Source organism: Neorhizobium alkalisoli, assembly GCF_002968635.1.
GTDB lineage: Bacteria > Pseudomonadota > Alphaproteobacteria > Rhizobiales > Rhizobiaceae > Neorhizobium > Neorhizobium alkalisoli.
The window spans coordinates 334,354-390,987 of record NZ_PVBN01000006.1; the positions used below are offsets into that span (position 1 = coordinate 334,354).

At 60.3% G+C, this 56,634-nt stretch carries 47 protein-coding genes, 1 tRNA gene and 4 pseudogenes (1 of these 52 only partly in view); 25 read left to right on the forward strand and 27 right to left on the reverse strand.

From position 1 onward, the window contains the following. The 4 genes from C5L13_RS15955 to C5L13_RS15970 form a co-directional block, all read right to left on the reverse strand. Nucleotides 1–600, reverse strand: partial view of an AzlC family ABC transporter permease gene (locus tag C5L13_RS15955; protein ID WP_245571298.1) — the 5' portion only. The gene continues 69 nt to the left of window position 1, outside the view; only the first 600 of its 669 coding nucleotides appear in the window; the start codon lies at nucleotides 598–600; the stop codon falls past the left edge of the window. 145 nt (nucleotides 601–745) lie between these two features. After that, nucleotides 746–1,603: an AraC family transcriptional regulator gene (locus C5L13_RS15960; RefSeq protein WP_105384260.1), complete on the reverse strand. Its 858-nt coding sequence runs from the start codon at nucleotides 1,601–1,603 to the stop codon at nucleotides 746–748. Nucleotides 1,604–1,660: 57 nt separating this feature from the next. Next, nucleotides 1,661–2,368 (reverse strand): DUF1045 domain-containing protein, encoded by a 708-nt coding sequence (locus C5L13_RS15965; protein WP_105384261.1) that lies wholly within the window; start codon nucleotides 2,366–2,368, stop codon nucleotides 1,661–1,663. 122 nt (nucleotides 2,369–2,490) lie between these two features. Further along, entirely contained in the window at nucleotides 2,491–3,699 is a 1,209-nt protein-coding gene (locus tag C5L13_RS15970) for an NAD(P)/FAD-dependent oxidoreductase (protein ID WP_105384262.1), read from the reverse strand. Here C5L13_RS15970 and mnmD point away from each other — a divergent pair. Then, on the forward strand, nucleotides 3,698–4,444 hold the full coding sequence (mnmD, locus tag C5L13_RS15975) for a tRNA (5-methylaminomethyl-2-thiouridine)(34)-methyltransferase MnmD (protein ID WP_105384263.1): 747 nt from the start codon (nucleotides 3,698–3,700) through the stop codon (nucleotides 4,442–4,444). The genes C5L13_RS15970 and mnmD overlap by 2 nt on opposite strands. Nucleotides 4,445–4,531: 87 nt before the next feature. Here mnmD and C5L13_RS15980 read toward each other — a convergent pair whose 3' ends face one another. After that, complete coding sequence (locus C5L13_RS15980; RefSeq protein WP_105384337.1) at nucleotides 4,532–5,419, reverse strand: LysR family transcriptional regulator; 888 nt, start codon at nucleotides 5,417–5,419, stop codon at nucleotides 4,532–4,534. A 160-nt stretch (nucleotides 5,420–5,579) separates the two neighbouring features. On the opposite strand from C5L13_RS15980, the gene C5L13_RS15985 reads away from it, so the two are divergent. Next, a complete protein-coding gene (locus C5L13_RS15985; RefSeq protein WP_105384264.1) occupies nucleotides 5,580–6,476 on the forward strand; it encodes a DMT family transporter in 897 nt (298 codons plus the stop codon). A 1,272-nt stretch (nucleotides 6,477–7,748) separates the two neighbouring features. On the opposite strand, the gene C5L13_RS15990 is transcribed toward C5L13_RS15985, so the two are convergent. Then, nucleotides 7,749–11,447: a response regulator gene (locus C5L13_RS15990; RefSeq protein ID WP_105384265.1), complete on the reverse strand. Its 3,699-nt coding sequence runs from the start codon at nucleotides 11,445–11,447 to the stop codon at nucleotides 7,749–7,751. A gap of 403 nt (nucleotides 11,448–11,850) precedes the next feature. Between C5L13_RS15990 and C5L13_RS15995 the strand changes: the two genes are divergently transcribed. Both C5L13_RS15995 and C5L13_RS16000 read left to right on the forward strand, forming a co-directional pair. After that, nucleotides 11,851–12,183, forward strand: a complete 333-nt coding sequence (locus C5L13_RS15995) for a hypothetical protein (protein ID WP_105384338.1) — start codon at nucleotides 11,851–11,853, stop codon at nucleotides 12,181–12,183. A gap of 400 nt (nucleotides 12,184–12,583) precedes the next feature. Then, nucleotides 12,584–14,356, forward strand: a complete 1,773-nt coding sequence (locus C5L13_RS16000) for a DEAD/DEAH box helicase (RefSeq protein ID WP_105384266.1) — start codon at nucleotides 12,584–12,586, stop codon at nucleotides 14,354–14,356. A gap of 44 nt (nucleotides 14,357–14,400) precedes the next feature. Here C5L13_RS16000 and C5L13_RS16005 read toward each other — a convergent pair whose 3' ends face one another. Together C5L13_RS16005 and C5L13_RS16010 are read right to left on the reverse strand one after the other, a co-directional pair. Continuing rightward, a complete protein-coding gene (locus C5L13_RS16005; protein WP_105384267.1) occupies nucleotides 14,401–15,144 on the reverse strand; it encodes an SDR family oxidoreductase in 744 nt (247 codons plus the stop codon). An 85-nt stretch (nucleotides 15,145–15,229) separates the two neighbouring features. Next, nucleotides 15,230–16,102 (reverse strand): DMT family transporter, encoded by an 873-nt coding sequence (locus C5L13_RS16010; protein ID WP_105384268.1) that lies wholly within the window; start codon nucleotides 16,100–16,102, stop codon nucleotides 15,230–15,232. 46 nt (nucleotides 16,103–16,148) lie between these two features. Here C5L13_RS16010 and C5L13_RS28765 point away from each other — a divergent pair, with 46 nt between their 5' ends. From C5L13_RS28765 to C5L13_RS16025, 4 genes are read left to right on the forward strand one after another with little or no spacing between them, the layout of a single operon-like run. Next, nucleotides 16,149–16,445, forward strand: a complete 297-nt coding sequence (locus tag C5L13_RS28765; RefSeq protein ID WP_158693461.1) for a hypothetical protein — start codon at nucleotides 16,149–16,151, stop codon at nucleotides 16,443–16,445. Further along, nucleotides 16,435–17,844 carry a circularly permuted type 2 ATP-grasp protein gene (locus tag C5L13_RS16015; protein WP_105384269.1) on the forward strand — a complete coding sequence of 470 codons (1,410 nt, stop codon included), beginning with the start codon at nucleotides 16,435–16,437 and terminating at the stop codon, nucleotides 17,842–17,844. The genes C5L13_RS28765 and C5L13_RS16015 overlap by 11 nt, the downstream gene beginning before the upstream one ends. Nucleotides 17,845–17,853: 9 nt before the next feature. Continuing rightward, nucleotides 17,854–18,795 carry an alpha-E domain-containing protein gene (locus C5L13_RS16020; protein WP_105384270.1) on the forward strand — a complete coding sequence of 314 codons (942 nt, stop codon included), beginning with the start codon at nucleotides 17,854–17,856 and terminating at the stop codon, nucleotides 18,793–18,795. 26 nt (nucleotides 18,796–18,821) lie between these two features. Next, nucleotides 18,822–19,670: a transglutaminase family protein gene (locus C5L13_RS16025; protein WP_105384271.1), complete on the forward strand. Its 849-nt coding sequence runs from the start codon at nucleotides 18,822–18,824 to the stop codon at nucleotides 19,668–19,670. Here C5L13_RS16025 and C5L13_RS16030 read toward each other — a convergent pair whose 3' ends face one another. Beyond that, nucleotides 19,671–20,081, reverse strand: a complete 411-nt coding sequence (locus C5L13_RS16030) for a type II toxin-antitoxin system VapC family toxin (protein ID WP_105384272.1) — start codon at nucleotides 20,079–20,081, stop codon at nucleotides 19,671–19,673. It abuts the gene before it with no gap. Continuing rightward, nucleotides 20,078–20,323 (reverse strand): type II toxin-antitoxin system Phd/YefM family antitoxin, encoded by a 246-nt coding sequence (locus C5L13_RS16035; protein WP_105384273.1) that lies wholly within the window; start codon nucleotides 20,321–20,323, stop codon nucleotides 20,078–20,080. The genes C5L13_RS16030 and C5L13_RS16035 overlap by 4 nt, the downstream gene beginning before the upstream one ends. Nucleotides 20,324–20,441: 118 nt before the next feature. Here C5L13_RS16035 and C5L13_RS16040 point away from each other — a divergent pair, with 118 nt between their 5' ends. Then, a complete protein-coding gene (locus C5L13_RS16040) occupies nucleotides 20,442–20,915 on the forward strand; it encodes a hypothetical protein (RefSeq protein ID WP_105384274.1) in 474 nt (157 codons plus the stop codon). A gap of 51 nt (nucleotides 20,916–20,966) precedes the next feature. Here the strand turns inward: C5L13_RS16040 and C5L13_RS16045 are convergent, their stop codons facing one another. Both C5L13_RS16045 and C5L13_RS16050 read right to left on the reverse strand, forming a co-directional pair. Next, on the reverse strand, nucleotides 20,967–21,179 hold the full coding sequence (locus C5L13_RS16045) for a hypothetical protein (protein WP_105384275.1): 213 nt from the start codon (nucleotides 21,177–21,179) through the stop codon (nucleotides 20,967–20,969). A 4-nt stretch (nucleotides 21,180–21,183) separates the two neighbouring features. Further along, the gene (locus C5L13_RS16050; RefSeq protein ID WP_105384276.1) at nucleotides 21,184–22,416 is read right to left on the reverse strand and encodes an ROK family transcriptional regulator; all 1,233 of its coding nucleotides are present in this window, start codon (nucleotides 22,414–22,416) and stop codon (nucleotides 21,184–21,186) included. 199 nt (nucleotides 22,417–22,615) lie between these two features. Between C5L13_RS16050 and xylF the strand changes: the two genes are divergently transcribed. The 4 genes from xylF (at nucleotide 22,616) to C5L13_RS16070 (ending at nucleotide 26,249) form a co-directional block, all read left to right on the forward strand. Then, a complete protein-coding gene (gene xylF / locus C5L13_RS16055) occupies nucleotides 22,616–23,656 on the forward strand; it encodes a D-xylose ABC transporter substrate-binding protein (RefSeq protein ID WP_105384277.1) in 1,041 nt (346 codons plus the stop codon). Between the two features lie 181 nt (nucleotides 23,657–23,837). Then, entirely contained in the window at nucleotides 23,838–25,163 is a 1,326-nt protein-coding gene (locus tag C5L13_RS16060; protein WP_105384278.1) for a sugar ABC transporter permease, read from the forward strand. Between the two features lie 27 nt (nucleotides 25,164–25,190). Beyond that, complete coding sequence (locus tag C5L13_RS16065; protein ID WP_105384279.1) at nucleotides 25,191–25,976, forward strand: ATP-binding cassette domain-containing protein; 786 nt, start codon at nucleotides 25,191–25,193, stop codon at nucleotides 25,974–25,976. Nucleotides 25,977–26,172: 196 nt separating this feature from the next. Next, a tRNA-Arg gene (locus tag C5L13_RS16070) sits at nucleotides 26,173–26,249 on the forward strand. A gap of 588 nt (nucleotides 26,250–26,837) precedes the next feature. Here the strand turns inward: C5L13_RS16070 and C5L13_RS16075 are convergent. From C5L13_RS16075 to C5L13_RS16090, 3 genes and pseudogenes are all read right to left on the reverse strand, one after another. Next, nucleotides 26,838–28,690 (reverse strand): annotated as a pseudogene (locus tag C5L13_RS16075) (ABC transporter ATP-binding protein). A gap of 591 nt (nucleotides 28,691–29,281) precedes the next feature. Then, a complete protein-coding gene (locus C5L13_RS16085) occupies nucleotides 29,282–30,166 on the reverse strand; it encodes an ImmA/IrrE family metallo-endopeptidase (protein ID WP_105384280.1) in 885 nt (294 codons plus the stop codon). Next, nucleotides 30,159–30,497 (reverse strand): helix-turn-helix domain-containing protein, encoded by a 339-nt coding sequence (locus C5L13_RS16090; RefSeq protein ID WP_105384281.1) that lies wholly within the window; start codon nucleotides 30,495–30,497, stop codon nucleotides 30,159–30,161. Before C5L13_RS16090 ends, C5L13_RS16085 begins: the two co-directional genes overlap by 8 nt. A 150-nt stretch (nucleotides 30,498–30,647) precedes the next feature. On the opposite strand from C5L13_RS16090, the gene C5L13_RS16095 reads away from it, so the two are divergent. Next, on the forward strand, nucleotides 30,648–31,871 hold the full coding sequence (locus C5L13_RS16095) for an HNH endonuclease (RefSeq protein ID WP_105384282.1): 1,224 nt from the start codon (nucleotides 30,648–30,650) through the stop codon (nucleotides 31,869–31,871). After that, nucleotides 31,864–32,766: a nucleotidyltransferase family protein gene (locus C5L13_RS16100; protein ID WP_105384283.1), complete on the forward strand. Its 903-nt coding sequence runs from the start codon at nucleotides 31,864–31,866 to the stop codon at nucleotides 32,764–32,766. Before C5L13_RS16095 ends, C5L13_RS16100 begins: the two co-directional genes overlap by 8 nt. Before the next feature lie 20 nt (nucleotides 32,767–32,786). On the opposite strand, the gene C5L13_RS16105 is transcribed toward C5L13_RS16100, so the two are convergent. Then, on the reverse strand, nucleotides 32,787–33,290 hold the full coding sequence (locus C5L13_RS16105) for a hypothetical protein (RefSeq protein WP_105384284.1): 504 nt from the start codon (nucleotides 33,288–33,290) through the stop codon (nucleotides 32,787–32,789). A gap of 788 nt (nucleotides 33,291–34,078) precedes the next feature. Here C5L13_RS16105 and C5L13_RS16110 point away from each other — a divergent pair. The 6 genes from C5L13_RS16110 to C5L13_RS16135 all read left to right on the forward strand — a co-directional run bounded on the left by C5L13_RS16110 (nucleotide 34,079) and on the right by C5L13_RS16135 (nucleotide 39,375). After that, nucleotides 34,079–34,963: a LysR family transcriptional regulator gene (locus C5L13_RS16110; RefSeq protein WP_245571289.1), complete on the forward strand. Its 885-nt coding sequence runs from the start codon at nucleotides 34,079–34,081 to the stop codon at nucleotides 34,961–34,963. Nucleotides 34,964–35,134: 171 nt separating this feature from the next. Further along, nucleotides 35,135–35,587, forward strand: a complete 453-nt coding sequence (locus tag C5L13_RS16115) for a (2Fe-2S)-binding protein (protein ID WP_105384286.1) — start codon at nucleotides 35,135–35,137, stop codon at nucleotides 35,585–35,587. 14 nt (nucleotides 35,588–35,601) lie between these two features. Continuing rightward, entirely contained in the window at nucleotides 35,602–37,758 is a 2,157-nt protein-coding gene (locus C5L13_RS16120) for a xanthine dehydrogenase family protein molybdopterin-binding subunit (protein WP_245571290.1), read from the forward strand. A 2-nt stretch (nucleotides 37,759–37,760) separates the two neighbouring features. Next, nucleotides 37,761–38,138, forward strand: a complete 378-nt coding sequence (locus tag C5L13_RS16125) for a c-type cytochrome (protein ID WP_105384288.1) — start codon at nucleotides 37,761–37,763, stop codon at nucleotides 38,136–38,138. Beyond that, complete coding sequence (locus C5L13_RS16130) at nucleotides 38,135–39,064, forward strand: XdhC family protein (protein WP_205836841.1); 930 nt, start codon at nucleotides 38,135–38,137, stop codon at nucleotides 39,062–39,064. The genes C5L13_RS16125 and C5L13_RS16130 overlap by 4 nt, the downstream gene beginning before the upstream one ends. Next, complete coding sequence (locus C5L13_RS16135; RefSeq protein ID WP_105384289.1) at nucleotides 39,061–39,375, forward strand: hypothetical protein; 315 nt, start codon at nucleotides 39,061–39,063, stop codon at nucleotides 39,373–39,375. Before C5L13_RS16130 ends, C5L13_RS16135 begins: the two co-directional genes overlap by 4 nt. Before the next feature lie 110 nt (nucleotides 39,376–39,485). Here C5L13_RS16135 and C5L13_RS16140 read toward each other — a convergent pair whose 3' ends face one another. From C5L13_RS16140 to C5L13_RS16185, 9 genes and pseudogenes are all read right to left on the reverse strand, one after another. Then, on the reverse strand, nucleotides 39,486–40,865 hold the full coding sequence (locus C5L13_RS16140) for a ComEC/Rec2 family competence protein (protein WP_105384290.1): 1,380 nt from the start codon (nucleotides 40,863–40,865) through the stop codon (nucleotides 39,486–39,488). A gap of 361 nt (nucleotides 40,866–41,226) precedes the next feature. Next, nucleotides 41,227–42,687, reverse strand: coding sequence for a PIN domain-containing protein (locus C5L13_RS16145; RefSeq protein WP_105384291.1), 1,461 nt, complete (start codon nucleotides 42,685–42,687; stop codon nucleotides 41,227–41,229). A 430-nt stretch (nucleotides 42,688–43,117) separates the two neighbouring features. Continuing rightward, nucleotides 43,118–44,356, reverse strand: coding sequence for a TrbI/VirB10 family protein (locus C5L13_RS16155; protein WP_105384292.1), 1,239 nt, complete (start codon nucleotides 44,354–44,356; stop codon nucleotides 43,118–43,120). Beyond that, entirely contained in the window at nucleotides 44,353–45,393 is a 1,041-nt protein-coding gene (gene trbG, locus C5L13_RS16160; RefSeq protein ID WP_105384293.1) for a P-type conjugative transfer protein TrbG, read from the reverse strand. The genes C5L13_RS16155 and trbG overlap by 4 nt, the downstream gene beginning before the upstream one ends. Next, nucleotides 45,374–46,078, reverse strand: coding sequence for a conjugal transfer protein TrbF (trbF, locus tag C5L13_RS16165; RefSeq protein WP_105384294.1), 705 nt, complete (start codon nucleotides 46,076–46,078; stop codon nucleotides 45,374–45,376). Before trbF ends, trbG begins: the two co-directional genes overlap by 20 nt. Further along, nucleotides 46,078–47,457 carry a P-type conjugative transfer protein TrbL gene (gene trbL, locus C5L13_RS16170; RefSeq protein ID WP_105384295.1) on the reverse strand — a complete coding sequence of 460 codons (1,380 nt, stop codon included), beginning with the start codon at nucleotides 47,455–47,457 and terminating at the stop codon, nucleotides 46,078–46,080. Before trbL ends, trbF begins: the two co-directional genes overlap by 1 nt. Further along, nucleotides 47,454–47,759 (reverse strand): putative entry exclusion protein TrbK-alt, encoded by a 306-nt coding sequence (gene trbK-alt / locus C5L13_RS16175; RefSeq protein WP_105384296.1) that lies wholly within the window; start codon nucleotides 47,757–47,759, stop codon nucleotides 47,454–47,456. The genes trbL and trbK-alt overlap by 4 nt, the downstream gene beginning before the upstream one ends. A gap of 12 nt (nucleotides 47,760–47,771) precedes the next feature. Beyond that, a complete protein-coding gene (trbJ, locus tag C5L13_RS16180) occupies nucleotides 47,772–48,557 on the reverse strand; it encodes a P-type conjugative transfer protein TrbJ (protein WP_105384297.1) in 786 nt (261 codons plus the stop codon). Continuing rightward, nucleotides 48,554–49,390: pseudogene (locus tag C5L13_RS16185) on the reverse strand (TraG/VirB4 family ATPase); the annotation flags it as partial. The pseudogene C5L13_RS16185 and the gene trbJ, both read right to left, overlap by 4 nt. Before the next feature lie 544 nt (nucleotides 49,391–49,934). Between C5L13_RS16185 and C5L13_RS16195 the strand changes: the two are divergent. Next, the gene (locus C5L13_RS16195) at nucleotides 49,935–50,300 is read left to right on the forward strand and encodes a response regulator (protein WP_105384298.1); all 366 of its coding nucleotides are present in this window, start codon (nucleotides 49,935–49,937) and stop codon (nucleotides 50,298–50,300) included. A gap of 294 nt (nucleotides 50,301–50,594) precedes the next feature. After that, nucleotides 50,595–50,825: a DUF2934 domain-containing protein gene (locus C5L13_RS16200; protein ID WP_105384299.1), complete on the forward strand. Its 231-nt coding sequence runs from the start codon at nucleotides 50,595–50,597 to the stop codon at nucleotides 50,823–50,825. A gap of 77 nt (nucleotides 50,826–50,902) precedes the next feature. Here the strand turns inward: C5L13_RS16200 and C5L13_RS16205 are convergent, their stop codons facing one another. Further along, complete coding sequence (locus tag C5L13_RS16205; protein WP_105384300.1) at nucleotides 50,903–52,975, reverse strand: putative bifunctional diguanylate cyclase/phosphodiesterase; 2,073 nt, start codon at nucleotides 52,973–52,975, stop codon at nucleotides 50,903–50,905. Between the two features lie 438 nt (nucleotides 52,976–53,413). On the opposite strand from C5L13_RS16205, the pseudogene C5L13_RS29565 reads away from it, so the two are divergent. Together C5L13_RS29565 and C5L13_RS16215 are read left to right on the forward strand one after the other, a co-directional pair. Further along, nucleotides 53,414–53,689: pseudogene (locus C5L13_RS29565) on the forward strand (hypothetical protein); the annotation flags it as partial. A 509-nt stretch (nucleotides 53,690–54,198) separates the two neighbouring features. Continuing rightward, nucleotides 54,199–56,166 carry a methyl-accepting chemotaxis protein gene (locus tag C5L13_RS16215; protein ID WP_245571294.1) on the forward strand — a complete coding sequence of 656 codons (1,968 nt, stop codon included), beginning with the start codon at nucleotides 54,199–54,201 and terminating at the stop codon, nucleotides 56,164–56,166. A gap of 350 nt (nucleotides 56,167–56,516) precedes the next feature. On the opposite strand, the pseudogene C5L13_RS29020 reads toward C5L13_RS16215, so the two are convergent. Beyond that, nucleotides 56,517–56,634: pseudogene (locus C5L13_RS29020) on the reverse strand (IS630 family transposase); the annotation flags it as partial.

Genomic DNA, 56,634 nt, shown 5'->3' on the forward strand with positions numbered 1-56,634 from the left:
GGCCGCGATGTACCAGACACCAGGCACGAAATGCTGGGTCGCGACGGCGGCGGCACCGCTTGCAAAGAGCACAGCGCCGGTTTCCGGCCCTTTCCAGAAACCCATGACCAGCACGATGAAGACTGCCGGAAAGGCGAAATCGAGCCCTAGTACCACCGGATCGCCGAGGAACGCCCCGAGTGCCGCCCCGGCAATACCGGAGACGACCCAGGCAAGATAGAAGGGCGCCACCAGGCCAGCGAACCATGCGGGCGTCAATCGCGCGACTTTCGCCCGGAACTCGGCCATCGCCCAGATCTCGTCGGCCAGGAAAAGCATGGCGAGATAACGCTCGCGCGGACCGAAGCCTCCCATCCTGGTGCCGAGCGAAGCGCTCATCAGCACATGGCGAATGTTGACCAGCAACGCGGCGAAGCCGACGCCCGCCCAGGACGCAGGGTGGGTCCAGATATCCATCGCCACAAATTGCGAACCGCCGGCAAAGACCAGCGTGCTCATCAACCCGGCTTCGGCCGGCGTCAGCCCCTTGGTTGCTGCCACCGCCCCAAAGACGAGGCCGATCGGGACGACGGCGGCGATCAGCGGCGCGATCGCCCGCATGCCGCCGAGAAAATCCTGAAGTCTTGCATTCTCGTTCACGTCGAAACTCCGATGGGAGCAGAGGTCATAGGCCGGCGGAGAACTCGCGTCTTGAAGGAAAGTGACGCCCATGGCCTGCGAGGGTCGATACCGATCGCTGATATGTTCAGCGTGCGCGGTATTGCCCCGGCGTCAGTCCCGTTCGGGACTTGAAGTGGCGGGTGAAATGGGCCTGGTCGGCAAAACCGCATTCGAGCGCAATTTCCGCCGGCTGGCCGCCCCGCCTCAAGCGCTTGCGCGCCTCGCGGATGCGAATGTCGGTGAGGAAGGAATGCGGCGTGATATGAAATTCCTTGCGAAAGGCGCGGATGAGATGGGCACGGCTCAAGCTTGCCACTTCGGCCAGTTCCTCCAGCCCGACATCACTGGCAAAATTTTCCATCAGATAGTCGCGCGCCCGATGGACAGCGGATTTTTCGGCCGTATCGGTAGGCACGATGATCGAGCTGCCGTGCCGCCGGAACATCGCGTCGAGCACCAGAAACATCGCTTGGCTCGTCTCCAGCGCACCGGAACCCGTCTCCAGGGTGCAATGCGCCGCTTGAAAGGCATCGGCGAGCGCCTGGTCGCGGAGTATCTGTCTGCCGAAGGCGGGGATCCCTTGAAAGGGCTTTCCGGTGACGTCCTCGAGAATTTCGCGCAGCAGCGGCAGGTCGGGATAGATCATGCGGTAGCGGTAGCCGCCCTCATAGGGTGCCCCGTCATGGATCTCGCCAGGATTGATGAGATAGAGGTCGCCCGGGCCGGAAGCTTCCCTCATGCCGCGGATCGTGGCGATCTGGCCGCCGCTTTCGATCGCCCCGATGCTGAACGTGTCATGGGCATGCGGGGCGAATTCGTGGGTCAGGAAGGTGGCCGTCAGGCATTCCATGCCGCCGAAACGGCTGTCCCGCCAGAAGCGGGTGGTTTCCGTTTCCGCCAACGGCATATAGTCGGCTGCCTGCTCCTGCGAGATATTCTCCATCACGCGGATATAGCAGATTTGCCCTGCGGCTTCTTGAACAAAAGTGACGCCGGCGTTTCAGGCGATCTTGCGCGACGCGACCCGCCCCATGGGATGCAGGGAATGGACGACGAGCGGTGCCCCCTGCTCCTCCTCGACGAAGAGGGCGAGGTTGGCGACCTCGACCGGCTTCCTGAGGAAGGGCTCGAAATGTTCGCGCAGCGCCAGTTCGAAGCGCGGCATGTCGACAGCGGAAAGCGGCCCCGTCAGCGTCATGTGGAAGCGGAATTCGTCCATCACGTAGGCGTTGCCCCAACGGTGCAGGTTTGCAAATTGCGGAGCGGTCAGGTCGCCCGGATCGCAGCGCTCCAGTTCCGCTTCGGAAAGCGGCGCGCGAAAGGCATCGAACTCCTGCACGACGGCGGCAGCGAGAAAACGCATGGTCTCGCAGGGCAGAACCGGCGCAAGACCGAAGAAATTGCCGAGCCGAACGACTTCGAGCCTCGGCAGCTCGAACGGATCGTGGGCGCCCGCAAATCGCATCAGATGGCGCAGCAGCGCCTGTTCCGTCACGCCGGGTGCGAGTCGGAAGGGCGACTTCAGCGTGGCGTGGAAACCGGAGCGGCGCGGCAGGGCGGTGTTGAAGGCAATATCGTGGATGCCGATGCCGCGGATCGCCGGCGGCTCCATGGCTTCGCCTGAAAAGGCGTTGCGGCCAAGCCACTGGGCTGCGGCCAGCGTCAGTGGGTCATATGCCGGAGGTGTGAAATATATGGCATAGCGCATCAGTCACCTTCTCGTGCGTCCCTTCTCTGCCCCAGTATTTTACACATTGCTCAATTACCCCACGAATGGAGGTACGTGATTTGCGTGACAAATTAACGACGAGGGCGGCGCAGGATTCGCGTTTAACGCGCGGCGGCGGCCAGATGACTTTCCAAGGAAAAAGAGTCAGGAAGCGGCATTTCCTGGCCATTTACCGGACCAAGCGCCGCCTCCGCGAGCTTGTGGGCAAGCCCGAAGCTGACCTTGAAACCACCTGTGAGAGCAATCACCTTGTGGTGATCCGGATGCGGCCCGACCATCGGATCGCGATCGACGGCCTTGGGCCGAAGCCCCGCCCAGCGTTCCACGACCGGCGCCTCCCTCAGGGCCGGCACGAGGGCACGGGCGCGGGCGATCAGGTCGTCGAGCAGACCGTCCGTCGAGGCGGCGTCTTCAAACGCATCCTCGCTGGTGCTGCCGACTGCGACATGCCCGCCCTCGTGGGCGACGACATAGAGCCCGTTGAGAAAGATGACCGGCAGCGCCGGATCGACATCGGCCCTGAGCAATGCCGCCTGCCCCTTCACTGCCTGTCCGAGCGGCCGTGGCAGCGGCGGCGAGATGTGTCCCAACAACGGGAAGGACTGATGGCCTGCCGCAACGATGCAATGACCGAAGGCAACGCTTTCGCCGCCCTCGAAGATCACGCGGTTTCTCTCCGGATCGATCCGCTCGGCGCCGAGCCCTTCGACGATACGAACATGCCTTGCCGGGCGCAGGGAAGCCGCAAGCGCGGCAATGAGGCCGCGGGGCGAAACGCGGGCCGCGAAAGTGTCGTGGACGAGACCGGCTTCGGCGAAGGATGCATCCGGCCAACCTTCGTAAGGGGCTCGATCGACGACATGCCAGTGGAAGTGGCGGTCGTGCTGATGCCAGCAGGTTTCGGCGTCCTGGGAATGCCGCAAGGCGATCGTCCTGAGATGCGGTTTCGGCAAGGGGATCAGCCGCCCACAACGGCGGTACCCGCAGGTCATGCCGGTCGCCGCCTCGATGCCGGCGATTTCCGCTTCGAGCGACAGCAGCGCGTCGAACTGGAACTGCTTCTTGTCGTTCCACTTGTCCGGCATGTGCGGCATCAGCGCACCGAGAAGCCCGCCGCTTGCCCCCTGCCCCAGCCGGCCCGCATCGACGAGCAACGTTCTGACACCGAGGCGCTCGGCCTTGACCGCCGCCCACAGACCCATGACGCCGCCACCGAGGATGACGAGATCGACGACTGCCGGAAGATCGTGAGATTGACCGCCAGGATCCGGTTGACCCTTGGAGCCGGCAGGATTATCCGCATGTCCCATGAGCGACGATGACCCCGAAAAGCTTGCCCGCCCCGACGGTGTTGCGGGGGAAAACCAGCCGCTGGACTGGCACGAGGGCGATATGCCCTATTCCCAGAAGTTTGGCGATCACTTTTATTGCCGCACCGACGGGCGGCTGGAATGCGGCCACACCTTCCTCGCAGGCAACGGTCTGCCGGACCGTTGGCGGGGCTACGGGTCACCATTCGGAGACTTCAGGATCGGCGAACTCGGCTTCGGCACCGGCCTGAATTTTTGCGAAACCTGGCGCCAGTGGAAACTCTCCCGCTCCCCTGCGGGCAAACTTCATTTCATCTCCTTCGAGCTCTACCCGATGAAACGCGAAGAGATCGACCGCGCGCTGTCCCGCTGGCCGGAGATCGATGCCGAACGCGGTGCGCTTACCGCCGCCTGGCCGGACGAACCCGCGGGAAAGGTCGAGATCCAAGCCGATCCGCAGACGCGGCTCACCGTCGTCTGCGGCCCCGCGCTGGAATCCGTCACTGCGGCCGAACCGGGGTTCCACGCCTGGTTCCTCGACGGTTTCGCGCCGTCCCGCAATCCGGATATGTGGTCGCCGGACCTGATGCAGGCGATCCACGAAAAGACAGCCCCTGGCGGGACATTCGGCACTTATGCGGCCGCCGGTTTCGTGCGCCGCAACCTGTCCGCCGCCGGATTCGACGTCGAACGCCGCCCGGGATTTGCCGGAAAACGCGAGATGCTTTGCGGCGTCAAAGCGTGACCCCGCAGCCATCGCAATTGCGGCAATCGGTAGTAAATGCCGCCAGGCAGCCACGCCAACTTTGCGCCGGATACGGACCAGCCGTCGTCAACCAGCAAGGGCCAACCCGCCCTGGCGACCAATGTCGCTCTCGATTTCTCGAACTAAGCAGTCGAGAGCCGGATTTCTCGACTTACGGGCACGTCTCACGACATAGGCCAGGGATGGTGGCGGCGGCAGACGATCGGTCGTTATCTGCATCTCGCCTCGGATATGGCGGTCACTCAGCAACGCTACGCCCATTGTCGCATTAACGGCGGACACAATACCGGCGGCGCTTGAACACTCAAAAACGGTTTCAAGAACCGCATCTTCCTGGCCGATGTCGAGCGCCCATTGTCGATAGAAACATTCGTCATCAAACGACAAGAACGGGATCGGGCCATCATGCCGGATCATCAACTCGGGATGCTTCACCCAGTGAAGGTCTTCCCTATAGAGGACTACGTCCTTCGGCCGCACTTCATGACTGAAGACTTGAACGATTGCGGCATCAAGTTCGCCGCGTTCCAGCATAGCGCGAAGGACCAAGCTCATACGCACCTTGGTTCGGACCGCGACGTTCGGATGCAGCCGCCTGAAGCGACCAAAGATCCGAGCGAGGTCAGTACATGCGGTGTCTTCGGTAAGTCCGAGTGCGATTCTTCCAGCAAGCGGAGTCTTGGAAAGACTTAACAGGGCCTCGTCGTGCAGCCCGAGGATGCGGCCAGCGTAGTCCAGCAAGTCTTCACCGGCAGCCGTAAACATCGGCCCGCCCGATTTACGTCCGAGCAGCTCGCAGTCGAGGCTGATTTCCAGTCTCTTGATCTTATGGCTCACCGCCGACTGTGAGAGGCCCAGAGCGACCGCTGCTCTTGTAATACCACCATGTTGTCGGATCGCGGAAAGCGCCCGCAAAGCGTCGATCTCGAGGCGGCGACTGTTGAGTTCATTCATGACTATATCCGTGTCGTTCTCTCCAGAGAGAAACTTATCACGAACGACGCCGGTCATGACACTGATTTACGAAATGTCATGAACTCATCGAAATTTGTCATGTGCGTGTATTGTGCGATCGACCTATCGGTACTTCGTATTCCTCGCAACAGAGCGCTCGATGACCGACATCTCTCTTCCTTCCGCCACAGCAGGTCGCCATCCTTTGTTATGGCCGTTGCTGGCCACTCTCCTGATCATCGGATGGAGTTCAGGCTTCGTCGGCATCCGGTATGCCAACGAGGAGGCGAGCGTCATGCTTCTGCTGTTCTGGCGGACATTGCTTTCGGGACTGATCCTTCTGCCCTTCGCGTTGGCGATCGGGCCGAGCATATCCATGCGTGCGATCAGAGATCAGGCCCTGTTCGGCATCATGGCCGTGTTCCTGTATCTGGGAGGCTTTGCGCTGGCCATCGAGCAAAAAGTGCCGACGGGGCTGGTCGCGCTCATCGCCGACCTTCTTCCGCTGGCGATCGCCGCTCTTTCCCAACCCGTCCTCGGGGAAAGGCTGACCGCACGGCAATGGCTGGGCACTATGATAGCCGTCATCGGGGTTTTGATCGTATCCTTCGACAGCCTCAGTTTCGGTGCGGCTCCGGTCTGGGCGTACGGACTGACCGTGGGTTCCATGCTGATATTCGCTGTCGCCTCGGTCCTGCATAGGAGACGCAAGACGCAGCATATGCCCGTCCATCAGGCACTTTGCATTCAGACACTGACGGGCTCGGTTCTCTTCGGCCTGTGTGCGTTGACGCAGGGCAGTCTGGCTCCACCGATGACCCGTGATTTCGCGGTCGGGATGATCTGGCTGGTCCTGATCTCAACGTTCCTCGCCTACGCCGTCTACTATACCAGTCTGCGGCTGTTCCCTGTTGCCAAAGTGAGCGCGGCTATTTATCTCAGCCCGCCCGTGACAATGCTGTGGGCATGGATGTTGTTTTCAGAGCCCCTAACCGTCGCGACATTCGCTGGGCTGGCGGTGACGTTGGCTGGCGTATGGATGACCTCACGGGGCTGAGCGATAGCGCATTCGGTATTGACGACGAGATTGGCAGTAGCCGCCTCGGCCCGAAGCGGACATGGCGTTTGCTACTCAATTCCGCGCAATTGTTGCGGCAATTATGGGGGTGGGCTGTTCCAGCTCCCCGCGCAGTAGAAGGCCCGCGCCTGTTCCCCCTGCGCGGGCCTCTCCCAAGTTCTAGACTCTTCTATGCACGACCTGGGAAAGAGAACTTTACGCCCAGAACAGAAAGTCACAACTCACTCAAAGGAGCTAGGCTGAATTCCGTTGGTTCATCCGTTCTGGGTAAGCTGATTTTGTGTCGGAGGCAGAGCGCGAGGACATGCATGCTGTTCTCAAGTCCTCCAACGACGCGTTCAAGAGCAAATCCGTGTCTTCCCTGAAGCCATTGGATTGCACGAGCTTACCGGACGGAACCCGGGCAAATGCCGACAAAAGAAAGCGGCCGGTTATACAAAGCCGGCCGCTAAGACCGCACTGCGTTGGGGGGTGCAACATGCTGTCTCACGTATCAGGTGACCGTACTTTACCGTCAAGATCAACTTGGACATTGGGTGAAACGGCTGCATAAACACCCCCTTATGGCCTAAATCGAATGGGATTCGAAATGTATCGCCGTATCCCCGAACACGGAGGATACTCCCCGGCGGCAAATCCAGCTATATATCAGGCGGGCTGATTCATTGGGGTAAGCATGGATGTTTGTGGGTTTGGACCTGCGCTTGATTTGTCGTCGGATCGATGTGGAGCAGCGGCGGGGAACGCCTCTGCTGGAGCTTGTGAGCCTGGTGCGGGATATGCTGCGCTGCCAGAGGCAGGCCGCTGAAGCAGGTTGAATGATCGGTACGGCGGCGCGTGGCCAGGAAGAGTGGCTTTGTCATCCAGCTCTATGCGCGTCGCTATGCCGTTGCGTCAGTAACGGCCAACCTTTCCGGAAATGGACCGGCTCGGACTTTGCCGTTATTTTGCGATACCGGAAGGCACCGGGGTGAAGAAACGATCATTTGAAGCCTGACCCGAAAGAGATCCCGGCTCGCCCACCGGAAACCGGTCAGGGAGCTCGCGCCGGTCCGCCAGGGCGCGAGCCCTTCACCAGACGCAGAACTTACTGGGGAAAAATCAGGGCTCGACCGTTTTTCCCGTTCGAGCCCCTCAACAGTCTGTCGAGTGAGAGGGAGAATGGCACAATTGCTGCGCCGAAAAATCCCCCATACGGGTTAGTACAATGGGCGTAGTTCGTCGTTATGCGTCCGAGCGAACGCAGAAGCTCTAACCGGAAACCGAATTTACGGCACCGCCGCCGATCCAGGCGCGGATCTTGGATTCGAGCGCTTCCGGGCTGATCGGCTTCGACAGATAGTCGTCCATGCCGGCCTTGATGCAGAGTTCGCGGTCGCTTTCCAGCGCATGCGCGGTCACACCGATGATCGGGGTGTGCAACCCGCTCTGGCTTTCCAGTTCGCGGATCTTCTGGGTCGCCTGATGCCCGTTCATGACCGGCATGGACACGTCCATGAGGATCACCGCCGGCTCGTGTTCTTTCCAGGCTTCGACGGCCTCGGCGCCATTCTTGACGATCTGGAACAGCCAGCCGGTCGACTGCAGGATCTGCGTGAAGACGATCTGGTTGACCTCGTTGTCCTCCGCCACCAGCACGTCGAGTGTCGGATTGGAGCGCATCGGCGGCGTCGAGACCGGTTCATCGGCGATGCCGGGCGTGGCGGTCGTGACCGGACGGGAGTTCGGGCCGTCCCCCTGGGAAGGGATACGAGCTGCCTCCGGCCGGATCTGAAGGTTCTCCAGCGCACGCCGTTTCGTGCGGATCGAGCGGACCACCTCGATGATCGTGCTGCGCAGCAGGTTGGCGCGGGCCGGCTTCATCAGATGCGCCTGGATATTGAGCGCCTGGAAGGTGCTGTCGTCGCTGGCCATGTCCATCGAGGTCAGGAAGATGACGCCGGTACCGTCGAACCGGGCGTCGCTCCGCAGGTTCCTGGCAAAGTCCAGGCCGTTCATTTCCGGCATGTGGTAGTCGAGCACGATGGCGTCGACCGCAACGCCGATCCGGGCGGCCTCCCCGAGGATCGCAAGCCCCTCGGCGCCGCCGTTGGCTGCGACCGCGTCGAAGCCCCACATGGAAAGCTGCTCGCTCAGAATGCGGCGGTTGACGGGATTGTCGTCGACCACGAGGATGCGCGCGCCGCTCGTATTGATCGGCAGAACCGTCTGGACGTTCCGCTCGCTGACCACATCGAAGGGCAGATGCACGGTGAAGGCCGAGCCGCGACCGAGCTCGCTTTCGACCTCGATACGCCCGCCGAAAAGCTCCGTGAGCCCGGCGGTAATGGCAAGCCCGAGGCCTGTGCCCTCGTGGCGGCGGGTGGAGGACGTATCCACCTGGGAGAACTTCTCGAAAACCGACCGCAGCTTCTCGTCCGGGATGCCGAGACCGGTATCCTCGATGCGGATCGTGAGCAGCATCTTGCCGGGCGCGGTAGGCTTCGACATCAGATCGATGAAGACATGGCCCTTTTCGGTGAACTTCACCGCATTGCCGACCAGGTTGGTGATGATCTGGCGGAAACGACCGGCATCCCCCATGACCGTCTCGCGTACGGACGCATCGCCGCGCACGATAAGTTCGATGTCCTTTTCCGCAGCGGACGAGGATAGCAGCGTCGCCACGTCCTCGATCGCCTCGACCGGATCGAACGGCGCCTTGCGGAGCTTCATCTGACCGGCGTCGATCTTGGAGAAGTCGAGAATGTCGTTGATGATCGTGAGCAGCGCGTTGCCCGACTTGACGATGATGTCGATGAACGTCTTCTGGCGGGTATCGAGATTGGACTTGGCGAGCAGCTCGGCCATGCCCAGCACGCCGTTCATCGGGGTGCGGATTTCGTGGCTCATATTGGCGAGGAATTCGGACTTCGCCCGGTCGGCCGCCTCGGCGCGCTGCAGAAGCCGCGTCAGCTCCTCCTCGCGTTCCTTCGTGTCGGTGACATCCGTGAAGATCGCAAGCCAGTGGTCGCTGCCGGTGATATTGGCCTCGACATGGATCCACTTGCGGCCCTCGACCCGGAAATCGGCAAAGACCGGCTTTCCGGCGGCAAGGTTTTCCTCCCAGCTCCTGAGGGTGTCCGCGGCTACGTCCGGGGGGCCAAGGTCGCCGCGCCTGACGCAGAAGCGGAAGATGTCCCGCCACTGTTTGCCGGGCATGGCCATTTCGGCCGGCATTTCGAGCATGCTCGACAAGGCATCGTTGCAGAAGATGATTTCGCCGTCATGCAGGATGAGAAGGCCCTGCGACATCGCGCTGGTGGCGTCGCGCATCAGCGCGCCATGCTGTTCGAGCGCGACGCGAGCCTCGTGGATTTCCTGCTCGCGCTTGCGGACGGCGGTGATGTCCATGTAGGTCAGCAGCGTCTTGCCGCCCGAAAGCCCGGTACCGGAAATGACGATGCTGCGGCCGTTGCGGCTTTTCACCTCGATCGGCGGCCGGTCCTCGCCTTCCGTCAGCGCCGCGATCCGGCCCTGGTAGATCTCCTCGAAGCTGAGGTTCGAGTCGGCATAGATGCCGCGATCGAAATTGACCTTCAGGAAGTCGCGATAGGAGCGGCCGGGCAGATCGAACTGCTCGCCTGCATCCCAGAAATCGTAAAAACTGGGATTGGCGTATTCGAAATTGAACGTCTCGTCGAGAATGGCAATACCGACCGGAATGGCGCTAAGGATGGTCTGCAGATCTTCGCCGACCTTTTCCGCCTTGGTCTGGGCCTCCTTGATCAAGGAAACATCCATGCGAGAGCCGACCAGATGGTGGGCGCCGTCGCGGGTCATGATCCGCCGAAGACGGGTGATCACCGGCACGACGGAGCCGTCGGGGAAAGTCACGTCCTCCGACTTGTCGATTTCCTCGCCGTCCATGATGCGGTCGTTTTCGAGGCGGAACTTCTCCGCCGCGTCCGGAAACATCTCCGTTTCCGTCTTGCCCAGGAATTGCGCGCGCGGGGCGCCGAGCATCGCCTCGTAGGCGGCATTCGCATAGGTCAGCTGGTGGTCGCTGTTGCGGGCAAAAACCGGGACCGGCAGATCCTCAAGGACTGCCCGCAGCAATTCCGTCTCGGCCACCTGCGCCCGCAGGAGCATTTCCTGTTCCTTGAAGTCAGTCACATCGTGACGGACGGCGAGCAGCAGGCCATTCTCGAGGCGCTTGTTGAGGCTTCGCATCCAGCGCCCGTCGGACAGCTGATAGATGTTTTCCGTATAGGGAAGCCGGAACGGTTTCATCCGCTCCTCGACCCAGGCAGCCTTGCCGGGGGTCTCGGCCGCGATCTTCTCCGGCGACAACCGCTTGCGCCGGTCATAGGCATGACCAAGGATTTCCTTCAGCGTGATGCCGCGCCTGACCTCGATCGACATCGATGCGAAATAGTTCGAAAGCTCCGAGTTCCAGTAGAGCAGCGAATCGTTCTTGTCATAGATGCCGATGCCCATTTCGAGCATGTCGAGCGCATCATCAACGAGCGCGCCATCCAGGACAGAAATAGGCTCGCCCTTCTGGCTGGTCGGCAGGCGGGACAAGTCTGCGCCCGCCCCCGCAACCACGCTGAGCCCCTTGGCCGGCACGAAAGATCCGAAGAGATAGGTGTGGTCATCCTCGGTGAGAAAACGCTCGATGTGGAGTTCATGCCGCGCCACGCCGGCGCGGTCGTAGCAGAACGCGGTTTCCTCGGTGCCGAAGACGATCGCCCGGCATTCCTTCTCCTTGCGATCGGCATCCACGGCGCTGCCGAAAAGGCCGTTGCTCGTTTTGCCGACAAGTTCGTGCGGATGTTTACCGAAGAGCCGGGCATAGGCGGCGTTCACCGCCACGTAAGTGAGGGCGCTGTCCTTGATGAAGGCGGGTTCGGCAAGATCGTTGATCCGCTCGCACGCCCTTCTCAGCAATTCACTTTCCGTCTCCACCTTCCACTCCGCGTTCCGGCCGTAACCAGTTCGATTCGTTGGCCCTCCAAGCAATGGATAACAGCACGCGCGCGTTAACAACGTGTTGTTGATGAAGGAGCCAGGCGGCACAATTTCGGCGATTTATCGGGATCCCCATGGCTATGCGCTCAATGGGATCGCAAGAGCGTGAAGGAACGACAGAAAGCCCAAGAATCGGCGGACCTCAAATGCGTCCGCATTTCGCCGGAATTTCGTCAAAATACCTACCTCGAAGCGCATTCACCCAAAAATATTCAACCACAGACTGAGGGAGGCTGAACAACGGTTCAGACTACTCATGGCTGGCTTTCATGAATCCGCCGCCTTTGCGGGCGACGCTCCGTCCGTGCCCTTAAACCACAAGAGGGAAAGGAACAAAGTCATGTCCGTACTGCAAAAGAGCATTTCCGCAGGCTTGATAGCTCTGTCGGTAGCAGGCGCTTTAACGGCGGCCGCTCCGGCTGCGCAGGCCCGCGACCGACACCACGACGACGTCTGGCCCGGCGTCGCAGCCGGGCTTGCGGGCGGCATCATCGGCGGTGCAATCGTCTCGGGGTCGCAGCGTCCAGTCTATGTAGAGCCGGAATACGACTACGCGCCACCGCCGCCGCGGCGCGTCTATTACCGCACCCAGTATGCACCGCGCTGCCACTACGAGTGGGTCGAGAACGAATGGGGCGAGGCCTATCGCGCCCGCGTCTGCCCGCGCTACTAACCCCCCGCAATGCCTAACCATACAAAGCCCGCGTTCGAATAGAGCGCGGGCTTACTCTTTTCCAAATCCGTGGTTCCATGGGGCGCCGGAATGCAATGGCCGGCTATTTCCCGTCTCGCAATTGCGAAACATTCACTTGACTTTTGCCCCCAAATCCACCAAATGCGCATCAGCTTTCACCTTCCGGCCGCCGCGTGAGCTGGCCCCGCGTTCAAAATAACCGCGAAGAAGGAACAAGGCGCACAGATAGATCGCCCTGACCCTCAGGGTTTAAGCGCTGGAAAGCAATTTCCAACTTGCAAGTTCCCACTTCACGCGGGGTTCTTGACGCCACAGGCAGACCGGACGGCATGGTGCCGGCCCCGGCATAGGCTCGTGGCGCCCCGAAAAGGTATTCGACTTGACGAATTTCCAAGAGCTTGGCCTTGCCAAGCAGCTCGTAGCCACTCTTTTTGCGCTTGGTTACGAAACGCCCACGCCGATCCAGGCCCAGGCGATCCCACAGCTTCTCGAAGGCCGCGACATGATCGGCCTCGCCCAGACCGGCACCGGCAAAACCGCTGCATTCGGTCTCCCGCTCATCGAAATGCTCCTGAAGGACCCCAAGCGTCCCGACAACCGCACCACCCGCACCCTGATCCTGGCTCCGACCCGCGAACTGGTCAACCAGATCGCCGTCAACCTGAAGAGCTATGTCCGCAATACGCCGTTGAAGATCAACGCCGTCGTCGGCGGTGCATCGATCAACAAGCAGCAGCTGCAGCTGGAAAAGGGCACCGACATTCTCGTCGCGACCCCCGGCCGCCTGCTCGACCTGATCGCCCGCCGCGCGATCGGTTTGACCACCGTACGCTATCTGGTGCTCGACGAAGCCGACCAGATGCTCGACCTCGGTTTCATCCATGACCTTCGCAAGATCTCGAAGATGGTTCCGGCCAAGCGCCAGACCCTGCTCTTCTCGGCCACCATGCCGAAGGCGATCGCCGATCTCGCAGCCGACTTCCTCAAGGATCCGGTGCAGGTCTCCGTCACGCCTCCGGGCAAGGCTGCCGACAAGGTGGAACAATTCGTCCACTTCGTCGCAGGCAAGAACGACAAGACCGATCTCCTCAAGAAGTCGCTCGAGGACAATCCCGATGGCCGCGCCATGGTCTTCCTGCGCACCAAGCACGGCGCCGAGAAGCTTTCAAAGCATCTCGAGCATATCGGCTTCAAGGTCGCTTCGATCCACGGCAACAAGAGCCAGGGCCAGCGCGAGCGCGCCCTGAAGGCCTTCCGGGACAACGAAATCCGAGTCCTCGTGGCAACCGACGTCGCTGCCCGAGGCATCGACATTCCCGGCGTGACGCATGTCTTCAACTACGACCTTCCGGAAGTGCCGGATGCCTACGTGCACCGCATCGGCCGTACCGCACGTGCCGGCCGCGACGGTATCGCGATTGCTTTCTGCGCACCGGACGAAACGGGTCTGCTGCGTGACATCGAACGCCTGATGACCATCGAAATCGCAACCGCCTCCGGCGAGCGTCCGGAGGGCATGAGCCGTCCTTCGCGCGGCGGCGGCAACCGTGGCGGCGCCAATCGCGGCCGAGGCGGCAATGGTGGCGGCAACGGCGCAGGACAGGGTCGCGGTCGTGGAAACGGCGAAGGCCGTCCGGAGCGTCGCGAACGCCCGGCCCGCAAGCCCTTCTTCGCATCGGAAGATGAAGGCGGCGCCCGTTCGGAAGAACGCGGCGAGCGTCAGGATCGTCCGTTCCGTGGCGATCGTCCGCAGCGGCCCCATGGCGACCGTCCGCACCGCGGCGAACGCCGCAACGAGGACTTCCGCGGCCAGCGTCGCGGCGAAGAAGCACCGCGCTTCGAAGCCGACAACGATCTTGCCACGACGTCGGATTTCCGCCCTGCCAAGAAGCAGTTCGGCCCCCAGGACGGGGCGAAGAACGGTGGCGAAGGCAGACCGGCTCGCAAGGAACATCGCAAGGGCAATGGCGGCCAGAACCCGCACGCGGCGCATGCTCCGCATGAATCCGGCAACCAGCGCAAGGCGCATAACGGCGGCCAGGGCCGTCCGGCACATGCCGGTCAGCCGCAGGGCGAAAACCGTGGCCCGGTTCGGTTCGGCAACGACAACCGCAATGGCGGCCAGCAGGGCCGCAAACGCAGCCGGGCGTAACCGACGAATAGGAAAAGAGGCCGCTTTCGCGGCCTCTTTTTTTGTCATTTGACTGCCGCGTTTCCGCCGTCCGCGAAAAGTGCGGCTCCCGCGACGAAACTCGCCATGGGGCTGGCGAGGAAAAGCGCCGCCCGCGCGATCTCTTCCGGTTGTCCGATCCGCTTCATCGCGTGCAGCCCGGCCGCCCATTCCTTCTGCGCGGCATCGCCGGCCATCGGCGTATCGACCCCACCAGGCAGAAGTGCATTGGCCCGAATGCCCTGCGCCCCATAGTCAGCCGTAATCCCCTTGACCAATCCCATCAGGCCGGCCTTGGAAGCGCCATAGGTAGCCATGCCGGGAATGCCGACACTGGTGCCGACGAAGGTGGAGGTGAAGATGATCGATCCGCCGCCGCGTTCGAGCATGGCCGGGATTTGTGAGCGTGCACCGAGGAAGGCGCTGGCGAAATTCATGGTCATGGTCTGCTGCCATTCATCGATCGTCACCTCAACCAGCGGCTTGTAAGGCCCGACTGTGCCGGCATTGTTCAAGGCGATGTCGAGACCGCCGAACCGGCCGATCGCCGCATCGAGCAGCTTCCGGTGGGTATCCTCTTCCGTGACATCGCCCGTCACGGCGACCGCGCGGCCGCCGGCCGCCTCGATTTCCGAAACCAGCTTCTGCAGTTCCGCCTCGCCTCGCGCATTGGCAACGACGGCAGCCCCCTCCGCGGCGAAGAGCAAGGCGGAGGCCCGGCCGATGCCGCTCGATGCGCCGGTGACGATGGCAACTTTGTTATTCAGCATGATGTAGCTCCTGTTGGGTTACATCTACTGCCTAAAACTGCGCAGCCTCCGGCGACACCCGTTTCCTGACCGATCGGCCATGCGCTCAGTTCTTCCTGTTCACCAGATAGACACCCAGCACCACGATCACCGTGCCGACGATCATCGGCAGCGTCAGCGGCTCGCCGAAAAGGATGGCGGCCTCGATCGCCACGACCGGCGGCATGAGGTAGATCAGCGAAGCCGCGCGAGACACCTGGCCTCGGCGGATGAGATAGAGCAGCAGGCCGACCGCGCCCATCGAAATGCCGAAGACGGACCATGCCATGGCGAACATCGCCTCATGCGTCCAGTCGAAGCGCAGGTTCTCCAGGAGAAGCGCGAGCGGCACCGTCACGATCAGGGCTCCGACGAATTGCAGCGTGGCGATCGAGAAAAGGTCCCCCTCCTGCAGGTGCCGTTTCTGGTAGAGCGTCCCGTACGTCACCGAGGTCATCGCGACGAGATTGATCAGCACGGGAAGGGCAAGGCCCGCAAGGCCGCGATCGAACACGTCGAGGAGCTGCGGCGAAATCGCGATCAGGATGCCGGCAAAGCCGAGCACCAGCCCGAACTTCTGCATGGGCCGCAGCCGCTCGCTGATGAAGAAGGGAGCAGCGAGCGCGGTGAGCAGCGGTTGCAGACCGGCGATGATTCCGGACAAGCCCGCCGGTACGCCCTGCCCGATCGCATACCAGACGCCCGACAGATAAAGGCCGTGCAGGAAGATGCCGGAGATGATCGCATAGCCGAATTGGCTCTTCGTCTTCGGCCATTTCGCCCCCATGACCAGGCAGACGGCGAAGAAGGCTATGGCCGCAAGAGAGTGGCGGACGACGAGAAAAGTAAGGGGATCGGCATGCACCACCGCATATTTTGCAACGATCCAACCCGTGGACCAGAGGAGGACAAACAGGGCCGGAGCCACGCGATCGAGCATAAGGGATTTCCGGGTGATTATCAAAAAAGGCAGGTGGCGCCTGTCTATGCGCAGCTACCTCGATGGTCAAAGCAGAAAAACTGATCGCTTCATTGAACAGAGCTTCAAAAGGCTGAACAGCACTTGGGCAACTGGCGTTTTTGCAGGCAGCAACTTGATCGCCCGTCGGGAAAGCAAGAGCTTGTCCGCTCAAGGAATCAGCACATCTATTGATGTGGGGGCGCGCCGAAGCCATGATTTTCAACGCGCTCGAATCTTCGCAGGCAACTGTGCATGGTTCTTGCATTGCGATCTGCGTTGTATTCAAATGACTAAAAAAGGGGAACGCGCCTTTGGCATTTGACGAAATGTTGACTGCGGAAAATCTTCCGCGCCCGCCATACAAGACCTATCATGAATGGTATACCAGCCAGGATGCCGCCCATCTGATCCGCAAGACCCAGGATGCGGAAAACATCTTCAGGAAAACCGGCATCACCTTCGCGGTCTACGGACACGCAGACAGTTCCGAAAAGCTCATTCCCTTCGATATCATCCCCCGCATCATTTCCGCCCGCGAATGGCGCAAGCTGGCGCAAGGCATCGAACAGCGGGTTCTGGCGCTCAACGCCTTCCTCGACGACATCTACCACAAGCAGGAAATCATCAAGGCGGGTCGCATTCCGCGCGAACTGATCGAGAAGAACGTCGCCTTCCTGCCGGAGATGATCGGTTTTAAGCCGCCCGGCGGCGTCTATACCCATATCGTCGGCACCGACATCGTGCGCACCGGCGAGGATCAGTTCTACGTGCTGGAGGACAATGCCCGCACGCCGTCCGGTGTCAGCTACATGCTGGAAAACCGCGAAACCATGATGCAGATGTTCCCGGAACTCTTTGCGCTGAACAAGGTGCAGCGGGTCGAGGACTATCCAAGGCTCCTGCGCCAGTCGCTCGCCTCGCTCGCCCCCGCCGGCTGCAAGGGCAAACCGCGCGTCGCAGTGCTGACGCCGGGCATCTTCAATTCCGCCTATTACGAACATTCGTTTCTCGCCGACCAGATGGGCGTCGAACTCGTCGAGGGCGGCGACCTGCGCGTCATCGACGGGCGCGTCAAGATGCGCACCACGCGCGGCTACGAAGCGATCGACGTGCTCTACCGCCGCGTCGACGACGACTTCCTGGATCCGCTCACCTTCCGGCCCGATTCGGCGCTCGGCATTCCCGGCATCATGGACGTCTACCGCGCCGGCAATATCACCATCGCCAATGCGCCCGGCACCGGCATTTCCGACGACAAGGCGATCTACTCCTATATGCCGGAGATCGTCGAATTCTATACCGGCCGCAAGGCGCTTCTGGAAAACGTGCCGACCTGGCGCTGCTCCGAGCCGGACAGCCTGAAATACGTGCTGGAGCATATCGAGGAACTGGTCATCAAGGAGGTGCACGGCTCCGGCGGCTACGGCATGCTTGTCGGTCCGACGGCCACCAAGAAGGAGCGCACCGACTTCGCCGAGAAACTCGCCGCCAAGCCGGCCAACTATATCGCCCAGCCGACGCTGGCGCTTTCGACAGTGCCGATCTTCGTCAACAAGGGCGTTGCCCCGCGGCATGTCGACCTGCGCCCTTACGTGCTGGTTTCCGACAAGGTGAAGATCATTCCCGGCGGACTGACCCGCGTGGCGCTGAAACAGGGATCCCTGGTGGTGAATTCCAGCCAGGGCGGCGGCACGAAGGACACCTGGGTTCTGGAAGATTGAGGCTGTAGAATGCTTGGAAGAACTGCAAACGGCCTCTACTGGATGTTTCGCTACATCGAGAGAGCCGAAAATATAGCCCGTCTCGTCGATGCGGGCCTGCGCGTCTCGCTGACGCGCGCCGGCTCGAGCGACGAGGACTGGGACGGGGTGCTGCAGAGCGCCGGCGTCCGCGAAGCCTATTCGGAGGTCCACCCGCAGCTGACTGCTGCTGATGCCATCGACTATCTGCTGCGCGACCAGTCCAATCCGTCGAGCGTGATGTCCTGCATCGAATGGGGACGCAACAATGCCCGCATGGTGCGGACGGCGCTGACCCGGGAGACCTGGGAAGCCACCAACGAGGCGTGGATCGATCTGAAGGCACGGCTTGCCCGCAAGCCGAAACAGGCCGACCTTCCTGAACTGATCGACGGGATCAAGCATCGCTGCGGCCTGATCCGCGGCGCCTTCCATGGCTCGATGCTCCGAAACGATCTCTACAACTTCTCGCGCATCGGCACCTTCATCGAGAGAGCAGACAATACCAGCCGCATTCTCGACGTGAAATATTACGTGCTGCTGCCTGCCGTCAGCCACGTAGGCTCGGCGCTCGACAATTTCCAATGGGAATCGATCCTGCGTTCGGTCTCCGCACACCGCTCCTATGGCTGGGTCTACGACGGTGAATACCAGTCGGCGAATATCGCAGACTTCCTGATCCTCAAGGTCCAGATGCCCCGCTCGCTTGCCTATTGCTACGAGAAGATCGTCAGCAATCTCGGCTATATCGCCGAAGACTACGGCGAGCGGCTGAAGGCCCATGAGACGGCCGACGCAATCCGTTCGACGCTGAAGCGCAGCTCGATGCCCGACATCATGGATCAGGGCCTGCACGAATTTCTGGAAGACTTCGTCAGCCGCAACAACCAGTTGAGTGCCGAGATCTCCGAAGGCTACCGCTTCTACCATTAAGCCCACAGGCACAGGATTTACAGCACATGCGGCTGAAGATTTCTCATACGACCGAATATCTCTACGACCAGCCGGTGCCCTATTCGCTGCAGCGGCTGCGGCTGACGCCCGTCGACGGGCCGACCCAGAAGATCATCAACTGGTCGATCACCGTCGACGGCGCCAAGGTGGAGGCCGGTTATGCCGACCAGTTCGGCAATCGCGTCGAGCTCGTATCCGCCGAAGGCACGGAACACACGATCCGCATCAGCGCGTCCGGAGAGGTCGAAACCAGCGACTGCGCCGGAGTCTTCGGGCCGCATCAGGGTTTCTGCCCGCTCTGGCTCTTCCTGCGCGAGACGCCGCGCACCAAGGCGGGCAAGTTGATCAAGGACCTCGCCAAAGGCCTTAAGGGCGACAGCGAACTTGCCAGGATGCACGCGCTGATGGAGACGATCCATGAAATCGTCGCCTATACGCCGGGAACGACCGACACCGAGACGACCGCGGAAGAGGCCCTGGAGGCGAAGACCGGCGTCTGCCAGGACCACACGCATATCTTCATCTCGGCGGCGCGGCTCCTCGATATCCCGGCCCGCTACGTTTCCGGCTATCTGCTGATGGAAGGAACCACGGAGCAGGTGGCCACCCATGCCTGGAGCGAGGTATACCTGCCTGGCCTCGGCTGGGTCGGCTTCGACGCCGCGAATAATATCTGCCCCGACGATCGTTATGTGCGGATTGCCTCCGGCCTCTGCTACCGCGACTGCGCGCCCGTTTCCGGCATGCGCCTCGGCCTTGCGGGCGAAAATCTCAAGGTTTCGCTGACGGTCGCGCCTGGCCAGACGCAAAGCCAGAGCCAGAACGGGCAGAGCCAGAACCAGACGCAGGAATGATTAGATAGCCGCGTCAAGAGCGGTAAGATAATTTTGCGACGCATAGGCGAGAATCGCTTGATCGGCAGTTAGCAACGGCACGCTGAGATGTCTTGCCGTTGCAACGATAATCCGGTCTGCGGGATCACTGTGGAAGTCACCCGGCAGCCTTACGCTCTCGACTGCGATGGTCGGTTCCAAGGGAACTAATCTTATCCTCGGATGCATCAGGACTTCATCAAGCCATCGCGACACCTCCATACCCAATGGCAAACGCCCCTTTCGATCGAGCAGAGCAATTTCCCATGGGGTAATGGCCGATACAAGGACTTCTCCGATATCGCTGGTGTCTAGAATCGTCCGGGCACGCTGCCCGAGTTTTGGATTACGACCCGTAACCCAGACAAGCACATGCGTATCAACGAGTATCATTTATATGCGTCCCATTCGCCCGGGTCGACCGCAGGGCCGAATGGATCGTCATAGCGAGAAACCGTCCCCTCCATAAAACCCCACAGGGGTTGCAGATCTTTGGTTTCACGAAACGGAGTCAGCACCGCAACCGGCTTCCCCCGTTTGGTAATAGTGATGGGCTGACCGTCTTCATTCATTTCTTCGATCAGGCGCAGGCACGTGGCCTTAAATTCGGCCGCAGCAACTGTCTTGGCTGTCATGACCATATCTCCTGTACATGTTTACTTCTATATAGTCATTTTCGATCGTGCTCAATAGGCCGCAAGCCCGGCGCCACCTCCGCATGCTCTGCTCCTCCTCCGAAAAACGAGGTGAGGCATGCTGTTTGGGCAATCCGTCTTTCAGTCGGTGCTGACGCGACTGAAAGAAGAACGCAGCGAGGAAGAGGCCGAAGAGACGGACGCCGGTTTCCGCATAAAAGGGCTTGGCCTCGGCTTCGTCGCCGCTACGGACGACGGCCCGACCAGCGCGGCGACCGGAACCGAAGCCTATTTCGCATTCCTGCCGGAACTGCCGGAGATCGAGGCCGCCTCGCACGAGCCGGACCCGGACGACCCGCCGGCACCGCAGATACCCCCTCACCTGCTTCGCCTGACACAGGAAGAGATTGCAGAGGAACTCGCAATTACCGCCGCCGACACGGAGGCGACGCTTGCCGAAAAGCGGCGCCGATTCGCCAAGGCCAACCATCCCGATGGCGTCGTGCCGGAATTTCGCGACAACGCCAACATCCGCATGAAGACGGCCAACCTGCTGATCGACACGGCGATCAAGGGGCTTTTCTGGCGATAGATCCGTTTTAAGGTGACATCTCGCCGTCAGGGACTGCCTGAACTGCCTGCGCTAGTCCCTCGGCTCCTCCGAAGGCTTCTCCGCCGGCGGCTCGCGCTTTTCCAGAAACAGCTTGTAGGTCGCATAGATGCCCACGGCGCCGACGATGATCCCCCAGAACGGCTCGCCGGTATAAAGCTCGAACCCCGCCCAGACGAAGCAGACGGCCAGAATCAGAAGCCGCCGCCACAGCGGTGCGTAGAACGGGTGGTTCGGATCGATCATGTCTTCATTCTCCTGCCGCTCGAACGGGGGGATGCGGCCTTGAGAGAATGATATCCTGATCCACGATCGAAAAAGCAAGGTTGAGATGGCCTTCGAAAACAAGTGACGGCTCATCGGGCGCAATCGTCAGCACCGGCATGCCGCCCAGCCGCACGACCTGCGCCTCGGCAAGCCCTTCCTCGATGCCCGCCTGCAGAAGGTCCTGATGCCGCGTCCCCGGCCCGGTGATGAAGACTGGCATATGGCCGTGCAGGCTGAGCAGGCGCGAAAGTCCGTTGCCGAGCGCAACGCCCGCCTGCCGGAAGGCGAGCTGCGCCCGGCGATTGCCTTGCCGGGCCTGGGCCGCGATCTTGTCGATTTCCGCAAGCGGCACGAACTTGGCGGGAATCGTATCGATCGGCACTTCGAAAGCGGTACGCAGAATGGCGTAGAAGCCCGCATAGGCCTCGATGCAGCCGCGCGCTCCACAACGACAGAGAGCTCCATTGGGGATATGCAGCATATGCCCGAAATTCGGGGCGGAAATGTCGGGCGCCGCCGCCGTCCCGCGGCGTCCGATCCCCAGGCCGATGCTGTGGCCGAGCGAAAGCGCCGCAAGAACCGGTTCGCCTTCACCTGCCTTTTTTGCCTCGCGTTCGAGAAGCGCGCCGGCAACGAGCAGGGTCTCGTTGTTGAGGATGACTTTCGCAGGCCACCCGCCCTTCAGTACCGCCGTGAAATCCACCGCCTGGGCGCCGAAGACCGGCGACCAGATGAGGACGGGTTCGGAGACATGCGCCAGCCCCTTGCTACTGACCGAGATCAGCAAGACCTCGTCAGGATTGATGCGCGAACGGACGAGCACCCGCTCCAGCGCCGCCGAGATGGAATCGATGAAGGCGGCGGTACCGCCCTGCGCACGCGGTTCGGTAAACCGGTCGAGGAGCGTGCCGGCATAATCCACCAGCGAATATTGAATGGAATCGGAGGAAATGATGACGATGATCAGGTAGCCGCAATTGCGCCGCTGGCTGAAGAGCACGCGCGGCCGTCCCCGGCCCGTCGCTGCCTGCTGCTCCATCTTTTCGATGACGCCCGCACGCTCCAGCTCGGCCGTGATGGCGGAAATGGTGGCCGAAGCCAGCCGCGTCGCATCGGAAATCTCGGTATGGGCAAGCCGGCCATGGCGACGCAGCGCAGACAGCACGAGTGCGCTGTTCTGCTGCCGGACCAGTTCGGTGCTCGATTTCGCCAGCATGCCTTGCAGGGTTCTCCTCGCCTCTGTCGATACGGCAGTGCCCTGTCCTCCACAAGTGCCGATTGACAGCCATTTGAATCTCTGACATCTAATTTCTCGACTGTCGAGAAAAAAGCTCGGAGGCTTTGCCCGACAGGTAATCTGGCGGGGGGAGAGCACGGAGGCTTTTGGCCCATCCGCCGTCACTCGGGAGGACATTATGAGATCATTTGTAAAGCTGATGGCCGGCGCGGCCATCCTCGTTTCCATGAACACCGCCACCATGGCGGCCAATCTCGTCGTCGGCGTATCCTGGTCGAACTTCCAGGAAGAGCGCTGGAAGACGGACGAAGCCGCGATCAAGAAGGCGCTCGAAGCTGCCGGCGCAAAGTACATTTCCGCTGACGCCCAGTCTTCTGCCGCCAAGCAGCTCACCGATGTCGAATCGCTGATTTCGCAGGGCGCCAACGCGCTTATCGTGCTCGCTCAGGACTCGGACGCGATCGGCCCAGCGATCGAAAAGGCGACCGCCGAAGGCATTCCGGTTGTTGGCTACGACCGCCTGATCGAAAACCCCGAAGCCTTCTACATCACCTTCGACAACAAGGAAGTCGGCCGCATGCAGGCGCAGGGCGTCTTCAAGGCGAAGCCGGAAGGCAACTATGTCTTCATCAAGGGCTCCTCCTCGGACCCGAACGCGGACTTCCTGTTTGCGGGCCAGATGGAAGTGCTGAAGGCAGCGGTCGATGCCGGCAAGATCAAGAATGTCGGCGAAGCCTATACGGACGGCTGGAAGCCTGAGAACGCTCAGAAGAACATGGAGCAGTTCCTGACCAAGAACAACAACAAGGTCGACGCGGTCGTCGCATCGAACGACGGCACCGCCGGCGGCGCGATTGCGGCGCTCGACGCCCAAGGCCTGGCAGGTTCGGTACCGGTCTCCGGCCAGGACGCCGACAAGGCTGCGCTCAACCGCGTGGCGCTTGGCACCCAGACCGTATCCGTCTGGAAGGACAGCCGTGAACTCGGCAAGACGGCCGCCGAAATCGCGCTCGCTCTCGCTTCCGGCAAGAAGATGACCGAGATTCCGAACGTCCAGACCTTCAACGGCGGACCGAAGAAACAGGCCATGCAGTCGGTCTTCCTGAAGCCGCTGCCGATCACCAAGGACAACCTCGACGTGGTCATCAAGGCCGGCTGGATCAGCAAGGCGGAAGCCTGCCAGGGCGTCAAGGCCGGCGCGGTCGCAGCCTGCAAGTAAGAATGACCATGTCCAGCCGATAAACGTGCCGACGCCGCAGCATTTCTGCCGCGGCGTCGGTTTTCGGCGTAAGATGCGCGGCCGCGTGAACAAGCGAAAAGCGGCAAAGCGCCATTGAGAGGTGCTGACCGGCCGGAGATTTCCGGCTGTAATGCCCTCAAAAAGGTGGGGAACGGCAAAGATGGCCGATACGATGCAAACCACAACGAAATCGACAACATCGGTGGGAACGGGCCAGGCGGAGGGCAATCTGCTGTCGCGCTTCTTCCGTGCAACCGAGATCGACACCCGCATGCTCGGCATGATCGGCGCGCTGCTGATCATCTGGGTCGGCTTCCACATATTGACGGGCGGCCTGTTCCTGACGCCGCGAAACCTCTGGAACCTCTCGGTTCAGACCGCCTCCGTCGCCGTCATGGCGACGGGCATGGTGCTGGTCATCGTGACCCGCAACATCGATCTTTCGGTCGGCTCCATCCTCGGCTTCACCGGCATGATCATGGGCGTGCTCCAGGCACGGCTGCTGCCGGAAATGTTGGGTTTCAATCATCCGGCCATCTGGCTGATCACGCTTTGTGCGGGATTGCTGATCGGCGGCCTGATCGGCACGCTGCACGGCGCCATCATCGCCTTCCTCAGCGTCCCCTCCTTCATCGTCACGCTCGGCGGCCTGCTCGTCTGGCGCGGCGCCACCTGGTTCGTCACCAGTGGCCAGACGGTCGCCCCGATGGACGCCAACTTCCGCCTGATGGGCGGTGGCACGGAAGGCTCGATCGGCGCCACCTGGAGCTGGATCGTCGGCATTCTCGCCTGTCTTGCGATCGTCGCGGCGATCATCAATGCCCGTCGTCAGCGCAAGCGCTTCCATTTTCCCCGCCGTCCGGTATGGGCCGAATATGTGCTGGTCGCGCTCGGCTGCGCCATCGTTCTCGGCGCCGTCTGGATCGCCAACCAATACTATTGGCCGGTCAACATCGCCCGCCGCTATGCCGAAGCGAACAACATTGCCTGGCCGGAAGGCGGACTGTTCATTTCCCAAGGCATTGCGGTGCCGGTCCTGATGGCGATCGCCGTCGGCATCGTGATGACCTTCATCGCCACCAGGCTCCGCTTTGGCCGCTACGTCTTTGCGATCGGCGGCAACCCGGAAGCAGCCGAACTCGCCGGCATCAAGACCCGCTGGGTGACGGTGAAGATCTTCGCGCTGATGGGCGTGCTCTGCGCCATCGCCGCTGCGATTTCCACCGCCCGCCTCAACGCGGCGACCAATGCGCAAGGGGAACTCGACGAGCTCTATACCATCGCGGCGGCGGTCATCGGCGGCACCTCTCTTGCGGGCGGCATGGGATCGATCGCCGGCGCGATGCTCGGGGCGCTGGTCATGCAGTCCCTTCAGTCCGGCATGGTGCTGCTCGGCATCGACACGCCCTTCCAGCGCATCGTCGTCGGCATGGTGCTTGTCGTGGCCGTCTGGCTCGACACCGTCTACCGCGCCAAAGCCAAGTAACCGGCCAAATAAACAGGAGTTTTCATCGTGACGGAACCAACCAATCCGCTCGTGGAAATGAAGAACATTTCCATCTCCTTCGGCGGGATCCACGCTGTCGAGAACGCCTCGGTCGATCTGTTTCCCGGCGAGGTCGTGGCCTTGCTCGGCCACAACGGCGCCGGCAAATCGACATTGATCAAGATCCTCTCGGGCGCCTACAAGCGCGACGCCGGAGACATTCTGATCAACGGCGAGCAGGCCGATATCCGCAACCCGCGCGACGCCAAGAAGTTCGGCATCGAGACGATCTACCAGACGCTCGCCGTCGCCGACAACGTCGATGCCGCCGCCAACCTCTATCTCGGCCGCGAACTGCAGACCAAATGGGGCACGCTCGACGATGTGGCGATGGAAGCCAACACCCGCGAGGTGATGGGGCGCTTGAACCCCAACTTCAAGCGCTTCAAGGAGCCCGTGAAGGCCCTTTCCGGCGGCCAGCGGCAGTCGGTGGCGATCGCCCGCGCCATCCTCTTCGACGCCCGCATCCTGATCATGGACGAGCCGACGGCAGCACTCGGGCCGCAGGAGACCGCGCAGGTCGGCGATCTCATTAAGCAGCTGAAGCGCGAAGGGATCGGCATCTTCCTGATCAGCCACGACATCCACGACGTCTTCGATCTCGCCGACCGCGTCTTCGTGATGAAGAACGGCAAGGTGGTCGGCCACGCCCGCACGGAAGACGTCACCAAGGACGAGGTGCTCGGCATGATCATTCTCGGCAAGGTGCCGCCCGGCGCCACCCCCGGCCCCGGCGCCATGAAAGTGGCGTGATTTGCGGGAATCCGTTGTTTGCCCGCCTTTCTCGGTCCGCCGCCGCAGAGAGGCGTGGCAAGGCGGAACCGGAAACTCTTTTCCGGTTCCGCCTATTCCATCGAAATTGACGCCTCTTGAAATTGACGATTGATGCGGCAGTCATCCTGGGTTAAGAACCTGCCATCGGACAGGGCGAGTCACCGCCTCACGGTTAGCACCCGTAGCTCAGCTGGATAGAGTGTTGGATTCCGATTCCAAAGGTCACAGGTTCGAATCCTGTCGGGTGCGCCAATCTTTTCAAGTGATTAGGCCGAAGTGCTAAACTGAGAAGTTCCTCACAGGAAGCATATAGGAAGCAGGTAATTGAACCAGCTAGGTGTGCGCTAAGCGTGGCGCGGCGCCGTCTTCTGGACAAATTGGCGTTATGCTCGTTCATGGTCCCAACTCAAAGGTTCGAAACCACCTGGGCCGTCGGTTTCCTCTTTGACAAGCCACAGAACGGGATCGCCGTCGACAAGGACGCACGTTACCTGGATCATGTTTGCCACCTGAATAGGGCTGAAGCCAATTCCGACCCTTTCAGAGCTTCGTCACTCACAGCGATATCCACGGGCGTATGATCGCATCTCCGGCCATTCCCATGCCCAAGCCACCCGCTTTCCTTGGAAGGTCGCTGGTAGTCGCAGCAACGAAAACATTTAGGCGTCAGCAGGAACCCCAACCCTCAGAGGTGGCGGCCGGTTCGCTCTTTGTATTGGCCCGAGAGATGACATCTCAAGGGCCATTGGCCTTCAATATCAGGTATTGGGTTATGGGGTCATCTTCTGAAACAGCGTATCGGTAAAGCCGCGAGCAAGCGACGTTTTCAAAAAGTCTAGTTTATCTAATGTCGTCCGGAATAAAGCCGCCCGTCTGGTGTTTCCACAGCCGGGCAAACAACCCGTCCTGCTCGACCAGTTCATCCGGCCTACCCTCCTCCACGATGCGTCCGTGATCGAGCACGACGATCCTATCCATCCTGGCAATGGTCGACAGGCGGTGGGCTATGGCGATCACCGTCTTTCCCTCCATCACCAGGTTGAGCTTTTCCTGGATGGCGGATTCGGATTCGCTGTCCAGCGCCGAGGTCGCCTCGTCGAGCACCAGGATCGGCGCATCCTTCAGGAGCACGCGGGCGATGGCCACCCGCTGGCGCTGACCACCGGATAGTTTGATGCCGCGATCGCCGACGAAGGCGTCATAGCCCTTGCGGCCCTCGCTGTCGGTAAGACCAGCGATGAAGCCATCGGCGCTTGCCAGTTTCGCCACGGCCTCGATCTCCTCCTGTGTAGCCTCCGGCCGACCGTAGCGGATGTTGTCGCCAACCGAGCGGTGCAGCAGCGCGACATCCTGAGCGATGACGCCGATGGCGAGGCGAAGGCTGGATTGGATCACCGTGCGGATATCCTGCCCGTCGATGAGGATCGCGCCGTCGTTGATGTCGTAAAAGCGCAGGAGCAGGTTTGCGAGGGTCGTCTTGCCAGCGCCCGATAGGCGACCAGGCCCACCTTCTCGCCGGGCCGCACGGTCAGCGACAGGGCGTCGATAACTGGCTTGCCCGACTTGTAGGCGAAACGGACATTCTCGAACCTGATCTCGCCCCGCTGCACGACAAGTTCGGCCGCATCCGGCTGGTCGGTGATTGTCGGCGGCGTCGTCATGACGGGCATGGCATCCTTGATCGTGCCGATTGCCTGGAAGATCTGCTGCCCCATCTGCAGGAATGTAAATGTGTGACCGGAGAGACGGCTCAGAACATAGACGGCGGCTGTGAACTGGCCGATCGTGACGAAGCCATCGACGAGACCGGTAAAGCCGATCGACAGAATTGCCAGCCAGTGCATCATGTTGAGCACGACGACTATGACCTCGGCGGTACGGTAGATGCGCTGTTCGCTCTGCTGCGCCTCGATCGCCTTGCCGATTATTCCTTTGATAGCGCCGGCCTCGCTGTCTTCCGCTGCGAATTGTTTGACCATCTGCATGTTGGCGTAGAGATCGGTGATGGCACCGGAAATCAGACTGCGACGCTTGGCGGAGCGGCGTGAGCGCTCGGTGAAGACGGGCGCCAGCCTCACGGCGAGCAGTACGTTGAGCGTGATCCAAATGATGGACGGCAGGGCAAGCTGCCAGGAGAGCGCGCTTAGAAGGACGACGGAGCCGACCATCTGCATGATAAAGCGGGGGATGGACTGGAAGGCCGAAATTACCTGCTGCTGCACGGCTGACGCCACCTGCTGCAGGCGCGAGGCGACCTGGCCGGCATAGAGATCGTGGAAGAAGGCGAGGTCCTGCCGCTCCACCGCCCTGTGGCCCTGCCATTGAATGGCGGCCGGCATGCCGATACCGAGCGTGTGCGAGTTCAGCGTATTGACGAGGAACGAGGCAATCGGGATGCTGGGGAAAAGCAACAGGCCGAGGAAGATCAGCAGCATCCGGTCGTTGTGCAGGAACGCGACAGCACCCTGCTGGGTGACGCCATCGACGATAACAGACAGGCCCCAGACGATCGTCAGGTTCATGGCCTCAATCGCCATGGTGCAGAGGGCGAGCGTGATCAGGATGCCGCGAAACATCAGGACGAAGTGAAGAAGAACGGCCACTGGCCCCTTCGACGGCAGCGGCCGGTAGGGGATGTCGAGCGGCCGGATCAGGCTTTCGAAGGGGCGGTAGATCGCATCTGAGATCGACATTGCTTGCTCGAACTCTAAGTGGAAAGGAGGGCGAGACTCAACTGCAGGCACAGGATCACCTTCCGCCCGCAACATCAACTGCAACATCTCAGCAAATTCAGGATTTCCGCGTCGGCAGAATGGCCGCTTAATACTTAGGCATAGGTGAGGCACCAGTCAGGAGCGCGAACCCGGCGTCGTTCAGCAGGCACCTCGCCAGTCCGGAACAGCCGCGTTACCTTCTTGTGCTCCCCGCTCTCGAATGCCGCTGCAAGCGCTTTTCCGGTTCCCATCGGGAACAGGAAGCAAGGCTCCACGGCATCCGAAAAACGGATCCTGTGAGCTGTCTGACGGCCTCACCGGCTGAGAGGAGTTTGATCGAGATGGCCTTCTCCGCAGAGAAACTAAGCGCGGCGGCAGGCCGCGTCGAGTTCACGAAGAAAAGATGTGCGGGTCAGGGTCACCTTGAGTGACCAATCAGGGGCCGATACCGGACAGGCAGATTCTGGGGAGAATTTTGGGGAACCTGCCGTTATCTTATCTGCACACGAGACCGGCGATACGACAGCGTGGATAGTGAAGACCATTGCGGGCGGTCCGGAACTTTCTACGTTAACGTCCATAGGCAAAACGCGGAGTGTAGCTTTGCACCAGGCTCGCTTCTTCGTCCTCTTCCTCATAAGCGTTTTCCGCGAGCGCGTCGCTTGAGAACACGGTCAGCGTGTGACCGAAGGAACCTAGCCCGACAATTTCCTCGTCGAGCTTGATATGCGCAGGCCCGTCGAACCAGTCAGCGAGAGACGTTTCCTGCGTGAGGTGTCGGCCGTATGCGACGTTTTCGGGATCGCGGTTGAATTCTCTCGTCGCGCTATCCGGCAGTGGCGTGCCCTTACGGAGGAAAGTGAGCTTGCCCAGACTTTTGAACCCCTCAGACATGAAGCAGTAGCTGATATTGGGGCCCTCGCTCACAAGGATTGCCATTGGATACGGACTGCACTCTGCAGCGCGGATTGCAGCGGCAGTCAGAGAACACTTTGACTTGTCGGCAAGCGCTTCTATTCCAGAAAGACCAATCACGCCGCTCCCAAGTTCCTTCCTCGCTAGGAGCGTGGGCATGAGAAGACCCGAGGCGAAGTGGTCGGCTTCAAGTTCGATTGAGCTATCGCCCTGGCTAAACCCTGCGCGAGAGATATGCATCTTGCTGGATTTGAGAATTTCCTCGGGATGGCCATCCAGAAAGTAGTGGCCTAGCTCATGTGCAACAGTGAAGCGCTGATAGCCGTCATTGTCGATATCGGTCGCATAGAAGATCGAAGGGTAATCCTCATCGAAGATAATTCCGCCGCTGACGCCTTTGGCAATTGCCGGCTTTGGTACAATCATGATGTCTTCGGTTTCGGCAATCTTAAAGGGATCGACGGGAAGTGTTTCGAATCCCTTCTCGGTTGCGATGCGCTCGCCATGCTGGCGTGCCATGGTAAGACGGAATTTAGCCATCACTCTTTTTTTTCTGGTTGATCAGGTCGATCATCATCTGAATATGTTCACGGTCAGCGGAGGTCAGATTTTCTTCGCCGCGAAATGCAGTTGTTGCCCCCTGCATGTCCGGGGTGCGTCCAAGCAGATAGTCGGCCGAGACCTCCAACGCTTTAGCAAGCGCCCTGACATTGGCGAAAGATGGCTTGCGGCGATTGCGCTCGAAGTGACCGATGGCAGCAGGTTGCAGTCCCGACGCCTTGGCCAACTCCGTTTGATTTAGTCCTCTTGCTTCGCGGGCGGCCAAAAGCCGATCCCCGAATTCCTGTTCTTTCTTCGGGCTATTTGACACGACGTTCCTGGCTATGTTATTCCTACGAATACGTAGGGCATCGGTGGCCACCTTAAGGGTGGTTTTTTGATACCCAGATGCCCTACGGGTTCGTAGGTAATGGTACTACTGACTTGCGATATTTGTCAATAACCGGGAAGGGGTGATGCATTGGCGAAATCGGACGCGACCAGCAGGAAGGAGCCGGGTTCAGGGCGCAAGCGCGCTATTTCTGTGCACGATGACTCGCCGGTCAAGCTGGCGCGGAACGCGTCCAACAATGACCAGAAAGCGTTGGTCGCGATGGCGGCCGGACGCTGTGAGTTTCCGGGATGCAACAAGTTCCTGTTCGAACACCCATTGACGAAGGATCGCGGAAACTACGGCGAGAACGCCCATATCGTCGCCTTTAAGGAAGGCGCTACCCGGGGGAAGGACGGTGCGCGACCAGCGGACATCAACAGCATCGAAAACCTGATGCTGCTTTGCCAGCCGTGCCACAAGATGATCGATGACAATCCCGAGCGCTATCCACGCGACTTTCTCGTTGCAGGCAAGGAAGCGCACGAGCGCCGCATTCGTGCATTGACCGAACTGGGCCCGGAACTGCGTACCAACGTCCTGGTATTGAAGAGCCGCATTGGGGAGCGCGTCGTCGAGGTTGGGCTTCAGGAAGTTGTTGACGCGCTTCGCCCGCGCTATCCGGCGTCCAGTGCCTTCAAGGTTATCGATCTCACCCAGCTCGGCGATGAAACGGGCAATGGATATTATCCGATGGCTGAACGCCTGATTTTGCAGCACGTAGGCGCCATGTATGCCGCGCAGGATGTGTTTGGCGATGTGAAGCACCTGTCGGTCGTAGGCCTGGCACCCATGCCCCTGCTGGTGGTTTTGGGTGCCGCGCTCAGCAACACCGTACAGACAGATTTCTTCCAGTGTCATCGTGACCGCGATGATCGTTGGACCTGGCATGCCGATGGGCCGCCGGTCTCCTACGTCACCCGTACGGTCAGACGCGGCACTGACGCGGGTAAGGTGGCAGTGACGCTGTCCTTGAGTGGTGCGATTGATGCGGCGCAACTGCCCGGAGCGATCGACGCTGGCGTCACGGTTTACGATTTGACCCTTGATGGCGCGGCGCCCAATCCGGGCTTTCTTCGAACTCGTGCCGATCTGGACGGCTTCCGTGCGGCCTACCGCACCCTTCTTGCGCAGGTGACGAGCGACAACCCGGGCGTATCAGAAGTACACGTGTTTCCGGCCGTTCCGGCGCCTGCCGCTATCGCGCTTGGCTTTGACCTGTTGCCCAAGGTTCACCCGGCCTTGATCGTGCATGACTTTGACAAACGGGTTGGAGGTTTCATGGAAAGGATCAGGGTGAACCGCAATGAGTGACAATGAGTATCTGTTGGAGCTGCTAAAGTCACAGCAACTGGAAAAAGGTTGCGAAGAACTGGTCGCTCTGGACGCCGAACGCGACAATGTCGAGGCGCTCCTGACCGAGTCCTTCCCCAACAGCAACCCGAATTTCACGCATGGCGGATCACGCGCTAAAGGCACGATGATCCGTGAAGACTACGATCTCGACGAGGTCTGTTACTTCGACAATGATGATACCGGACCCGGTGAGACGCTGGAGGAGATCTACGACAATGTCGCCGACCTCCTTGAGGCCGACTATCAGGTCGAGCGGAAACGGTCAGCGCTTCGCCTGAAGACCAAAAAGGGCAAGGATCTCAAGATTGACATCGTGCCCGGCCGCTACGTCAGCGATGATGGCACCGATGTGTTCCTTCACCAGAACGAAGGTGACAAGGAGCGTTTAAAAACGAACCTGGAGGTGCACATCGCACATGTTCGCGAGAGCGGGTGCACGGATGTCATTCAGCTCGGCAAGTTGTGGCGGACCCGCAATGGTATTCTGATCCGCACGTTCCCGCTGGAGCTTCTGATCATTGAGGTACTGTCTGAGAACAATTCCGGCACCCTGCAGGATCGGTTCGAGCGCGTGCTGGCTGCTTTCCGGGACGAGATCGAAGATCTGATGATTGAAGACCCCGCGAATCCCACCGGCAACGATCTGTCTTTCACGCTCACGGACGAGCTGCGCGATACGCTGCGGGACGTGGCGGAAGACACGCTGATCGCAGCTGCGGATCATGGGTGGGAACATGTGTTCGGCGCTCTGCCGACGCGGAAGGCAGCAGCTGTTCCGCGTGTCGCGGCGCTGACAGCTGCCGCGACCGCTCTTGGTGGTGCGGCGCCGCCGTGGGCGGACGAGGGTGAATGACCTGGCACGAGATCGATCCGTCAAAGCTTGACTGCCTTCGCCAGACACTGCGCGACAGGTACCCCACCCTGCATGCCCGAGTGCAGAGTGGTTTTGTTCATGTCGCTGGAACCTTCGCCGTACTGGCCGAAGACGCGCACCGGGACCGCTACACGATCGATGTCCGGCTGCCCGTTGACTATCCTCAGTCCATACCGGATGTCTGGGAGACGGCTGGCCGGATCGAAAGGATCATTGATCGTCACGTTTTTCCGCGGACCGGAGCCCTGTGCGTCGGCGTCCCGGTCGAGATTTGGTTGAACCTGAAAGGTGATTTCTCCATCGAGAACTATCTGGAGAAAGCTGTGCGGCCGTATCTCATTGGGAACAGTCTCTTTGAGGAAGGCGAACCATGGCCATTCAGCGAAAGCACCCATGGGAGTTTTGGGGTCCTTGAGTTTTACGAGCGTTATCTCTGCACCAAGGATGCCCGTGTAATTGGCCAAATTCTGCTGAACTTGCTTAAAGGCAAGGTGCGAGGGCATTGGCCATGTCCCTGCGGGAGCGGAAGCGTTCTACGAAAGTGTCACGGCGAACAGGTGCGGGCTTTGGCCGACGTTCCAGTGAGCATATTGCTTGGTTCGGTTAATCACATGCTGAACGTATTAGAGGCTGGATCACTTAAGTAAGGCGGCTTGCTGAAAGCACGGCAGGTGGCATGCGGCACAGCGCGACAACGGAGCCGGAGGATTGTGAGGGTTTAGAGCCCCGACAGCTTTCGGCAGTTCGAAGGGTATAGTCGAACGGCCGAAATGGGGGCGCAAAGCTGCCGGGTGCAGCCTGGTACCGTCACCGCAAATTTGAGGTCGCCAATCAAGGGCCTTCTTTCTACGCCTTTAAAATAATGCGATAATCCAGGCCTACCAGGCGGGCCATTTTGGACCCTCTTCGCCTGCAAATTAGCGACCACTTCTCCTAAGAAAAAAGTGACGTCTTGTCAGAGACTTGGGATCCGTTAGTCCAAGATTTTCACTCCCGACTATCGCATCCGGTGAAGCCAAAACGTCACCGCAATCTTGGCTGGGGACCTGGCGTGCGTTGGCCGCGGGGGGCGAAATCAGACAGTCCGGCTTCGATGGCGCGAAAGAGGAGTTCTCGGCAGGGCGCGACATCTCTGAGGCGGATGCGCCATACCGCCGACAAGTTGGAGTTATTGTCAAATTTTGGTTGCGATCGGGTCCTCGTGCATCGCATGTAGCCGGTAGATGCAAGGTTGCAACTCTAGCAAGCGCTGGTGAGGGGAAACATGGGCCGTCAGAACCCATTTGATGGATTGGCCGAATTCCTGGCGATCGCGAAACGGCAAAGCATTCGAAAGGCCGCTCTGGACCTTGAAGTGACCCCAGGAGCAATCAGTCAGGCGCTGCAGAAGCTTGAACGGCGTCTGGGCACACCACTTTTTCACCGAACCACGCGACGGATCTCACTGACGGAGGCTGGTGAAGCGCTCCTGGCAGAGATCGCGCCTGCAGCGCGGGTAATCGAGGCCAGCTTGAATCACGCCTCCGGCGCATCCAACGAGCCCTCTGGAACTCTAAAGCTTCTTGTGGAACGCCTTGCCGTGCCGTTCGTGATCGAGCCAGTCTTGCCCGGTTTCTGTGCCGCGTGGCCAAACGTCAAGGTCGATATCACGGTCAGCAACAGGCATCATGATTTTGTGGCAGGTGGCTATGACGCCGGAATTCTCATCGGGCCCTATATCGCCCAGGACATGATTGCCGTGCGACTGTCACCGCACTTCCAATGGGCGGTCTTTGGCTCCCCCGACTATTTCCGCAAGCACGGTCGCCCTATGGTCCCTGGAGACTTGACCAAGCATAACTGCATCCGATTTCGCCGGCCCGAAAAGGGCGACATCTATCGTTGGGAATTCCTGGAGGACGGGCAGAATGTAAGCATTGACCCCAGTGGTCCGGTCACCGTTAACGATGGGGAGCTGATGCAAAGGCTTGCAGCACGGGGCCAGGGATTGATCTATTCCTCAACCTACCACGCGTCGCAAAGGGTCGCTTCCGGTCAGCTCGAACCCGTCTTGCTCGACTATTCGCCCGGGACAGACGGACTGTTTCTCTATTTCACCAAGGCAGCCCAGTCGCAACCTAAGCTGCGTGCGTTTATAGACGCCTGTTCGGAGCTGAGACGGTCGTTGATGGATTGACCAGGGGCGCTGTGCCAGCGAGGCGCTCAGGCCCGTGCAGATTACCTGCGCAATACCATCCCTTCGGATTGTTTACCTACGCTATACAACTAGTGCAGCGCACGCCAGTTTATCCGCATCAATAAACAAGCGATGTTCCGCTGAACCTCAGGTCTTCAACGGAGCAGGCGCATGGCATTCACCCTCCAGATCAATGGACAGCCCCATTCAGTCGATGTCGATGGCGACACGCCGCTGCTGTGGGTCATTCGCGACGTGCTCGACATGACCGGCACGAAGTTTGGCTGTGGGCAAGCGCTTTGCGGCGCTTGCACCGTCCATGTCGATGGAGTCGCAACCCGGTCTTGCGTCACCCCGATCGATAGCCTCGCCGAGAGCCAGATCACGACGATTGAGGCCCTTGAGACGCTTGCGCACGGAAAAGCGCTTCAGGACGCCTGGATAGAGCTGGACGTGCCGCAATGCGGCTATTGCCAGTCGGGTCAGCTCATGTCCGCAGCCGCACTGCTGTCTGACAATGAAAAACCGACTGACGAAGACATCGACAGCGCGATGTCCGGGAACGTCTGTCGATGCGGAACCTACCAGCGCATCCGCGCAGCCATCAAACTCGCAAGCGCATGACGGGAGGACGGATCATGTCGAACAAGCTCGCTGGCCCCCAGTTGAACAGACGCAATTTCCTCAAGGCGAGCGCGGCGCTCGGCGGCGGTCTCATCGTCAGTCTCGGATCTGTTCCAACCGCAGCTCTCGCGGCCACTGAATTAGCACCAAACGCCTTCATCCGGATAGACCGCAGAGGCCTTGTCACTCTCGTCATGCCTCAAGTGGAAATGGGTCAGGGGATCTATACCGCTCAGGCAATGCTCATCGCCGAAGAGCTGGACGTCAGCCTGGAGGAGGTGAAGATCGAGCATGCACCCGTCAACGAAGCACTCTACGGGCATCCGATGCTCGGACGACAGATGACAGGAGGATCAACATCGATCCGTGCATTCTGGACTCCGTTGCGAGCGGCCGGCGCGACAGCGCGGACGCTCCTGATGCAGGCCGCAGCCAAGGAATGGAATGTCGACGTCGCTTCGTGCCGTACCGAGCAAGGATTCGTGGTGAACCCGGATGGGCGCACAAGACGGGCCTATGGTGAACTGGTCGACATGGCCGCCTCTCTTCCGATTCCTGCGGCGGAATCGGTCAAACTGAAGCAGCCCTCCGAGTTTACGCTTTTGGGGACATCCGCGAAACGCCTCGACACCCGCAGGAAGACAAATGGCTCGTTGAAGTACGGCATCGACGCCTCTCCACCCGGGACCAAGATTGCGGCCATCGCGATATCGCCAGTCCTGGGCGGGAAGCCGAAGTCTGTGAATGAGCCGGCAGCGTTGGCCGTCAAAGGCGTGCGGCAGGTCGTCATCACGGACGATTCCGTGGCAGTCGTTGCAGACCATACAGGGGCCGCCAAAAAGGGCCTGGAGGCAGCGGCCATCGAATGGGAGGACGGTCCAAACGGTACCATGTCACAAGCCGATATCCTCCGGCAACTTGCAGAACAGTCGCAACAAGCTGGAGGCGTAGCACGCAGCGAAGGAGACGTGACGGCGGCACTTCAGAACGCCGCGGTCCGGATCGACGCCGTGTATCAACTACCCTTCCTCTCTCATACGGCCATGGAGCCGATGAACTGTACCGTACATGTGCGCGAGGATGCATGCGAACTGTGGGTCGGAACGCAGAATCTCTCCGGAGCAAAGCAGGCAACCACCGCTGTTACCGGTCTCCCGCCTGAGACGATCATCATCAACAATCACATCGTCGGAGGCGGCTTCGGGCGCCGGCTGGAAGCCGACGGCATTGCCCATGCCGTCAAGATCGCAAAGCAGGTCAAAGGTCCCGTCAAGGTGATCTGGAGCCGTGAAGAGGACATCCAGCACGGCTACTACAGGCCATACTATTACGACCGGATATCAGGTGGTATCGATACGGAGGGCAATCCGATCGCCTGGAGCCACCGCGTTTCCGGATCCTCGATTTTTGCCCGTATCGCGCCCGCGGCGATGCAGAACGGCGTCGATCCTGACGGCGTCGAGGGTGCCGCCCATCCCCCTTACAAGCTTCCGGCGATCCATGTGGAGTTCAAGCAGGTGGAGCCGCAGGGTGTGCTCACGAGTTGGTGGCGCGGCGTCGGGCCGTCGCACAACATCTTCGTGGTGGAAAGTTTCATCGACGAATTGGCCGCAGCAGCGAAGTCTGATCCCGTCGACTATCGCAAGCGGCTCCTTACAGAAAATCCGCGCGCGCTCGCAGTGCTGGAGCTCGTTGCCGACAAGGCGGGCTGGGGTGAGGTACTGCCCAAGCGGCATGGCCGCGGCGTCGCGGTGCAGTTCGCATTCGGAACATACCTCGCAATGGTCGCCGATGTGTCGGTGGCGGACGATGGAACGGTTCGCGTGACACGCATTGTTACAGCCGTCGACTGCGGCCTGACGGTCAATCCGGATACGATCGCGGCCCAGATGGAGGGGGGCGCACTCTATGGCCTGACGGCGGCTCTTTATGGTGCGATCACGTTCAGAGATGGACGTGTCGAGCAAAGTAACTTCGACACCTATCTGCCGCTGCGCATCGAAGAAGCGCCGCATGTGGAAACTCATATTGTCCGGAGTGCCGAGGCGCCCGGAGGAATCGGTGAGGCTTCCACCTCTGCCGTCTTCCCTGCCGTGACCAATGCCATTCTTGCGGCGACGGGCAAGCGCGTCAGAACATTGCCAATCAATCCAGAAGAACTGAAAGCATAGTGATGCTGCATGCACTACGTTTGATCTTGTCCATCGCAACCATTTGCCTTGCGGGCCTGGCTGCAGCCTCAATCGTCGGAAATCCAGTTCGAGGCCAGCAGCTATTCAGCCGCTGTTCGGGCTGTCATTCGGTTCAAGGCGAGAATAAGTCTGGACCTCCGCTCAAGGGCGTCGTTGGCCGGGAAGCTGGGGCGGTCGAAGGCTACCGCTATTCTCCAGCGCTCATGAACGCTGGAACCACCTGGAGTGAAGATGCCCTCGACAATTATCTGGCAGGTCCGACGAAGGCCGTGCGTGGAACGCGAATGACTTTTAGCGTTTCCAGGGAGCAAGATCGGGCGGACATCATCGCTTATCTCAAGTCGCTTGGTGGTCAGTGAACCATTCCCTTGAGTATCTCAAACTGCCGACACCCACCAGGGTGCTTGTCGCGGACGACGCTGCCGCACTTCTTGAGTTCGCCCTCGTTTGTCATGCGGAAGCCCGGGTGGCGATTGCCACACTCGTTGAAATTCGTGGCGGTGCTGCCCGTGCACTTGGCTCGCATGTCGTGGTTACGGCTGATGGCCGTTACGCTGGCTATTTGTCCGGTGGGTGCGTGGAAGCAGCCGTTGCGTTCGAAGCTTTGCTTGCAATCGAGGCCGAAAAGGACCGAGTGGTCAAGTTTGGCGACGGGTCACCCTTCTTCGATATCGTCCTTCCCTGTGGGGGAGGCATCACCGTGGCCATCCACATCCTGCGTAAGCCCGACGAGATCGTCCACGTGCTCACCTGTCTTGAGCAGCGCAAGACCTCCGCATTGAAGCTGTCTGTTGAGAACCAAGCGCTGGCCGCGGCGGCAACCCCGGCAGCGCCTGGATGGATCGGGCATTGGTTTCATATCCTTTACCGTCCAAGGATCCGGACCATCATTTCCGGTCAGTCGGTGGAGGCGCGCAGTGTGGCCAAACTGGCCCGAGGTTGCGGATATGATGTGGTCTTCATGTCCGATCAGGACGTCATCGCAGATTTGACCAAGCTCATCGACCCGTTCACAGCGGTCGTGCTCCTGCACCACGATGTGCACCAGGAGCAGCCAGTCCTTCAGGCCGCGCTCCGCGCAAAACCATTCTACATCGGCGCACTCGGGAGCAGTAGGACGCATCAGCGGCGGCTGGAGGCACGACGGAAGGCAGGCTTCCGCGACGAGGAACTGGCACGCATCAAGGCTCCGATCGGTCTGTTCGGCCCCACACGAGACTCGACCTCCTTGGCTCTGTCGGTACTCGCCGAGGTCGCGGCCACGCGGTTGGAAGTTTGCAGATGACGCACAGTGGTGAAACCAAGACCTTCGACCGGATAGAGCGGCCCAATCATGTGGGCACCGGCAACCAATCCATAGGCAGCCGAGATGAACACATGGATACTGAATGCAGGCATAGATGTCCCGAGGACGAAATATCGCCCCAAGGGCGTTCGAATTCTTTCGACCAGGAACAGGGCATACGGATCATAGAGGCGATTTACGACGTCATCGGCCTTCGAGAACGGGTACCGAAGACGGCTTTGCAGGATGAGTTCGACTTCTTTGGTTCAATGGTGCGAGCAAAGCGGATTTTCGAGAAACTCAAGACGTAACGCCGTGCACTAATGCCAGCTTTTCGGGTGGTGCAGGTGTCAGTCGAACGTCCGAGATGACGGCGCAAAGCTGCCCTTCATTGCGTTTACCGAAGTGTGCCATGCGACAGTCACCGCTTAGATGTGCTTCCCACCGAATATACCCCGCCTGAGGTCGCTTGCATGACAATGGTGCCTCCCCAGCCCGTCCCGTAAATCTCTTTTGTAAGTTCGTATAACTTGAAGACGGATTTTGCACTGGGGGAAGCAAGGACGGTTACCGGGCCGCCAGGCAAATCGTTTGAAACAACGGCCGGCGCCTGTTGCAACGCATCCAGGGTCGTGATGCGAGGGTGGCCATACGTGAAGCCATCGGGACTGTCTGCTGTGCCCATCGAGAGGACAGCAATGCGCGGTGTGACCGCGGCGAGCATCTGGTCTGTTGTCTCTTGATCCGCGCCGTGATGGCTGACGAGATAGACATCCGCATCGAAGACGCCAGGATTCGTGCTGTACTGGTCGAGCAAGTCAACCACACCCTTGTCTTCCAAATCCCCCACAAACAAGAACGAGGCTCGGCCAAAGTCCACGCGCACGACAACGCTGTGATTGTTCGGATTCTTGTACTGGCCACTGTTTGCAAGCTCCGGCCGGCCTCCCCAGAATGCGGTGATAATTGGATCGACGCCCTTGCAAGCCAATGGATCGATGTTGGCGTTGGTTACACCCGTAGCTGTCACCTGTGCGTCCACCGTAACTCCAGTGTAACCTGCGCCGAACTCAGCCGCAGTTTTGTGGAACTTGGTCTGTTTGCCAAGCATTCCGCGACTGCCCTCGAGACCATTGTCGACAACGTTCTTGATGGTGTAGGTGCCGCCAGCCTCTGGAAGCAGCAAGGCCGCGCCGTTCGCGTGGTCGGCATGAGGGTGGCTAAGGAACACCACGTCAATTGTGTTATCTAGGTATGGGCGTGTTTCAAAAAACGTGTCCAGATAATTCTTGAACATAATCTCGCCGTCGACACCATCGTCGGCCCACTCCCCACCAACATCAATCAGCGCGATACCGCACGGAAATTCCAGAATTGCGCCGGCACCCTGTCCCACGTCGACATAATGGACGTACATTATGGCATCCGGCGAAGTGTTAGTGCCGCTAGACGCCATCTTCTTACGACCGTTGAAACCGCCGTTGAAGCCGACGCCGGGTGCGAAGTCCTTCCTGAGCGGAACGCTGAAAGGTGTGAGGTTGGGCAACGTCTGCCGATCGGCTGGGAGCGCAAGCGTTGGCGTTCGGGGAAAGACGCTTTGCGGCAGTGTCAGTAACGCGTCAGGAACGGCGACACCCGCATTGGGACTGCCGATATAGTATTCACCTAGGTTGGCGGATGTGGTTGGCAGATAGTCCCCACCATATTGTTCCTCGCCGTATTCGTTAACAGGAATATCCGGTGTCTGTGCAAGCGTCGGGCCAGCTACCACGATGACAGGCAGTATCCATAGTGCTTTCACCTGATCCCCCTCGGTATCCAGAAGTCACTCGTAGCATCTCATACTGGCGGACGGAGTCTATCCCGTTTACGGATAGACGACGACCACGTCCGCTTCCACGAGATGAAAGACTCCGGTACCTCGGGGCATCAGATACTCAGAGTCGGCTTTCGGAAAACGGCGAGCGCAACTCTAACGTCCGAGTTGCTGGCGCGCACCCGCCATTCAAAGGCTCAACCGGTCGACGGGTAGCCTCAATCGAAGCCCGCCCAAGGGAAATTCTATCCGGGCGCCAACTGGCACGCGGGATGGCTGCGCAATCTTTGACGAAACTGGATCGAGGCGGTCGGACGGCTCGTTCCAGACCATTCTTCGGATGGGTTCAAGCCTGGGTGCCAGTGCAGTTACAAGGCCGGTCGGTTGCCGAAAGTTCTGCGGCCAATGCCCGACGGTAGTGCAACGGCACCAAGGCCAGGTGATTGAGGAGATAGTTCGCAAAGGGCCCAGGGTGCGGCAGCGCTGATAGCTTGAGAGGCGCGGTCAAGGTAACCGCCTTGGCCTGCAAGGCCCCACGGGCAGTGACCACAAGAGCGCCCTGGCCCTCAGCTTTCTCGGCAACGACGATACAAGGCAAAATGAATCGCACGCCCTGGCGCAATTCTTCGCAGCGCCAGGATATTCTCCGGCTCGGTTCGGCGTCATCGTCGTCGGGTTCATCAAGGGGGTAAAACGCATCGACACGCGGCGTGCCGAGGTCGGGGCCGTCCCCGAAATAGGGTGTCAGATACGGCTTGGGCACGTCGGGTACCTCTAGCAGATCTTCGAGCGCTATGTCGAAATGATCGATGGCCAGGAAATGAAACGGGCCGGATAATGTCGCTTCAAGATGCACCTTGTCGGCCGCGCGATCACCCTCGTTAACGATTTCGATATCGATGGGGCGCATCACGCCCGGCTTGCTTAAAATCTTGGGTAGGCCGCTCGCCCAGATACGGAGGTGGCGCCGATAACTCTCGAATTCCCGTTCGTAGCGATCCAGCATGCCGCTAGACACGGCCCCGACCGGCGTAATGCTCGGTATCTGGTAGGCCCCCAAACTCATGGGGCGCGCACTGGGATATCGCGCCTCAAGGGTTGATCGGGGCACTTGCGGATCAAGTGCCAGCGCCGTGCGGTAGATGCGGTCGACGCAGTCCTCGCAGATGCCATCGGGCGGCGACACGAGGTCATACCGGCGGTTATGGTCGGCTGTGGCGGGGAAATTGAGGACCAGGTTCGGTTGCGGACCGAGCTGCCGCCGTAGATCGGCGATGGTCTCGTCCCGCTCGTCTCCGTCTGCCGGCCGGCGCCAACTGCGGGGCGGCCTGACATGAAGCAATCCGACATGACGTGCCAGGCGTATAGGCAGACTGTCGTCCGCAAGCAGGATCAGGTCGGGAATGTTTCGGGCGATCATCGTCGCTTCGGCGACGACACGGTTGTCGGGATCGTCAAGATCGAATTGCTCTCCATCAAGGTCCTTGGTGCGGTAAAGCGGACCGAACTCGATGGTCACTGCAATATCGGCGTCAGGCGGCGACAGTCGTACCGGGCGATCTTCACTATCCTCGATGCGGCGCGCTAGTTCGGCGAAATCGGCGGCGCGCTTGCGCAAGCGGCCGCTGCTGAACTTGTGCTGATCCATCTCGGTGCCGACCTTGGTTGGCACGATAAGACGGATTGAGGTCGCGTTGGGCGCAAGCTCTTTCCAGGGCAGCTCGGCCAGTGAGCGGAACTCGACCAGGATGTTGGTATCGAGGCAGAATACCACTTCAGTGGCAGCAAGACACTCGGCGACAGTCATAGTCATGGACACCCCATTGTTTTCGAGCCCGGCCGCAGATCACCAACACTATCGAGGATGGTCAAAGGGCCGATTGAATTCGACAAGAAGTGAACGGCGGTGCATGACCTCACCGCTCTACTGCGCCTTAGTGTTGGAACTAACTCGCGAGCATAGTGCTGCGAATGTGCTGTTGTTGCCATTACATTTCACCCGTCGCTGATCGACAGACCGTCTAGCAGAAATCAGATTCTGGGTCGCGTGATTTGACACTGCTGCGCGCTGTAAAATGTCAGCTCTTGGGCAACGGAGAATTAGGGCTGAAAGGCGGGAATGGAGGCGAAATGCCGCCATCGCTGCCGGATCGCCATCGCTTGGTGGCGGCAAGTGTGATGCACCGAGATCGTCTGCAAGCCCCGAAACACTGCTGCGGGCAGATCAACTGTGATACTCACGGGCCTTTCGTCGGGAATGGCAGAAAGCCTCGGTTTGGCAACTTCGGCTCCTCCGCGGCTCCAAACGGCTGCATGGCAAGATCGCGATTGACGATGACTCGAACTGGAAAGCCTGGCCGGATCGTGAGCGTCGGCTGAATATTAAATTGCCGGCGTACGATCTGCTGACCGATGTCGGAGGCACTGTCCTGCGCGCCTTCGCGAATGGCATTGGCAATTTCGCTTTCGTCGTCCGTTGAGAGCTCCGTGCCAAACCCCAACAGCGTCGACAATGCGGCGGCGCGGAAGAGCTGGCCCCAATGGCGATCGACCTCGTCCTCCAGGCCAGCAAAACCCTGCGGATCCGTACCCTGTAGACGTTCAAGCACAATGGAGGTGCCATCCGGCATAACGATCCGGTCCCAGACGAGCAACACACGTGACTGACCGAATGCCACTTGGCTGTCATACTGGCCGATAAGCCGAGAGCCCTGCGGGATCAGCAGGTGCGTTCCGGTCGGGGTGTCGTAAACGTGCTCCGTCACCTGCGCGGTGATCTGACCGGGCAGGTCGGACTTGATGCCCGCAATGAGCGCCGCGGGAATGACGGTGCCCGCCTGCACCACATAGGGAGAGACTTTCTCCTGCACCTGGCCGCGGCTGACGGTGTTCCGGTCGGCTTCCGCATTGACGAAAGCCAGCTTGCGATCCTGCATGTTCTGCGCCGAGCTCGGATCGAGCGGCGGTGCCTCCGCCGGCAACGGCAGTCCCGTGGACAGATCGATATTGCCGGTTCTCGTTGCGGTGACCGAACTGTTATCCGTCAGGTCGCCGCGGCTGTCGGTAAACAGTTTCGCCACACGGGCGGCTTCTATTTCGGCGAGGCGGCGCTGCTCTTCCGGATCGACACGCGGTGCCTGAATCACCGGCGGTACGACCGGCTTGCCCTCCTCCTGCGCCGGCAGGATCGGCCTGCCGAGATCGCCCGGCAACGCGGGTCCCAGCCTCGGGATATTCATATAGTCCGTAGGCAGGCCGGCGAGCCCATCGGCCGGCGTGCGGTTTTCGGTATTGTAGAGTTCGGTCGCAGTCCGATTGCCACGCCGGCTCGTGTCGAGCGCCCAGAACAGCGCTCCGGCAATGACGATGCCCGCCACGCCGCCGAGACCGATCAGGATTTTTCGGGAAAGCCGAGTGACGCGCGGCGGATCCGGACGCAGCCTGAATTGTGCCTTCAGATCGGGAGCATTCGTCATCGGTCGCTTCCTCGCGAGAACAACGCCTCCCTTGTCGCCGACGGTCGGCCGTCAGTGCGAACGATGCGGACCCGGCGCTGCGAATCCTTATCACCGAGCCGGAGTTCAGCGGCGGCGAACAGCCGGTCGACGACGTAGTAGTTCTGGCGGGCACGGTAGTTGACTAGTTCCGAACTGCCGGACGCGCCGATGACGAAGAGCGGCGGCATTTCGCCTTGGGCGATGCCGGACGGAAATTCGACATAGACCTTGGCCCCATCGTCGAAGGCACGCAGCGGCCGCCATGGTGCGCTGTCCCCCTCAATTCGGTAGCGAAAGTTCAGCTTCGAAATGTCGACACCACTTGCGACCGGTTGGGTTTCGGCAGCCCGCGCGTTCTGGCGCCTCAGCGCGATCAACTGGTCGGCCGGATATTGCCACGAGACGGAGGCCATGTAGGTCTTTTCCGTCGATCGCAATTCGATGTGGTAGGTGCGCCGGTCGGTATTGATGACGAGATTGGTCTGAAGATCGATCCGCGTCGGCTTCACCAGGATATGGACCTGCCTGCTTTCCCCTGTTCCGCTCTCGGTGTCGCCGATGATCCAGCGCACCGTATCGCCGGCGGCGACGGGACCGGAACCGACAAGTTGCTCGCCAGACTGGAGCGCGATATCCGTCACCTGGCCGGGTGCGGCATAGACCTGATAGAGCGCACCGACCGCGAAGGGATAGACCTGCACAGCGTTGATGAAGCCGTCGCGGACCGGCTGCATGCGGGCGGCCTCGTTTGCGGCACTGATGCGTGCTTTCGGATCGGCTGGTTCAGGTTTGGCCTTACCGCCATCGACCGGTTTCAACTGGCCGGGCAGCGGCAGTGTCTTCGGCACTTCCACAACCTTCACCGGCGCCACCGGATCTGTTTCGAGCACAGCCGGCGCCGCATCGTCGTAGTCGATTTCCGGCGGGATATATTTCTTCGCGCAGCCGACAAGCGTGGTCGCCGACATCAGCGTCACCGCCAGGATCATCGTCCTTTTACTGCTTGCCCGCTTCATGCTCCATCTCCTTCGACCAGTTGATTGCGTTGATGTAGACGCCAAGCGGATTGGCGCGCAGCCTGTCGGCCGTGCTCGGTTGCTGGATCACCACGGTTAGGATGGCCGTCCATCGCTCGGTTGCGGAGAGCTGGCCGTTCTCGAAATGCCGTTCGGTCCAGGCGACCCGAAAACTGTCCGGCGAGGCGCGGATGACGCTGGAAATCTCGACAGCGATTTGGGTCTTGCCCACCTTGGTGAACGGGTCATTGGCGCGGGCATAGTCGTTGAGCGCGACGGCGCCGCGGTCGGTGGTGAACTCGTACGCGCGCAGCCAATTCTGCCGGACGATCACCGCGTCCGCCGGAATGCTTCTGACCTGCTCGATGAAACGGGCGAGATGCCAGGCGATCTGCGGATCGGTCGGGCGATAGTCCGCAACAGCCGGAGCAATGGCCTGCGCCTCGCCGAGTTTGTCGATCTGCACCACCCAGGGGACCACGGTACCGCGCGTCGATTGCCAGATGAGCGCCATGGCAAAGCCGCCGGCAAGCAGGAGCGAGCCGAAGGCCATCAGCCGCCAGTTCTTCGCCTGCACACGAGCCGAGCCGATGCGCTCGTCCCAGATCTGGGCCGCCTTCTGGTAAGGGGTTTCCGGTTCGGGCGTGCGGGCGTAGCGCACGGAAGGTCGTTTGAAGAGGTTCATCAGCGGTCATCCTGATTGAGGGAGACGGACATGGAGCCACCGCCGTGATCACCGGAGCGGACCGTATGAGCGGCGGTGCTGACCCCGTGATGGAAGGCGCTGCCGCGCTTCATCCGCTGCGCCCATTCCGGCGGTGAGGACGGTGCAGTGCCGGAACCGGAAACGGCGGATGCTTGTCTTGCGGGAGTTGAATCATTGGCGACTTCAGCGCCGCTGGGATTGACCTCGTTCCCGCCGCCGGTTGACTTCCAGGCGCCTGCCTGTCCAGATCGATAACTCGCGCGCATGGCATCGATGGCGCGGGATGTGGCTTCCCTGCCCCTGTTCATGATGAGGCCCGCACCTGCCCGGGTCACGCCGGCAAAGCCGGCAGCACCACCGCCCGTTCCGGTATTGCCCACCGAAGCATCGGCAAGTCCGTAGGCGGTCTGGACACCGCCGGCGAGTGCGGCCCCTCCCCGCGCCGTAGCGACCACGGCGCCGGCGGCCGCACCAAGTCCGGCGCGTGCGCCCATGTAACCCGCCGCTCCGAGGCCGGCTGCGGCAAGACCGGTTCCGACGGCGGCGCCGGCCCCCAGTTGCGGCGCGCCAGCCACAAGCCCCGTGGCGATGCCAGGGCCGAAGATCGACAGGCCCATCAGAGCGAGCGCGCCAAGCACCAGCGACAAGGCCTCGGTGATCGTCGGCTGCTCGGAAAAGCCTTCGGTGAACTCACCGAACAGGCCGGAGCCGATGCCGACGATGACAGCCAACACGAGGATCTTGATGCCAGAGGCGACGATATTGCCGAGCACCTTTTCGGCGAGAAAAGCGGTCTTGTTGAAGAGCGCGAAGGGAACGAGAACGAAACCCGCGAGCGTCGTCAGCTTGAACTCAATAAGGGTTACGAATATCTGGATTGCCAAAATGAAAAACGCGATCAGCACGATCACCCAGGCGACCATCAGCACGAAGATCTGCACGAAGTTCTCGAAGAAACTGATATACCCCATCAGTTCGCCGGCGGCCTGAAGGATCGGATTGCCGGCGTCGATGCCAACCTGCGCGACGCGGCCGGGCTGCAGAAGCTCGGCGCCGGAGAGCGACGATCCGCCAGCCTGCAAGCCCAGTCCGCTGAAGCTTTCGAAGACGATCCGCGCAAGGCTGTTGAAGTTGCCGATGACGAAGGCGAAGAAGCCGATATAGAGTGTCTTCCTGACGAGCCGCTGCAGCACGTCCTCGTCCGCACCCCACGCCCAGAACAGGCCGGCAATCACGATGTCGATGGTGATCAGGGCCGAGGTCAGGAAAGCAATTTCGCCGCCGAGCAGCCCGAAGCCGGAATCGATATAGGAGGTGAACGTCTCCAGGAAACGATCGATAATCCCGGTGTTATTCATGGCGACAGCATCCCATCTGTGCCTGGATTCGGCGTCACCGACCGCTCCTGTTTGTCGGCTCCGAAGAATCGCCGGCGGGTTTCTGTCCAAGTCTTGCGGCAAGCCGCATCATCGAGCGCCGCCGTTCCCATGTCTCGGCAACGGTCGAGCACGCCGAAGGGCGGGTCGCCGCCCGGATCACGGAGGCGGAGGGAGGGCGGATCCTCCGGACCATCGTCATGATGCAGGGCTGAAATTGCGGCGGTCAGCCCCGCGCCAATGGCGACGACGGCGATCATCCGGGCGGCGATCTTCAGGTCCATGGCGTCCGGTTCCTAGTGATGGAACATGCGGACGCTGGACGAACTGTAGGCGGTTCCGGTCATGAAGCGGCCGAACTGCTCGCGGGCCTGCTCCTCGGCCGCCGCCCGCCTCGCCTGGTCCAGCGCGTCGGCTCGACCCTGCGCGGCCAGCATCGCGGTCAGGTCGGAGATCTGCCTGGCCTGCACAGCCAGCAACTGAGTGCCGGCCTGGGTCGCCTGCAGCATGCCGACCGCCGACTGGCTCGCATCGACCAGTTCGCTGGTTTGCTGTTGCGTCCCCTCGATATTGTTGACCGCCACGGCGCCGGCCTTCAGCGAGTGCTCGAAGGCCGAGACCGACTGCTGCCAGCGCTGGCGGGCGGAGGAGACGAGCTGCGAAGAGGACCGATCGCCGGAAGCGAAGTCGCGATAGGTGGTGTTGAATTGCTGCTCGATATTCTCGACATTGTAGCCGAGTTGCCGGGCTTCCCCGAGCAGGCTCTTCATCTCGGAAAAGTTGCCTTCGATCTCCGACAGCATCGAGGTGGGCAAGCTGGTCAGGTTCTTCGCCTGGTTGATCAGCGTTTGCGCCTCGTTGGCAAGCGACGTCACCTGATTGTTGATCTGCTCCAGGGCACGGGCGGCCGAGAGCAGGTTTTCGCTGTAGTTCCTGGGATCAAAGACGATCAGGGCGAAGGCCGGCCGGGGAATGAATGGAACTGTGGCGAGGGGTAGAAGCGCGGGAAGCAGGATGGCGGATGCCCTCGCGGTGCAGCCGAACAGGCTGGGACGAGCGGAACGGATGGCGGTGCTCTTCATGACGAAAGCTCCTCTTCGGATGGTGGGAAAGCGGGTACCGGTCTGCTGCCTTCATCGGCCGACTGGCCGATGACGTTGTTGAGGTCGGGAACGAGATCGGCGGCCCAGCGAAAACCGTTGGCCTCGAGCCAGGCTTCGAGGAAATAAGGTCGGGCGCCGCTGCGCAGCAGTTCGTAGATCAGGGCGTGCGCGGCCTTGTCGGACGCGGCACAGAGCGCCAGCGCAACGTGGCCAAGACCCAGTTCGAACAGGCGATTGCCCCGCCGGGACTGGCAGTAGTAGTCGCGCTTCGGCGTGGCGCGGGCGACGATCTCGATCTGCCGATCGTTTAGGCCGAACTGGCGATAAACGGCGGCGATCTGTGGCTCGATTGCCCGTTCATTGGCGAGGAAGATGCGGGTCGGGCAGCTCTCGACAATGACCGGAGCGATCGGCGAGGCATCGATGTCGGCGAGTGACTGCGAGGAGAAGACGACGCTGACATTCTTCTTGCGCAGCGTCTTCAGCCATTCCTTGATCTTTTGGGCGAAGCCGCCATCGTCCAGCGCCCGCCAACCCTCGTCGATTATGAGCAGCGACGGGCGGCCATCGAAACGGGATTCGATACGGTGGAAGAGATAGGAGAGCACGGCCGCAGCCGCGCTAGTTCCGATCAGCCCTTCGGTCTCGAAAGCCTGGACCGACGCCTCGCCCAGCCATTCCATTTCCGCGTCGAGCAGCCGGCCATAAGGACCACCGATGCAGTAGGGCCGCAAAGCCTGTTTGAGCGCCGAGGATTGCAGCAGCATCGTCAGACCGGTGATGGTCCGTTCCGTCAGTGGCGCAGAGGCCAGGAGAATCGATTGCTCGTTGGTCAGCACTTCCTTGAGGATTGCGGCGACGGACTTCCGCTTGGCGAACCATTGCCGCCTGATCTTGGTCACCAGGCGTGTCGCATCGGCCCTGTCGAGCATGATGGCCCGCGTCGACCAACGATACATGAAGGCGAGACGGTTGAGATCGTCAAGGATGCCGGGAAAGGTGACGGTCGGGAAACCGATCACCGTCAGCGTGCGCAGATGCCCGCAGCGCGCTGAACATGACAATGACACTTAACGAACTCGCCACCAATGCCATGAAGTATGGAGCGCTTTCATCGCGGACGGGTCGTGTTTCAGTCGGTTGGCGCCTGGAACAGGCTTCGACCCTTCGGTCGGCGTTGACACTTGAATGGCGAGAACTTGGTGGTCCACCAGTCGTGCCGCCTGCCCGCCGCGGCATTGGCAGCCGATTGATGGAACGCTGCATTGAGCGTGATCTCGCAGGTGAGTTTGACCTTGCTTTCGAGCCCTTGGGCGTGTTTTGCCGCATATCGATACCTGTCGGAATGGCTAACGCATGACAATGTTCTCCGGCGTCAAGGTGCTCGTTGTGGAAGACGAGGGTTTCGTGGCTTTGCTAATCGAGGACATGCTTGGGGATCTCAGTTGCGAAATTGTCGCGTCCGTGGCTCGGCTGACTGAAGCAGAAGGGATCGCCGCCACCGCCGCTATCGATTTGGCGGTTCTCGACGTCAACCTTCACGGCCAACCCAGTTTTCCCGTTGCCGAAATCCTACGCGAACGAGGCGTGCCATTCATGTTCAGCACCGGATATGGCCAGAACGGCCTACCGCGTGAATTCGCTGGCCATCCATTGATCGCCAAACCCTTTTCCTCCACAGAGTTGCAGCAGAAAATCGCCGTAGCCTTAGGCAAAGGGTGACGGTGACGAATGAATTCGTAGACCAAGTCGCGAAGTCAATGCCGAGCCGGTTTGCGCCTGCTGCGACGTTAGACATCCGGAACTTCCGGACATGCGATGATTTTGTCAAGAATCAGCAAGCGCCTCAGACAGCAAAGGGGGCGTTCTCCAAGCGCTATGTTTCGGGTCGGCTAGCGACGTCACAGCCGCCGCATGATTGTCCTTAGCGCCTTTCATGTAGTTTCGGTGCTACAGCAACTTGCCCCGGCGCGGAACCGCGCCAGATTTACCTGCAGGTGGAAGGAGGAACCAATCATGACTGGAGATGAGGATCAGATCCGCCAGAGGGCCTACGAAATCTGGGAGCAGGAAGGACGCCCACACGGCGAAGATCTGCGACATTGGATCAGGGCGTTTGAGGAGCTTGAAACTCCGCGCGGGAAGGCGGCGCAGCTGAATAAGCGTGATGCTTCCAAATCCGATGAGAACGCGCCACGCTCGACCGTTTCACCGAAAAAAGTTCGCGCGACGCCAGACCGGGACTGAAGAAAGACCTCCTGACGCCGGAAACTGTTCCTCGCTCAGGCCGCATGGGCGCTCATTGCGGGTAGTGACGAGGTGGTTCACGCAGAGCGGCTCGTCGCTAGGTTCTGTTGATGCGGCCCCTCCCCTCGTGTCGGCACAAGTTTGTGGTCAAGGTCCCCGATCGCTGATGGCCTCCCCAACAGATAGCCTTGTCCTTCGTCGCAGCCTTCCATTCGCAATACTGACATCTGTTCTTCTGTCTCTATGCCCTCTGCCAGAACAGGAATATCCAGGCTCTTGCCGAGGGCTAGTACGGCTCTCACGATAGCCTTGGACTGCCGGTCCTGCTCAATCCCATCGACAAAGGCTTTGTCCAGCTTAATCTTGTCGAAGGGGAACGACCGTAGTGTTTCGAGTGACGAGTAACCGCTTCCGAAGTCATCAAGCGCCAATCCGACCCCGAGAGCTTTAATTTGGCGGATGATGTGCAGCGAGCGAACTTTATCCTTGATTAATGCAGTTTCGGTAAGCTCCAGCTCCAATCTATACGGCGGCAGACCTGTCTCAACCAGTATCTCGTGTACCAGCCTCGGCAGGTTGGCATCCATGAACTGGACAGCCGAAACATTGACGGCCACACGGCATGGTGGTTCCCACGTGGCCGCGTCCGTACATGCCCGGCGAAGCACCCAGGCACCAAGTGACCCCACCAATCCACACTCCTCTGCAACCGGAATGAACTCGGATGGCGAAATGGGACCTAGCTTCGGGTGTGTCCAGCGCAGTAGCGCTTCGTATCCATGGATTTCGCTGGTCGAGAGCGACTTCTGCACCTGATAGTGGACATCCAGTTCGCCGTGCTCTAGCGCGTATCGCAATGTTTCCGCAAGCTGCCGCCGCTTGCGTTCCAATGCGCCAATTCCGGCGTCGTAGAACAACAGCCCGTCAAGGGCAGCGTGCTTGGCATGATACATTGCCAAATCGGCATTGTTGACCAACTCGTCCAGTTCTTTGGCATCGTCCGGCCAGATGGCAGCCCCCATGCTCGCCCCGACTCTAATCTCCATGCTGCCAATACGCATCGGCCGGCTGACGATTTCGGCAAGGCGCTCGGCAAAGGCGGAGACATCGCTTTTAGCGCCACATTTTTTCACTGCTGCGAACTCATCGCCGCCCAGGCGGGCGACAAACTCGTCCTCCTGAAGGCATTGCGCCATGCGATGTGAGATGATGCGCAGGGTCTCATCGCCGGCGCCGTGTCCGAGCGTGTCATTGATTTCTTTAAAGCGGTTGAGGTCGACGCCAATGACGGCGAATTTGCGGCCTCGTCCTTGGGCTTCATCGAACACTTTACTGATGTGAGTGGAAAAACTGGCGCGATTGGGCAGACCCGTCAAGGCATCGTGTGCTGCCATTTGGCGAAGCTGTTCCTGTGAGTCTGCGCGAACATCTGTGTCAATCAGATAGCTCGCGAGCCCGGAACTGACGACGATCAGGGCAACGATTGTGATGGCGAGGGCGAAGGTGAAAATGGCTGCCGTATCCACCTCGGCGAAACTCTGTGTCAGCGGCGTCACGCGATAGGCCGCCATTGCCGTGAAATGTAAACCGACAATCCCCGTGACCAAGAGCGCAACGGCCAGCCAGAAGCGTTGCATCTGCAGCCCCCATTGCCAGACCACGGCCACTGCCGCCGCCGAGCATAAGGTTGCGATTGATACTGAGGCCACAATGTAATCAAACCGCCATTCGACGAGTCCAACCACATGGTACGCGCGCATCCCGGTGTAGTGCATGGCGGAATATGTTAAGCCCACGAGAGCGCCACCAAGCAGCGGGAACCTAGGCGTCGCTCCCATCCCACTGATAGAGAAACCGGCAAGGAGGCCCAACATCGCGATCACGAGCGACATCAATGTCATCACCGGGTCGAATGATACTGGCGCCGGTGGTTCATATGCTAGCATGGCGACGAAGTGCGTTGTCCATACGCCGCCGCCACCAGCGACCGCCGCCAGGAACTGCCAACCGAGCCTCTGCCACCGCGACGCGATCGCTGCCCGGTGCAGTAATCTCAGGGTGATCGCCGCACCGAAAAGGCAAATAAGAGCCGCGACCAAAACCAGGAGCAAATTGTGTTCATTTGCAATGCAGCTTACCACAGTCATCATTGGCGGACGCTTCACCCCGAGTCGTATACGAAAGCCCCTATGATGACTTCAGAACTTAAACACTCTCTTACAGCTTTGAGACAACAGCAGGACGCCTGATTGCACGCATCTTCTCCCTGAAAAGGTCCGGGGGTAACGACGTTGGTGCCGTCTTCCCATACGGAGCGTTGACGCCGAATGCGGTGCGTATCTGAAGCAGCATTGCCGACTACTGATCGGCTAAGTGTCAGGCATCCCCCAACGCGGCGATCCGATTCAACCCGCCAGGTCAGGGATTTCCTTCAGCGGGAGGCCGCTCGAGCGCGCCACGGCCCTAAACCTCGAACCATGTTCAAAGTTTGCGACAGCAAGCGACACAGGCCCCGGAACCTTTGCCATACGGTCTGGCGCTGGCCTGACGGCATCTTCATATTTCTTGCAAACAATGGGGAGAACGTCCTGTCCGAGTTCATAAGCTATCTGTTCGCCATCCTCGTTGTCAGCCCGCTCCAGGCCGAGGTATCGGAGCGCTTGCAGGGCGTGCCATCGGCGGAGATCGTCCAGACGGCGCGGGCCTGCATTGCCACGGAGGCTCCCGAGCTTGTCCAACGAGCACGGGAGGATTGGCGGTGGGCTCCTGCGAACGCCATCGGTGTCGGTGTCGGGATGGTCGATCCCGTGACCTTACTCACAGGCCAAATCAGCGATCGCGACCGGCTGGTGCAGGTTTTGTCGGGAATGGCAGCCGCGAGGAAGCATAACTTCATTGCACACAGTCCCCGTCGAGACTTTCCGCCGGCGTTGCTGATGTGGGTTAAGGCGGATCCGCCCCTCGCAATTTCTGCTATCGCATAGACTTTTGACCGCGGATGTATCGGCACTGGTAGATGAGCGATGATAAGAAGCTCACTTGGAGAGTTGGCCTTGATCCGGACCACTTTTTCATCAGACCCAAAATGCATCCTTCTCTAAGCGGCACCAGCCCTCTACCGCTTCACAAAATTTCAATCTTTGGTTTGCAAAATTGGCTTCACTACACGTTCTTACCGCAGTTCTAAGCTCCGGCGCGGGCCGTATCGAACGCCGGCAAGAACGAGCCTTTTGGACACCATTTATCATTTTCAGCCACGGGAGCCATGACGCTCTTGTAGGCATCACACAGGAGACATTCCGTGAGCAAGCCATCCCTATTCTCGCGCATCAGTACCAAGCTGGCGCTCATGTCCGGGGCAGGCGTTGCTGTTATGGTCGCCATCACCATCACCGGTTGGTTCATCGAGAAAAACGTGAACGAGGCAATTTCCCGGGGCCGTATCCAATCGGACATCTCCCGTAGTCTCGCGGACGCGAAAGCCTCCGTTAGAGGGATGCAGATAGGTACTCGAGATATCCGTCTTGCTGAAACGGTAGCCGAGGTTGGCGAAGCGGCGGCCTATGTAGAGGAACGACACGCTTCCGTAGAGAAGTACCTGAGCGAAGCGGCAGCATTGATGGCAGTGCAGGCCAACAAGGATCGCGTGAAGGTCATCGATGACCACGTCAGCGCCTATTTCCGCGCGGCCGGAGAACTGGCGAAGGCAATTGAAGCCAAGCTAGGGGAAACGTCAGCTAATCCTAATCTCGACGCCAAAGCAAAGGATCTTCTAGCCGCTCTGGATGCATCGGCAGAAGCTATGGCCCAAACGCTGGACGAAGGGCTCGGTGTCGCCAAGGACACCGCCGCCAAGGCGATTGAGGAACGCCGGGAAATTCAGGAGTTTTCTCACCTTGTTACCAACAGCATGGCGGTCGTCATGGTGTTGCTGCTGATCGGATCCACAATCTTCGGTACTCGCGTAATCGCCCGCCCGATAGGCCACTTGACATACGGCATGAGCGTCCTCGCCGACGGGAATCTGGAAGCGGATGTTCCCTTTACGGAGCGCTCCGATGAGATCGGGGAGATGGCGCGGGCCGTGCAAGTGTTCAAGCAGAACGGCATCAGGGTCCGCGAACTGAACGCGCAAGAAGCGGCACTACAAGCGAAAAGCGCCGATCTGCAGTCGAACATCGGCGAGGTGGTCTCGGCGGCGGTCGCCGGCGACTTCACTCGCCGCATCAGCAAGGACTACGACAATGCCGACCTCAACCGCTTCGCCGCGCAGGTGAACGAGCTGGTGACCTCCGTCGACAGTGGCGTTACCGAGACCCGCCGGGTTATCTCAGCGCTGGCGGAAGGCAACATCACCGAAACGATACGCGGCGAGTTTCAGGGCGCCTTCGGAGAACTTCAGCAGAACGTCAATGCGACAATGGCAAATCTGCGGTCGGTTCTTGGTGAGGTCCGCGCCGCGATTGACACGATCGATGGTGGCGCCGGCGAGATGCGGATAGCTTCCGGCGACCTGTCGAAGCGTACCGAACAGCAGGCGGCTTCTCTCGAAGAAACCTCTTCGGCGCTGGAAGAGATCACGGTGGCCGTCAAACATTCGACCGAACGGGCAGCGGAAGCGAGCCAAATGGTTGATGAGGCGCGGAAAAGCACTGAGCGATCGAGCGCGGTGGTCAAAGACGCAGTTTCGGCCATGGGGCGCATCGAGCAGGCTTCGGGCGAGATCAGTCAGATCATCAACGTCATCGATGAAATTGCCTTTCAGACCAATCTTTTGGCACTCAACGCAGGGGTGGAAGCGGCACGCGCTGGAGATGCCGGCAAAGGGTTTGCCGTTGTGGCACAAGAGGTTCGCGAGCTGGCTCAGCGTTCGGCTGGCGCGGCAAAGGACATTAAAATGCTGATCTCCCGTTCGAGCGACGAGGTAACCGCCGGTGTCAAGCTTGTCACCGCAACAGGCGAAGCCCTTGGTCTGATTGAGAGTCATGTAGTGAAGATCAACGAGCATATACACTCGATCGCGACAGCGGCCAAGGAACAGTCTACTGGTCTTTCGGAGGTCAGCACGGCCGTCAACCACATGGATCACGTGACACAGCAGAATGCGGCCATGGTGGAGGAATCCACCGCAGCAACGAACCGCCTCGCCGAAGAGGCTTCGAGTCTGGCCGGATTGATTGCTCGTTTTAGGCTGGAGTCTGGTTATGCTGCGCCGCGGGCAGTCGACCAGAGGAGTAAGCCCGCTGCCTCTCCCGCTCGTGTCCTCGGTAGGAAAGTGGTCGATGTTTTCGGTGGTCGGGCAGCAACCGCAGAAGTGGCGAAAGAATGGCAGGAATGCTAATAACGGCTCGGCGCTCGGTGACAGAACGCTGTTCTAAGATCGTTGCCTTTATAACGGCGGCCAGCTTGTTCTTTCGAAGGAAGTGCCATGGTAGCTCGTCTGATGGTTGCGAGTCTAATCTTGGCGATGATCCTGGGCATTTTGTCCTGGATCTAGTTTTCAGTTGCAGAAGTCCCCGGTTTTGCCCTCGACCGGGGCTCATCGTCTTTTGCTTACGCGAAAGTGATCTCGATTACGCAATTACGCAATCATCCACTACCTCGACTTGACCGTTGCCCGTACTTCGACATTTTCGTCACAGCGGGTGTATCTGAGACGAAACGGGAGGGGCCGTACAGCCCTAGAGCGGTTCATGTTTTGACGGAAGCGTATCCGGCGTTTACGAAGTAGTTACTGCATTCGCCGGGTTGGATTGTTGTGACGAGAGAGCCGATGTGTCGCCACGTGTCCTCGATCGTTCGCTTTTGG

Coding starts and splice junctions, on each gene's coding strand:
- C5L13_RS16195 (WP_105384298.1), top strand. CDS start 49,935: ATGACAATGTTCTCCGGCGTCAAGGTGCTCGTTGTGGAAGACGAGGGT.
- C5L13_RS16215 (WP_245571294.1), top strand. CDS start 54,199: ATGGTCGCCATCACCATCACCGGTTGGTTCATCGAGAAAAACGTGAAC.
- C5L13_RS15980 (WP_105384337.1), bottom strand. CDS start 5,419: ATGAATGAACTCAACAGTCGCCGCCTCGAGATCGACGCTTTGCGGGCG.
- trbF (WP_105384294.1), bottom strand. CDS start 46,078: ATGAACCTCTTCAAACGACCTTCCGTGCGCTACGCCCGCACGCCCGAA.
- C5L13_RS16155 (WP_105384292.1), bottom strand. CDS start 44,356: ATGACGAATGCTCCCGATCTGAAGGCACAATTCAGGCTGCGTCCGGAT.
- C5L13_RS16125 (WP_105384288.1), top strand. CDS start 37,761: ATGCTGCATGCACTACGTTTGATCTTGTCCATCGCAACCATTTGCCTT.
- mnmD (WP_105384263.1), top strand. CDS start 3,698: ATGAGCGACGATGACCCCGAAAAGCTTGCCCGCCCCGACGGTGTTGCG.
- C5L13_RS16060 (WP_105384278.1), top strand. CDS start 23,838: ATGGCCGATACGATGCAAACCACAACGAAATCGACAACATCGGTGGGA.
- trbG (WP_105384293.1), bottom strand. CDS start 45,393: ATGAAGCGGGCAAGCAGTAAAAGGACGATGATCCTGGCGGTGACGCTG.
- C5L13_RS15995 (WP_105384338.1), top strand. CDS start 11,851: ATGTCCGTACTGCAAAAGAGCATTTCCGCAGGCTTGATAGCTCTGTCG.
- C5L13_RS16005 (WP_105384267.1), bottom strand. CDS start 15,144: ATGCTGAATAACAAAGTTGCCATCGTCACCGGCGCATCGAGCGGCATC.
- trbJ (WP_105384297.1), bottom strand. CDS start 48,557: ATGAAGAGCACCGCCATCCGTTCCGCTCGTCCCAGCCTGTTCGGCTGC.
- C5L13_RS28765 (WP_158693461.1), top strand. CDS start 16,149: ATGCGCAGCTACCTCGATGGTCAAAGCAGAAAAACTGATCGCTTCATT.
- C5L13_RS16050 (WP_105384276.1), bottom strand. CDS start 22,416: ATGCTGGCGAAATCGAGCACCGAACTGGTCCGGCAGCAGAACAGCGCA.
- C5L13_RS16145 (WP_105384291.1), bottom strand. CDS start 42,687: ATGACTGTCGCCGAGTGTCTTGCTGCCACTGAAGTGGTATTCTGCCTC.
- C5L13_RS15960 (WP_105384260.1), bottom strand. CDS start 1,603: ATGGAGAATATCTCGCAGGAGCAGGCAGCCGACTATATGCCGTTGGCG.
- trbK-alt (WP_105384296.1), bottom strand. CDS start 47,759: ATGGACCTGAAGATCGCCGCCCGGATGATCGCCGTCGTCGCCATTGGC.
- C5L13_RS16105 (WP_105384284.1), bottom strand. CDS start 33,290: ATGCCCTCGCACCTTGCCTTTAAGCAAGTTCAGCAGAATTTGGCCAAT.
- C5L13_RS15965 (WP_105384261.1), bottom strand. CDS start 2,368: ATGCGCTATGCCATATATTTCACACCTCCGGCATATGACCCACTGACG.
- C5L13_RS16100 (WP_105384283.1), top strand. CDS start 31,864: ATGAGTGACAATGAGTATCTGTTGGAGCTGCTAAAGTCACAGCAACTG.
- C5L13_RS15985 (WP_105384264.1), top strand. CDS start 5,580: ATGACCGACATCTCTCTTCCTTCCGCCACAGCAGGTCGCCATCCTTTG.
- C5L13_RS16200 (WP_105384299.1), top strand. CDS start 50,595: ATGACTGGAGATGAGGATCAGATCCGCCAGAGGGCCTACGAAATCTGG.
- C5L13_RS16085 (WP_105384280.1), bottom strand. CDS start 30,166: ATGGCTAAATTCCGTCTTACCATGGCACGCCAGCATGGCGAGCGCATC.
- C5L13_RS16205 (WP_105384300.1), bottom strand. CDS start 52,975: ATGATGACTGTGGTAAGCTGCATTGCAAATGAACACAATTTGCTCCTG.
- C5L13_RS16010 (WP_105384268.1), bottom strand. CDS start 16,102: ATGCTCGATCGCGTGGCTCCGGCCCTGTTTGTCCTCCTCTGGTCCACG.
- C5L13_RS16135 (WP_105384289.1), top strand. CDS start 39,061: ATGACGCACAGTGGTGAAACCAAGACCTTCGACCGGATAGAGCGGCCC.
- C5L13_RS16025 (WP_105384271.1), top strand. CDS start 18,822: ATGCGGCTGAAGATTTCTCATACGACCGAATATCTCTACGACCAGCCG.
- C5L13_RS16030 (WP_105384272.1), bottom strand. CDS start 20,081: ATGATACTCGTTGATACGCATGTGCTTGTCTGGGTTACGGGTCGTAAT.
- C5L13_RS15970 (WP_105384262.1), bottom strand. CDS start 3,699: ATGGGACATGCGGATAATCCTGCCGGCTCCAAGGGTCAACCGGATCCT.
- C5L13_RS16045 (WP_105384275.1), bottom strand. CDS start 21,179: ATGATCGATCCGAACCACCCGTTCTACGCACCGCTGTGGCGGCGGCTT.
- C5L13_RS16035 (WP_105384273.1), bottom strand. CDS start 20,323: ATGACAGCCAAGACAGTTGCTGCGGCCGAATTTAAGGCCACGTGCCTG.
- C5L13_RS16040 (WP_105384274.1), top strand. CDS start 20,442: ATGCTGTTTGGGCAATCCGTCTTTCAGTCGGTGCTGACGCGACTGAAA.
- C5L13_RS16115 (WP_105384286.1), top strand. CDS start 35,135: ATGGCATTCACCCTCCAGATCAATGGACAGCCCCATTCAGTCGATGTC.
- trbL (WP_105384295.1), bottom strand. CDS start 47,457: ATGAATAACACCGGGATTATCGATCGTTTCCTGGAGACGTTCACCTCC.
- C5L13_RS16020 (WP_105384270.1), top strand. CDS start 17,854: ATGCTTGGAAGAACTGCAAACGGCCTCTACTGGATGTTTCGCTACATC.
- C5L13_RS16120 (WP_245571290.1), top strand. CDS start 35,602: ATGTCGAACAAGCTCGCTGGCCCCCAGTTGAACAGACGCAATTTCCTC.
- xylF (WP_105384277.1), top strand. CDS start 22,616: ATGAGATCATTTGTAAAGCTGATGGCCGGCGCGGCCATCCTCGTTTCC.